Origin of the sequence: Micromonospora sp. CPCC 206061 (assembly GCF_036906915.1) — a bacterium.
In the GTDB taxonomy this organism is placed as follows: domain Bacteria; phylum Actinomycetota; class Actinomycetes; order Mycobacteriales; family Micromonosporaceae; genus Phytohabitans.
In genome coordinates this window covers 1-43,034 of sequence record NZ_JBAKHX010000073.1, presented here as the reverse complement: position 1 = coordinate 43,034, position 43,034 = coordinate 1, and the positions used below count along the sequence as shown (strand labels likewise).

Annotated in this window: 40 protein-coding genes, 1 tRNA gene and 1 pseudogene; 24 read left to right on the top strand and 18 right to left on the bottom strand. The window is 69.0% G+C overall.

Annotated features, from left to right (window positions below; translation table 11 throughout):
- The first annotated feature begins 219 nt into the window (after positions 1–219).
- The 8 genes from steA (at position 220) to V6V89_RS32780 (ending at position 11,305) form a co-directional block, all read left to right on the top strand.
- Positions 220–1,398 (top strand): putative cytokinetic ring protein SteA, encoded by a 1,179-nt coding sequence (gene steA / locus V6V89_RS32815; protein WP_334623425.1) that lies wholly within the window; start codon positions 220–222, stop codon positions 1,396–1,398.
- 13 nt (positions 1,399–1,411) lie between these two features.
- Positions 1,412–2,353 carry a copper transporter gene (locus V6V89_RS32810; protein WP_334623424.1) on the top strand — a complete coding sequence of 314 codons (942 nt, stop codon included), beginning with the start codon at positions 1,412–1,414 and terminating at the stop codon, positions 2,351–2,353.
- Positions 2,350–3,213 carry a hypothetical protein gene (locus V6V89_RS32805; protein ID WP_334623423.1) on the top strand — a complete coding sequence of 288 codons (864 nt, stop codon included), beginning with the start codon at positions 2,350–2,352 and terminating at the stop codon, positions 3,211–3,213. The genes V6V89_RS32810 and V6V89_RS32805 overlap by 4 nt, the downstream gene beginning before the upstream one ends.
- Before the next feature lies 1 nt (position 3,214).
- Positions 3,215–4,777: a murein biosynthesis integral membrane protein MurJ gene (gene murJ / locus V6V89_RS32800; RefSeq protein WP_442935266.1), complete on the top strand. Its 1,563-nt coding sequence runs from the start codon at positions 3,215–3,217 to the stop codon at positions 4,775–4,777.
- Positions 4,774–5,874 (top strand): glycosyltransferase family 4 protein, encoded by a 1,101-nt coding sequence (locus V6V89_RS32795; protein WP_334623421.1) that lies wholly within the window; start codon positions 4,774–4,776, stop codon positions 5,872–5,874. Before murJ ends, V6V89_RS32795 begins: the two co-directional genes overlap by 4 nt.
- Complete coding sequence (locus V6V89_RS32790) at positions 5,871–8,315, top strand: hypothetical protein (RefSeq protein WP_334623420.1); 2,445 nt, start codon at positions 5,871–5,873, stop codon at positions 8,313–8,315. The genes V6V89_RS32795 and V6V89_RS32790 overlap by 4 nt, the downstream gene beginning before the upstream one ends.
- A 603-nt stretch (positions 8,316–8,918) precedes the next feature.
- Positions 8,919–10,688 carry a CTP synthase gene (locus V6V89_RS32785; protein WP_334623419.1) on the top strand — a complete coding sequence of 590 codons (1,770 nt, stop codon included), beginning with the start codon at positions 8,919–8,921 and terminating at the stop codon, positions 10,686–10,688.
- 71 nt (positions 10,689–10,759) lie between these two features.
- Positions 10,760–11,305: an NUDIX hydrolase gene (locus tag V6V89_RS32780; RefSeq protein WP_334623428.1), complete on the top strand. Its 546-nt coding sequence runs from the start codon at positions 10,760–10,762 to the stop codon at positions 11,303–11,305.
- Positions 11,306–11,360: 55 nt separating this feature from the next.
- Here the strand turns inward: V6V89_RS32780 and V6V89_RS32775 are convergent, their stop codons facing one another.
- Positions 11,361–11,621, bottom strand: a complete 261-nt coding sequence (locus V6V89_RS32775) for a TM2 domain-containing protein (RefSeq protein WP_334623418.1) — start codon at positions 11,619–11,621, stop codon at positions 11,361–11,363.
- Positions 11,622–11,845: 224 nt separating this feature from the next.
- On the opposite strand from V6V89_RS32775, the gene ald reads away from it, so the two are divergent.
- From ald to V6V89_RS32740, 7 genes are all read left to right on the top strand, one after another.
- The gene (ald, locus tag V6V89_RS32770; RefSeq protein WP_334623417.1) at positions 11,846–12,973 is read left to right on the top strand and encodes an alanine dehydrogenase; all 1,128 of its coding nucleotides are present in this window, start codon (positions 11,846–11,848) and stop codon (positions 12,971–12,973) included.
- Positions 12,974–13,021: 48 nt separating this feature from the next.
- Positions 13,022–13,951, top strand: a complete 930-nt coding sequence (locus V6V89_RS32765; protein ID WP_334623427.1) for a site-specific tyrosine recombinase XerD — start codon at positions 13,022–13,024, stop codon at positions 13,949–13,951.
- Positions 13,952–14,091: 140 nt separating this feature from the next.
- The gene (locus V6V89_RS32760) at positions 14,092–15,021 is read left to right on the top strand and encodes a ParA family protein (RefSeq protein ID WP_281904552.1); all 930 of its coding nucleotides are present in this window, start codon (positions 14,092–14,094) and stop codon (positions 15,019–15,021) included.
- A 6-nt stretch (positions 15,022–15,027) separates the two neighbouring features.
- On the top strand, positions 15,028–15,693 hold the full coding sequence (locus V6V89_RS32755) for a hypothetical protein (protein WP_334623415.1): 666 nt from the start codon (positions 15,028–15,030) through the stop codon (positions 15,691–15,693).
- Entirely contained in the window at positions 15,690–16,796 is a 1,107-nt protein-coding gene (locus tag V6V89_RS32750; RefSeq protein WP_334623414.1) for a segregation and condensation protein A, read from the top strand. Before V6V89_RS32755 ends, V6V89_RS32750 begins: the two co-directional genes overlap by 4 nt.
- A complete protein-coding gene (gene scpB / locus V6V89_RS32745; RefSeq protein WP_334623413.1) occupies positions 16,789–17,865 on the top strand; it encodes an SMC-Scp complex subunit ScpB in 1,077 nt (358 codons plus the stop codon). Before V6V89_RS32750 ends, scpB begins: the two co-directional genes overlap by 8 nt.
- The gene (locus V6V89_RS32740) at positions 17,855–18,631 is read left to right on the top strand and encodes a pseudouridine synthase (protein ID WP_334623412.1); all 777 of its coding nucleotides are present in this window, start codon (positions 17,855–17,857) and stop codon (positions 18,629–18,631) included. Before scpB ends, V6V89_RS32740 begins: the two co-directional genes overlap by 11 nt.
- A 183-nt stretch (positions 18,632–18,814) precedes the next feature.
- Here V6V89_RS32740 and V6V89_RS32735 read toward each other — a convergent pair whose 3' ends face one another.
- From V6V89_RS32735 to V6V89_RS32725, 3 genes are read right to left on the bottom strand one after another with little or no spacing between them, the layout of a single operon-like run.
- Positions 18,815–19,459, bottom strand: coding sequence for a class I SAM-dependent methyltransferase (locus V6V89_RS32735; RefSeq protein WP_334623411.1), 645 nt, complete (start codon positions 19,457–19,459; stop codon positions 18,815–18,817).
- Entirely contained in the window at positions 19,449–19,784 is a 336-nt protein-coding gene (locus V6V89_RS32730; protein WP_265248297.1) for a tRNA-binding protein, read from the bottom strand. The genes V6V89_RS32735 and V6V89_RS32730 overlap by 11 nt, the downstream gene beginning before the upstream one ends.
- A gap of 4 nt (positions 19,785–19,788) precedes the next feature.
- Positions 19,789–20,844: a hypothetical protein gene (locus V6V89_RS32725; protein WP_334623410.1), complete on the bottom strand. Its 1,056-nt coding sequence runs from the start codon at positions 20,842–20,844 to the stop codon at positions 19,789–19,791.
- Between the two features lie 97 nt (positions 20,845–20,941).
- Here V6V89_RS32725 and cmk point away from each other — a divergent pair, with 97 nt between their 5' ends.
- The 5 genes from cmk (at position 20,942) to V6V89_RS32700 (ending at position 24,498) form a co-directional block, all read left to right on the top strand.
- Complete coding sequence (gene cmk / locus V6V89_RS32720; RefSeq protein ID WP_442935267.1) at positions 20,942–21,613, top strand: (d)CMP kinase; 672 nt, start codon at positions 20,942–20,944, stop codon at positions 21,611–21,613.
- Positions 21,610–22,992, top strand: coding sequence for a ribosome biogenesis GTPase Der (der, locus tag V6V89_RS32715; RefSeq protein ID WP_334623408.1), 1,383 nt, complete (start codon positions 21,610–21,612; stop codon positions 22,990–22,992). The genes cmk and der overlap by 4 nt, the downstream gene beginning before the upstream one ends.
- Before the next feature lie 74 nt (positions 22,993–23,066).
- Positions 23,067–23,140 (top strand) — tRNA-Pro (locus V6V89_RS32710).
- 116 nt (positions 23,141–23,256) lie between these two features.
- The gene (locus V6V89_RS32705) at positions 23,257–23,379 is read left to right on the top strand and encodes a hypothetical protein (protein WP_334623407.1); all 123 of its coding nucleotides are present in this window, start codon (positions 23,257–23,259) and stop codon (positions 23,377–23,379) included.
- Positions 23,380–23,430: 51 nt separating this feature from the next.
- On the top strand, positions 23,431–24,498 hold the full coding sequence (locus tag V6V89_RS32700; RefSeq protein ID WP_334623406.1) for an integrase core domain-containing protein: 1,068 nt from the start codon (positions 23,431–23,433) through the stop codon (positions 24,496–24,498).
- A 196-nt stretch (positions 24,499–24,694) separates the two neighbouring features.
- Here the strand turns inward: V6V89_RS32700 and V6V89_RS32695 are convergent, their stop codons facing one another.
- A complete protein-coding gene (locus tag V6V89_RS32695) occupies positions 24,695–25,591 on the bottom strand; it encodes an NAD(P)H-binding protein (RefSeq protein ID WP_334623405.1) in 897 nt (298 codons plus the stop codon).
- A gap of 428 nt (positions 25,592–26,019) precedes the next feature.
- Here V6V89_RS32695 and V6V89_RS32690 point away from each other — a divergent pair, with 428 nt between their 5' ends.
- Entirely contained in the window at positions 26,020–26,769 is a 750-nt protein-coding gene (locus tag V6V89_RS32690) for a DinB family protein (protein ID WP_334623404.1), read from the top strand.
- Between the two features lie 147 nt (positions 26,770–26,916).
- On the opposite strand, the gene V6V89_RS32685 is transcribed toward V6V89_RS32690, so the two are convergent.
- Complete coding sequence (locus tag V6V89_RS32685) at positions 26,917–27,192, bottom strand: hypothetical protein (RefSeq protein ID WP_334623403.1); 276 nt, start codon at positions 27,190–27,192, stop codon at positions 26,917–26,919.
- 81 nt (positions 27,193–27,273) lie between these two features.
- Between V6V89_RS32685 and V6V89_RS32680 the strand changes: the two genes are divergently transcribed.
- Complete coding sequence (locus V6V89_RS32680; RefSeq protein ID WP_442935265.1) at positions 27,274–27,669, top strand: SMI1/KNR4 family protein; 396 nt, start codon at positions 27,274–27,276, stop codon at positions 27,667–27,669.
- Between the two features lie 67 nt (positions 27,670–27,736).
- Here V6V89_RS32680 and V6V89_RS32675 read toward each other — a convergent pair whose 3' ends face one another.
- Positions 27,737–28,435 (bottom strand): hypothetical protein, encoded by a 699-nt coding sequence (locus V6V89_RS32675; RefSeq protein ID WP_334623402.1) that lies wholly within the window; start codon positions 28,433–28,435, stop codon positions 27,737–27,739.
- A 35-nt stretch (positions 28,436–28,470) separates the two neighbouring features.
- The gene (locus V6V89_RS32670; protein ID WP_334623401.1) at positions 28,471–29,394 is read right to left on the bottom strand and encodes an AAA family ATPase; all 924 of its coding nucleotides are present in this window, start codon (positions 29,392–29,394) and stop codon (positions 28,471–28,473) included.
- Positions 29,395–29,605: 211 nt separating this feature from the next.
- On the opposite strand from V6V89_RS32670, the gene V6V89_RS32665 reads away from it, so the two are divergent.
- A complete protein-coding gene (locus V6V89_RS32665; RefSeq protein WP_334623400.1) occupies positions 29,606–29,884 on the top strand; it encodes a hypothetical protein in 279 nt (92 codons plus the stop codon).
- A 379-nt stretch (positions 29,885–30,263) separates the two neighbouring features.
- Positions 30,264–30,749: a hypothetical protein gene (locus V6V89_RS32660; protein WP_334623399.1), complete on the top strand. Its 486-nt coding sequence runs from the start codon at positions 30,264–30,266 to the stop codon at positions 30,747–30,749.
- Between the two features lie 6 nt (positions 30,750–30,755).
- On the opposite strand, the gene V6V89_RS32655 is transcribed toward V6V89_RS32660, so the two are convergent.
- The 10 genes and pseudogenes from V6V89_RS32655 to V6V89_RS32615 all read right to left on the bottom strand — a co-directional run bounded on the left by V6V89_RS32655 (position 30,756) and on the right by V6V89_RS32615 (position 42,214).
- A complete protein-coding gene (locus V6V89_RS32655) occupies positions 30,756–31,832 on the bottom strand; it encodes a Gfo/Idh/MocA family protein (protein WP_334623398.1) in 1,077 nt (358 codons plus the stop codon).
- Between the two features lie 12 nt (positions 31,833–31,844).
- Entirely contained in the window at positions 31,845–33,011 is a 1,167-nt protein-coding gene (locus tag V6V89_RS32650; protein WP_334623397.1) for a Gfo/Idh/MocA family protein, read from the bottom strand.
- Between the two features lie 65 nt (positions 33,012–33,076).
- On the bottom strand, positions 33,077–33,199 hold the full coding sequence (locus tag V6V89_RS32645; RefSeq protein WP_334623396.1) for a hypothetical protein: 123 nt from the start codon (positions 33,197–33,199) through the stop codon (positions 33,077–33,079).
- A 64-nt stretch (positions 33,200–33,263) separates the two neighbouring features.
- Positions 33,264–33,449 (bottom strand): annotated as a pseudogene (locus tag V6V89_RS41915) (mannonate dehydratase); the annotation flags it as partial.
- Between the two features lie 93 nt (positions 33,450–33,542).
- Complete coding sequence (locus V6V89_RS32640; RefSeq protein WP_334623395.1) at positions 33,543–34,487, bottom strand: carbohydrate ABC transporter permease; 945 nt, start codon at positions 34,485–34,487, stop codon at positions 33,543–33,545.
- Positions 34,484–35,479: an ABC transporter permease gene (locus V6V89_RS32635; RefSeq protein WP_334623394.1), complete on the bottom strand. Its 996-nt coding sequence runs from the start codon at positions 35,477–35,479 to the stop codon at positions 34,484–34,486. The genes V6V89_RS32640 and V6V89_RS32635 overlap by 4 nt, the downstream gene beginning before the upstream one ends.
- A 14-nt stretch (positions 35,480–35,493) precedes the next feature.
- Positions 35,494–37,179 (bottom strand): extracellular solute-binding protein, encoded by a 1,686-nt coding sequence (locus V6V89_RS32630; RefSeq protein WP_334623393.1) that lies wholly within the window; start codon positions 37,177–37,179, stop codon positions 35,494–35,496.
- Positions 37,180–37,524: 345 nt separating this feature from the next.
- Positions 37,525–39,525 carry a beta-galactosidase gene (locus V6V89_RS32625; protein WP_334623392.1) on the bottom strand — a complete coding sequence of 667 codons (2,001 nt, stop codon included), beginning with the start codon at positions 39,523–39,525 and terminating at the stop codon, positions 37,525–37,527.
- A 276-nt stretch (positions 39,526–39,801) separates the two neighbouring features.
- Entirely contained in the window at positions 39,802–41,067 is a 1,266-nt protein-coding gene (locus V6V89_RS32620; protein WP_442935264.1) for an ROK family transcriptional regulator, read from the bottom strand.
- A gap of 139 nt (positions 41,068–41,206) precedes the next feature.
- A complete protein-coding gene (locus V6V89_RS32615; RefSeq protein ID WP_334623389.1) occupies positions 41,207–42,214 on the bottom strand; it encodes a hypothetical protein in 1,008 nt (335 codons plus the stop codon).
- Positions 42,215–43,034 lie beyond the last annotated feature (820 nt).

Below are 43,034 nucleotides of genomic sequence, written 5' to 3'. Positions count from 1 at the left end.
GGGGGGGGGGGGGGGGGGGGGGGGGGGGGGGGGGGGGGGGGGGGGGGGGGGGGGGGGGGGGGTGCCCGCGTTGCGGGGGTGCTCGGCGGGGTGCGGGAGGCCGTGTGTGATCGGGTGGAGGCACGGATGGGTGACTAGCGTCACATCGAATTTGGCTGAACCCCAGGTCAGGCGCGTCGTGGTCGGAAAAAGTTTGGCGGCCATGCCACGATGGTCACGATGCGTCTACCCACTTTGCGCCGGACCCGGAGCGCAGAACCGGGCACTGTAACCGGCACCGCGCGCCTCGACCGTCGGACCAAGCGTCTGGCGGGCCGGTTGCGCCCGGGCGACGTCGCGGTTATCGACCACGTCGACCTCGATCGGGTCGCAGCCGACTCGCTCGTGGCGGTCGGGGTCTCCGCGGTGCTGAACGCGAAGCCGTCCGTCTCCGGGCGGTATCCGAACCTTGGCCCCGAGGTGTTGATCCAGGCTGGCATCCCGCTGGTCGACGACCTGGGCGAGGGTATCTTCCAGACATTGCGCGAGGGCGACAACGTCCGCGTCGAGGGCGACAAGGTCTTCGTCGGCGGGGAGCCGGTAGCGCACGGGGTGCGGCAGGATGCCGAGTCGGTCGCCAAGGCGATGGCCGACGCGCGTGAGGGCCTGTCGGTGCAGTTGGAGGCGTTCGCCGCCAACACGATGGAATACCTCAAGCAGGAGCGTGACCTGCTGCTCGACGGTGTCGGGGTGCCCGACATCGACACGCACATCGGCGGGCGGCATTGCCTGATCGTGGTGCGCGGCTACGACTACAAGGCCGATCTGGAGGTTCTGCGGCCGTACATCCGGGAGTTCAAGCCGGTGCTGATCGGCGTCGACGGTGGCGCGGACGCGCTGGTCGAGGCCGGCTACACACCCGACTTGATCATCGGTGACATGGATTCGGTCACCGACGACGTGCTGCGCTGCGGTGCCGAGGTGGTCGTGCACGCCTACCCGGACGGGCGCGCGCCAGGCCTGGCTCGGGTGCAGCAGCTTGGCCTGGCGGCGATCACGTTCCCGGCGGCGGCGACCAGCGAAGACCTGGCGATGCTGCTGGCCGACGAGAAGGGCGCCTCGCTGATCGTGGCGGTGGGCACGCACGCGACGCTGGTGGAGTTCCTGGACAAGGGGCGCGGCGGCATGGCGTCGACGTTCCTGACCCGGCTCAAGGTGGGCGGCAAGCTGGTCGACGCCAAGGGCGTGAGCCGGCTGTACCGGCAGAGCATCTCCGGGTCGTCGCTGCTGCTGCTGGTGCTGTCGGCGGTGGCTGCCATGACATCGGCGGTGGCAGTGTCCACCGTGGGCAAGGCCTACCTCGCTGTGGTCTCGGAGTGGTGGGACAATCTGGTCTTCCAACTCGGCCAGCTTTTCTGACGGGGCGATACGTGTGATCAATTTCCGGTACCACGTGGTGTCGCTGACCGCCGTGTTCCTCGCTTTGGCGATCGGGCTGGTGGTGGGCACCGCGGCGCTGAACGGCCCGGTCGCCGACTCGTTGAAGGATCGGGTCAACGCCCTCGGCAAGGACAACCGCCAGCTGCGCGAGCAGGTCAGCAGCCTCCAGGAGGAGGCGAACCGGGAAGAGGACTTCGCCACCGAGAGCGCCCCGTACATGCTGGCCGGCAAGCTGGCCGGCCGCCGCATCCTGCTGCTGACGATGCCGAGCGGCCGGGATCAGGTCGACGGGGTCAAGAAGATGCTGGAGATGGCCGGCGCGACCATCACCGGCCGGGTGGACGTGCAGGACAAGCTGGTCAACCCGGACAACAGCGTGGAGCTGCTCGACCTGGCCGACCAGGCGTCCCAGCCCACCATCCCGACCACCGGCCTGCCGGCCAACAGCGACGGCATCGAGACCTCCAGCGCGCTGCTGGCGACGGCGCTGCTCGACCGGCCGGCCGCCGGGGTGCCGGTCTCGGCCGCCGACCTGAAGGCGCTGCTGGCCGCGTACTCGTCGGCCGGGTACATCAGCGTCGAGGACGACAAGGTCACCGGTCCGGCCGAGGCTGTCGTGATCGTCTCCGGGCAGCCCTACACCGACAGCGAGTCGGTCAAGAAGGACGAGGCCGTGGTGACGGTCGCGGACCAGTTCGACAAGGTGGGCCCGCTGGTGGTGGCCGGCAACGGCGCCACCGACGGCAACCTGGTCGCCGGCGTTCGGGGTGACCCCGCGCTGTCCAAGACGATCTCCACAGTCGACAACAGCAACACCACGCAGGGCCAGGTCGTCACGGTCCTCGCCGTGGTCGAGCAGCTCACCGAGGGCAAGGCCGGCCAGTACGGGCTCGGCGCCGGCAACACCTCGATGATGCCGAAGCAGACTCGATGAGCGAGCCCGCGAGCTCATCCTCGGGCAGCAACGCGAGGCGGCTTTTGAGTTTTGCGCTGGGTACGGCGGTCGGGCGGGCGGTGCTGCGGCGCGCCGGGTCGCCGGAGCTGCTGCGCCGCACCAACTTCCGTGGCCGCGAGGTCACTCTCGCCGGCGGGCCGGCCCTGGCCGCGGGCGCGTCGGTCGGTGCCGCCGCCGGGGCACCGACCCCGGCAGCTGCCGCGGCGGCGCTCACCGCGGGCCTTGGCGCCGGCGCGGTCGGCCTGTACGACGATGTTGTCGGCGCCCGGCCGGAGCAGAAGGCCGCTAAGGGGCTCAAAGGCCACCTGGCGGCGCTGCGCGAAGGGCGCGTCACGAGCGGCCTGGTGAAGGTCGCCGGCGTGGGCGCCGCCGGCCTCGCGGCGTCCGCGCTGCTCGCGGCCGACCCCGGCCGGCGGCGCGCGAGCCGCACGGGGCTCGTCGCGGACGTGCTGCTCGGAGCGGGCGTCATCGCGGGTACCGCCAACCTGCTCAACCTCTTCGACCTGCGCCCCGGGCGGGCGATCAAGGCCGGTGCCCTGCTCGGCGCGCCGCTGATGCCCGGGCGCGCCGGAGGGCTGGCCGCCGGCCCGCTCGGTGCCGCGGCCGGCGTGCTGCCCGACGATCTTGGTGAGCGGGCGATGCTCGGCGACTGCGGCGCCAACGCGTACGGGGCACTGCTGGGTGTGGCGATCGCCGCGCGCACCGGCCCGGCCGGGCGGGCGGCGGTGCTGGCGGGTCTGGTCGCGCTGACCGCCGCCAGCGAAAAGGTCTCCTTCACCCAGGTCATCCAGAGCACTCCCGGCCTGCGCGAACTGGATGCGCTCGGCCGGCGTCCCTGACGTGCCCGCCACCGGCCGGATCGCCGGTGCCGCTGCGCTGATCGCGGTCCTGACGGTGGCGAGCCGGCTCGCCGGGTTCGCGCGTACGGGCGTGTTCACCTGGGTGGTCGGCAACACCGACCTGGGTGACATCTATCTCGCGGCGAACACCGTCCCCAACATCATCTTCGAGATCGTGGCCGGTGGGGCGCTGGCCAGTCTGGTAGTACCACTGCTGGCTGGCAGTGTCGAACAGGGTGACCGGGCCGCGGTCTCGGCCACGACGTCGGCGCTGTTGACCTGGACCGTGAGCCTGCTCGTGCCGCTCGCGGCGCTGGTGGCGCTGCTGGCCGGACCGGTCGTGACGCTGCTGGATCCGGGCGGTAGCCCGGAACAGCTGGCGGCGGGGGAGAGGATGCTGCGGGTCTTCGCGCCGCAGCTGCCGCTGTACGGCATCGGGATCGTGCTGACCGGGGTGCTGCAGGCGCACCGGCGGTTCGCGTGGCCGGTGATCGCGCCGCTGCTGTCGAGCGTGACGGTGATCGGCGCGTACCTGCTGTTCGGTGCGGTCGAGGGGCGGCGCGCGGGGGTGGCGCGGGTCGGCCTCGCAGGCGAGATGATCCTGGCCGTGGGCACCACGCTGGGTGTCGTCGTGCTGTCGCTGTGCCTGGTGATCCCGGTGCGCGCGCTGGGGTTGCGGCCGCGGCTGACCTACCGGTTCCCGGCGCAGGCGCGCCGCGACGTCGGCGGCATGGCGCTCGCCGGCGCGGTCACGGTCGGTGCGCAGCAGGTGGCGGTACTGGTGGCGCTGCGGCTTTCGTCCGGCGGGCCGGACGGCACGTACGTCGAGTACAACCTCGCGCAGACGATCTACCTGCTGCCGTGGGCGGTCCTCGCCGTGCCGCTGGCCACGGCGGCGTACCCGGCGCTGGCGGCCGCCCGCGACGACCGCGAGCGGTACCGCGAGACCCTGGCTCCGGCCGCACGCGGCATCCTGCTGCTGTCCTGCCTGGGTGCCGCCGCGCTGGTCGCGGTCGCCGGGCCGGTGGCGCGGTTCTTCGAGGTGCCGGCCGCCGAGCAGGGCATCGTCGGGTTCGCGCCCGGTTTGCTGGGGTACGGGATGTTCGCGGTGCTGACCCGGGCGCTGTACGCGCGCGGCGAGCCCGGACCGGCGGCAGCGGCCACCGCCGCCGGCTGGGGGTGCGCCGTGCTCGCCGCGATCGGGCTGGCCGCCGGGCTCGCCGACGAACGGCGGGTGCTCGCGCTCACGCTGGGTAACTCCATTGGCATGGTGGTACTGGGTGCGCTGCTGGTCGCGGTACTGGTGCGGCGGGCCGGGCGGGCGGCGCTGGCGGGCCTTTCGCAGGCGGCGCTGGTCGGTGTCCTGGCCGGTGGTGCCGCGGCGGCCGCGGGGTGGCTGGTCACCCGGGCGACCGGTACCCCGACCGACGGCGGCGCGGTCCTTCAGGGCATGCTGTCCGGAGCCGTCGTGGCCGCCGTTTTCGTCGGTGTCGCGTACCCGCTTGACCGGCACGACGTGCGGCCCATGATGAGAGCGGCGCGTAACGCGGGAAGGAGATCATGAGCGCCTTCACTGGTGATGTCGCCTTGGTCCTTGCTTCCAGCACCGGCGGGGTCGGGCAGCACGTGTCGTCGCTGACCCGGGGACTCCTGGCCGGCGGCGCCACCGTGACCGTGTGCGGCCCCGCCGACACCGACGAGCGGTTCGGGTTCGCGAAGGCGGGTGCCCGGTTCGAAGCCGTGGAGATCCCGCCCAACCCCCGCCTCACCGACGCGCGCGCCGTCGGCGACCTGCGCCGCGCCATCGGCACCGTCGACGTCGTGCACGCCCACGGCCTGCGCGCCGGGTTCGTGGCCGCGCTCTGCCGGCCCCGGCCGCCGCTGGTGGTCACCTGGCACAACGCGGTGCTCGCAGCCGGGCTGCGCGGCGCCGCGTCCCGCCTGGTCGAACGCGTCGTCGCCCGCACCGCCCAGATCTCCCTCGGCGCCTCCGACGACCTGGTGTCCCGCGCCGCCGACGTCGGCGCCCGCGACGCCCGGCTGTGCCCGGTCGCGGCGCCGGCACTGCCGCCGCCCCGGCGCAGCCGCGCCGCGGTGCGTGCCGAGTTCGCCGTCGAGCCCGAGCGGCCCCTCGTGCTGTCCGTCGGGCGGCTGCACCCGCAGAAGCGGTACGACATCCTCATCGACGCCGCCGCCCGGTGGCGCGAGCTGCGCCCCGCCCCGCTCGTGGTGATCGCCGGCACCGGGCCCGCGTACATGTCGCTGGCCCAGAGCATCTCCGCCGCCCGCGCACCGGTCACCCTGCTCGGCCACCGCAACGACGTGTCCGACCTGCTCGCCGGCGCCGACCTGGCGGTCGTCACCAGCGACTGGGAGGCACGCCAGCTGTTCGCGCAGGAGGCGCTGGAGGCTGGGGTACCGCTGGTCGCCACCGCTGTCGGCGGGGTGCCCGGGCTGGTCAAGGACGCGGCGCGGCTCGTGCCGCCCGGCGACGTCGACGCGGTCGACGCGGCCGTGCGCGAGCTGCTCGCCGACCCCGCGCTGCGGGCGGAGTACGCGCGGCGCGGACCGGTCCAGGCGGCCACCTGGCCGAACGAGGCCGACACCGTCGCCGCCGTGCAGGCGGTGTACGCCGAGGTCGTGGCGGCCCAGCCGCGATGAGGTTCTTGTTCTGTTCGGTGGCGCTGCTGCTGGTCTTGTTGAGCGGTGGCCCGGCCGCGGCGGCGCCCGCTCCGCGTCCAGCGCCCGTCGACTACGTGATCGTGGCGGGAGTCGCCGGGCTGCGCTGGGAAGACGTCGACCCGCGGGTCACGCCGACGCTGTGGGCGATGGCCGAACGCGGCTCGATCGGTTCGCTGTCGGTGCGCTCGGCGCAGCAGCCCACCTGCCCGCTGGACGGCTGGGTCACGCTCGGTGCTGGCAACCGCGCAGCCTGGATCACCAGCACCCCGTCCCGTACGCCCCCGCCGATCTGCGCCCGCCGCGACGTCACCGTCGAACGCCCCGACGGCATCGGCGCGTACCTGCCCGAGGTGCGGCAGGTCGTCCGGTACAACCAGGAGCAGTTGCCGTACGGGACGGTGCCCGGGGCGCTCGCTGAGTCGGTGCGCTGCACGGTCGCGATCGGCACCGGCGCCGCCGTCGCCGCCGCGCGGCCGTTCGGGCGGGTCGACCGCTACGAGCCGGGGCTGCCCGACAACGCCTCCCAGGCCCAGAAGCTGTTCGCCGACTGCCGGCTCGGCATCGTCGATCTTGGCACCGTCGCCGCCCAGGACGCCGCTATGCGGGAGGCGGAGGCGCGGCGGGCCGACGCGGCGCTGGCCGCGGTACTCGCCGCCCGTCCCAACGACTCCCTCGTCATCGTCGCCGGGCTGTCCGACACCGACCGCGTCAACCGCCTGCACGTCGCGATCGCCGACGGCCCCGGCTGGGAGGGCGGCTGGCTCACCTCAGCCAGCACCGGCCGTGACGGGTACCTGCAACTGGTCGACCTGGCACCCACCGCCCTGGCCGCGCTCGGCCGCGAACCGCCCGAACGGGTCTTCGGCGGCCAGCCCGCCCGCACCGTGCCCGGCCGCCCCGCCGAACTCGACGTCGCCGTCACCCAGCCCGCCGACGCCGACCGAGAAGCCGGTGCCCAACGCGACGTCGCCACCTGGTTCTTCGGCCTGCTCGCCGTCCTGCAACTGCTGCTCGCGATCCTGGTCGTACCGCTGCTGCGCCGCGCCCGCGGCCACGTCGGCCCGCACGGCCCCACACCGGCGCCGCGCAAGCTGGTCGCCGCCGTCGAGGTGCTGCTGGTCGCCGCCGCGCTGGCCATCCCGGCGGCAATGGTCGCGGACGCGGTGCCGTGGTGGCGCTCCGACCACGCCGGCCTGCTGTTCGCCGCGGTCACGCTGGCGGTACTGGCGGCGGGCACCGCCGCGGTGCGTTTCAGTCCCCGGTACCGGGCCACGCTGGGCCCGCTCGCCATGGTGGCGGCTGTCGCCGCGATCGTGGTCGGCGCCGACGTGCTCACCGGCGCCCGCCTCCAGCTCAACGGCGTCGCCGGCTACTCGGCGCTGACCGGCAGCCGGTACGCGGGGCTGGGCCGGGTCGGGCTCGGCGTGTTCCTGGCCGGCACCCTGCTGATCTCCGGCTGCCTGGCGCAGCGGGTACGCCGGGCGTGGCGGCCGGTGGTGTTCGGCATCGTCGGCGGGGCCGGCGTGCTGCTGGTCGGCAGCCCGTACCTGGGCGCCGACGCGGTCGGGGCGATCGCGCTCACCGCCGGCGTGTGCATCGCGGCGGCGATCAGCACCGGCGGTTGGCTGACGTTCGCCCGGCTGGCCTGGGCGACCCTGGCTGGCGTCGCGGTGACGGCCGGGTTCGCGTTGTTCGACCTGTCTCGCCCCGACGCCGAACGCGACCGCCTCGGGCGCTTCATCACGGCCCTCGGCGACGGCACCGGCGGCCGCGCCGTCCAACGAGCCGCCGCCTCCAGCGTGGGAGGGCTCGACGACAGCCCGCTGACCATCCTGGCGGTGGTGGGCGTGGTGCTGGTGTGGTTCGCGCTGCTGCGGCCGTGGGGCGGGCTCAAGCGGCTCCTCGGCCTGTACCCGGCCATCCGGGCCGCGATGGTGGGCATCACGACGGCGGCGATGATCGGGGGAGTGCTGGGCGGGTCCGGGCTGGACGTGGCTGGCGCGGTGGCCGCGTTGACGGTGCCGATGGCGGCACTGGCCGCGCTGCGTGTACTGGACCACGCGTCGGACCGCACCCTTCCCCCGCTGGACCCCGACCAACTCCCGTCCCCGCCGCCCACGGCCGCGCCCACCACGCCGCCTCGAGCACCGGCCGCGCTATCCCCGGACCCAGCCGCACCATCCCCCGGACCCGCGACGTCCTCTCCTGGGCCTGCCGTGCCGCCTCCGGGGGCTGCCGCGCCGTTTGCTGGGGCTGCGATGTCGTCTCCGGGACCTGCGGCGTCGTCCCCGGAGCGCGCCGTGCCTTCTCCTGGGCCTGCTGCGGCATCCGCTGCGGCGGATCCGGCGCTCACCGCGAAGGTGGACCCCGCTCCGGCTAAGCCTGACCCCACGGCGTCAGAGCCCACGCCCGCCGCGTAGCGTCCCGCGCCGTGCGCGCGTCCCGCGCCGTGCGCGCGTCCCGCGCCTCCTGCACCGTCGATCAAGGGCAAATGCACGTGGTTCGATCTCTTTTCCACGTGCATTTGCCCTTGATCGACGGACTTCTCCTTGATCGATGACGTTGCGGCGGGCGTAGCGGCGCTCTGTCAGGACGGCGGCGGCGTGCGGCCCGGACGGCCCGCCCCTTCGGCGCCCTTCGTACCGCGCTGGCCGCGGCTTGCGGCCGAGTTGGCGTGGGGCAAGCCAGCCACGTGCTGGCCGGGCCGAGGCGCACGCCGCGCGAAGCCGGCGCCGCGTGTGCCGGCCCGGCCAGCACGGGCCGTCGATCAAGGAGATCCGCGTTGATCAAGGGCAAACGCACGCGGAAGAGAGATCGAACCACGTGCATTTGCCCTTGATCAACGGGAGAGGGGTGCGGCGGCCGCGCGAGGGCGGCCGGCCCGCGACCGCCGCCCCGCAGGGCGGCGGTGGGGGGCGTCTCCGTGCGCTGGGCTGGGATGGTGTTACTGTGGAATCCCGTGGATCGCGCGATCATTTGGCCGCCGGTCGGCATCACTAGACGGACGACCACGGGAGCAGACGTTGGCCCCTTCAGCACGGACGACCAGGCACATTTTCGTCACTGGGGGCGTCGCCTCCTCGCTGGGTAAGGGCCTCACCGCCTCCAGCCTCGGCAACCTTCTGACAGCGCGTGGCCTGCGGGTCGTGATGCAGAAGCTCGACCCTTATCTGAATGTCGACCCCGGCACGATGAACCCGTTCCAGCACGGTGAGGTGTTCGTCACCGACGATGGTGCGGAGACGGATCTCGACGTCGGGCACTACGAGCGGTTCCTGGACCGGGATCTGTCCGGTGCCGCCAACGTCACCACCGGCCAGATCTACTCGGCGGTGATCGCCAAGGAACGGCGCGGTGAGTACCTGGGGGACACCGTCCAGGTGATCCCGCACATCACCAACGAGATCAAGGCTCGCATCCGGGCGATGGCCTCGCCTGACGAAGACGGGCGCACGCCCGACGTGGTGATCACCGAGGTGGGTGGCACGGTCGGTGACATCGAGTCGTTGCCGTTCCTGGAGGCGATCCGGCAGGTGCGCCACGAGATCGGCCGCGACAACTGCTTCTACCTGCATGTGTCGCTGGTGCCGTACCTGGCGCCGTCGGGGGAGCTGAAGACCAAGCCGACCCAGCACTCGGTGGCGCAGTTGCGCAACATCGGTATCCAGCCGGACGCGATCGTCTGCCGGTCAGACCGGGAGATTCCAGACAAGCTGAAGCACAAGCTGTCGCTGTACTGCGATGTGGACCGGGAGGCTGTCATCGCCGCCCCGGACGCGCCGAGCATCTACGACATCCCGAAGGTGCTGCACCGGGAGGGCCTGGACGCGTACGTGGTGCGGCGGCTCAATCTGTCGTTCCGGGACGTGGACTGGGCCAGCTGGGACGACCTGCTGGAGCGGGTGCACCGGCCGCACCACACGATCACCGTCGCGCTGGTCGGCAAGTACGTGGACCTGCCGGACGCGTACCTGTCGGTGAGTGAGGCGATCCGCGCCGCCGGGTTCAGCCACCGGGCGCGGGTCGAGCTGCGCTGGGTGCCCAGCGACGAGTGCGTCAGCGCCTCCGGCGCCGCCGCCGCGCTGGCCGGGGTCGACGGCATCGTCATACCGGGCGGGTTCGGCGTGCGGGGCATCGAGGGCAAGATCGGGGCCAGCCGGTACGCCCGCGAGAACGGCATCCCGATTCTCGGCCTGTGCCTGGGTCTGCAGTGCATGACGATCGAGGTGGCCCGGCACCTGGCCGGGTTGGAGGGCGCCAACTCGACGGAGTTCGACGAGGGCGCCGCGCACCCGGTGATCGCCACCATGGCCGACCAGGAGGACATCGTGGCCGGCAAGGGTGACCTGGGTGGCACGATGCGGTTGGGGGCGTACCCGGCGCAGCTGGCCGACGGTTCGCTGGTCGCCAAGGCGTACGGCATGGACGCGGTCAGCGAGCGGCACCGGCACCGGTACGAGGTCAACAACGCGTACCGCGAGGGGCTGACCCGTGCGGGTCTGCGCATCTCGGGCACCTCGCCGGACGGCCGGCTGGTGGAGTTCATCGAGCTGGACCCCGAGCTGCACCCGTTCTTCGTGGCGACCCAGGCGCATCCGGAGCTCAAGAGCCGGCCGACCCGGCCGCACCCGCTGTTCCACGCGTTCGTGGGTGCCGCGGTGACGTACTCGCAGGCCGATCAGCTGCCGGTGGAGATCGTGCCGCCGGCGGAGGCGCCGTCAGCGGCACGGCAGCAGCGCAACACGCGCGGCTCGGCTGCCACGAAGCCCGCCAAAGCGGCGACCTCGTCGTGAGTGAAGGGTCTGAGGGACACCAAGCGCACGAGTACGGGGTCGTCGCCCGGCATGAGCGCTTCAATGGCGCGATGTTCGAGGTCGTGACCGACGAGGTGACCATGCCGGGCGGCGGGGTGGCCGCGCGCGACTACCTGCGGCACGTCGGGGCGGTCGGCGTCGTCGCGGTCGACGAGCGTGACCAGGTGGTGCTGGTGCGCCAGTACCGTCACCCGCTGGGCCGGCGGCTGTGGGAGCTGCCCGCCGGCCTGATGGACGTCGACGGGGAGGACCTGCCGGCGGCGGCGCTACGCGAGCTGGCGGAGGAGGCAGACCTGAACGCGGGCCGGATCGACCTGCTGATCGACCTGCACACGTCGCCGGGCTGCTCCAACGAGGTGATCCGGCTGTTCCTGGCGCGCGACCTGTCACCGGTACCCGATGGGGAGCGCCACGAGCGGCACGATGAGGAGGCCGGTCTGGAGGTCGCGTGGTACGACCTGGACGAGGCCGTGGCCCGTGTCTTCGCCGGTCAGATCACCAACGCGGCGGCGGTCGGCGGCGTTCTCGCCGCCGCCCGCGCGCGAGACGCCAACTGGACGACGCTGCGCCCCGCGAACACCCCGCTGGTGCGCTGAAGACGCGCCGGGGCCAAGGCACGCGATCGTGCCTTGGCCCCGGAAGGCGGGTCCGTCAGGAGTCGCGCAGCGGGCGGCCCTGGCCGTCGACGCCACCGTTGACCAGGATCAGGATGCCGTCGATGAAACCCCAGATGCCGCCGAGGCCGCAGGTGACGATGGTGACGACCAGCTGGAGCACGCCGGTCTTCGTGTCACCCATGTAGAACCGGCCGACGCCGAAGCCGCCGAGGAAGATGCCGAGAAGGCCCGCGACGAGCTTGCTCTTGTCCGAGACGCCGCCCGGCGGGTACTGCTGGTACTGAGGATTGGTCATGAGGCGCCACCATAGTGATCAGACCAGGCGGTGCCGGGCACAGTGTCCACGATGTGAGACACTGTGCATAAGGTTGACACTTCGTTAGCCGGCTCGCCTACCGGCTGTCATCGTGCCGCCTGACCAAGGTGTCGGCCGGAGCTACGCTGCCGGCGCGGACGCTGGGCGTGATCGCGGGGCAACGGGGCCGCCGCGGCGCCGTCCGGGAAAGGGGTGTCGGCAACGTGAAGGTTGGAATCCCGCGCGAGGTCAAAAACCACGAGTACCGGGTGGCGATCACCCCCGCGGGCGTCAACGAGTTCGTACGCGGCGGCCACGAGGTGTACGTCGAGTCCGGCGCCGGTCTCGGCTCCTCGATCACCGACGCCGAGTTCGCCGTGGCGGGCGCGCACATCCTGCCCAGCGCCGACGACGTGTGGGGCGCCGCCGACTTGGTGCTGAAGGTGAAGGAGCCGATCGCCGAGGAGCATCATCGGATGCGCGCCGGGCAGGTGCTGTTCACCTACCTGCACCTGGCCGCGTCGAAGGCGTGCACCGACGCGCTGCTGGACCGCGGGGTCACCGGGATCGCGTACGAGACGGTGGAGGCCGCCGATCGGACGCTGCCGCTGCTGGCGCCGATGTCCGAGGTGGCCGGCCGGCTCGCCCCGCAGGTCGGCGCGTACCACCTGATGCGCTCCGGTGGTGGCCGCGGCGTGCTGATGGGCGGCGTCTCCGGCGTGTACGCGGCGAAGGTGGTCGTCATCGGTGCCGGCGTGTCCGGCATGAACGCCGCCGCGATCGCGCTGGGCATGCAGGCCGAGGTGTTGCTGCTCGACCGCAATATCAACAAGCTGCGCTCGGCGGACGCCATCTACCAGGGTCACCTGCAGACCGTTGCCTCCAACGCATACGAGGTGGAGCGCGCGGTGCTCGACGCCGACATGGTGATCGGCGCGGTGCTGGTGCCCGGCGCGAAGGCGCCGACGCTGGTCTCCAACGAACTGGTCTCCCGCATGAAGCGCGGCAGTGTGCTCGTCGACATCTCCATCGACCAGGGTGGCTGCTTCGAGGACTCGCGGCCGACCACGCACGCCGACCCGGTGTACAAGGTGCACGACTCGGTCTTCTACTGCGTGGCCAACATGCCCGGCGCGGTGCCGCACACCAGCACGTACGCGTTGACCAACGTCACCCTCCCGTACGCTCTCGAACTGGCCAACCACGGCTGGCGCGAGGCGCTGCGGCGCGACTCCGTGCTGGCCAAGGGCCTGAACACGCACGACGGGCACGTCACCTACGGCCCGGTCGCCGAGGCGCACGGTATGGCCAGCACGGCGCTGGAGGAGGTAATCGGTGAGCGCGAGCAGTGAGGGAGCGCAGCGACCGAGCCCCGCAGTCGCGAACGAAGAGGTGACAGCATAGCGACGGGTATAGAGCGGGCCGTTTCTACGTACCTGGACCATTTGACTGTCGAACGTGGCCTGTCGGCGAACACGCTCGCGTCGTACCGGCGCGACCTCGACCGGTACACGATGACACTGGCGGCGGACGGCGTCACCGACCTGCGGACGGTGGCGCCCGCGCACATCACAGCGCATGTCGCCGCGCTGCGCGCCGGCGACGCCGAGCATCAGCCGCTGTCGGCTGCGTCGGCGGCGCGGGCGGCCAGCGCGGTCCGCGGCCTGCACCGGTTCGCGGTGCGCGAGGGCCTGGTCGAGGCCGACGCCAGCCGCGACGTGCGCCCGCCGGTGCCGCCGCGCCGGCTGCCCAAGGCCCTGGATGTGTCCGAGGTGGAGCGACTGCTCGCGGCCGTCGACGGTGGCGACGCGCTCGGCTTGCGCGACCGGGCGCTGCTGGAGTTCCTGTACGGCACTGGGGCGCGTATCTCCGAGGCGGTCGGCGCCGCGATCGACGACCTGGACCGCGAGGAGGGCACCGCGCTGCTGCGCGGCAAGGGCGGAAAAACCCGCCTGGTACCGGTTGGCGGCTACGCCTGCGAGGCGCTGGACGCCTATCTGGTGCGCGCCCGGCCGGAACTTGTCAAGAAGAGCACACCGGTCGTGTTCCTCAACGCGCGCGGCGGTCCACTGTCGAGGCAGAGCGCCTGGACGATCCTGCACCGCGCGGCTCAGCGTGCCGGCCTGCCGGTAGATGGGCCCAGAGCCGTGTCGCCGCATACGTTGCGTCACTCGTACGCTACGCATTTGCTTGATGGCGGGGCCGATGTGCGGGTGGTGCAAGAGCTGCTGGGTCACGCGTCCGTGACCACGACACAGGTCTACACGTTGGTTACTGTGGAGCGGCTGCGCGAGGTCTATGTGACGGCGCATCCCCGGGCACTCTCTTAAGGCCGTCCGTCGGAGTGTCGCCCGGGCCGAGACCAGGACCGTAGCGTACAGTCGGGCAACGACCCGGGCTCCGTGTGGCGGCAGCAGCGGTCCGGTCGGGTCCGACGCGGAGCGGTCGTCGGGAGGGGGCGCAGCAGGCCATGGCTGGTAACGGTGAGAGGGTCGAGTCGTGGACCTCCACCCTGCGCGCGGAACAGCACGCGATGGACCTGGGTGCCGACCTCGGCCCCGCGGATCCCACGGCGTACACCATGCGGCGACCCATCCCCGAGCCGATGCCCACCGACCGGCACGGTCCGGCCCGCATCATCGCCCTGGCCAATCAGAAGGGCGGCGTCGGCAAGACCACCAGCACGATCAACCTGGGCGCGGCGCTCGCCGAGTACGGCCGGCGCGTGTTGCTCGTCGACTTCGACCCCCAGGGCGCGCTCTCCGTCGGGCTCGGCGTCAACCCGCACAATCTGGACCTCTCGGTCTATAACCTGCTGATGCAGGACGACGTTATGGCCGAAGACGTCCTCATCAAGACCGACGTCGCCGGCCTGCACCTGCTGCCGGCCAACATCGACCTGTCGGCCGCCGAGATCCAGCTCGTCAACGAGGTCGCCCGCGAGATGGCCCTGGCGCGCGTGCTACGCAGCGTGCGCAAGGAGTACGACTACATCCTCATCGACTGCCAGCCCTCGCTCGGCCTGCTGGCCATCAACGCGCTCACCGTCGCGCACGGCGTGCTGATCCCGCTGGAGTGCGAGTTCTTCAGCCTGCGCGGCGTGGCGCTGCTGCTGGACACCATCGACAAGGTGCGCGAGCGGCTCAACTTCGACCTCGAGCTCGAGGGCATCCTCGCCACCATGTACGACAGTCGCACCACACACTGCCGGCAGGTGTTGCAGCGGGTCGTCGAAGCGTTCGGCGACAAGGTGTACCAGACCGTCATCACCAAGACGGTCAAGTTCCCCGAGTCCACAGTGGCCGGTGCACCGATCACCACCCTCGACCCCGCGTCTTCCGGTGCGCGCAATTACCGGCAGCTGGCCCGCGAGGTGATCGCCGCCCAGTCCGAGCGGTAACCGGCGGTGCTTTTCGCGCTCGGTCAGCCGGCGTCGTTCGCCGGCCTCGTCATCGCGTTCCTGCTCGCGGTCACCGTGCGCGCCGTCATGCTCCGGCTCGTGCTTCGGTGGGTGGGACACCTCTTTGGGCGGGTGCCGCTGCTGCCGGACCCGCGCCGCGACCTCGACCCGTTCGGCGCCGTCGCCGCCGCCCTCGGCGGCACCGGCTGGGGACACGGCGTCGACGATCCGCCGCGAGGCCGCGGGCGGCAGGCGATCGTGTACGCCGTCGGCCCGCTCGTCGGTCTGGTACTCGGCGAACTGGGGCTGCTGGCGTTCACGCTCGTGTACCCGGACTACTCAGCCGCCCTGCTCATCAACGAGCCGTCCGACGTACTGCGCGGAGCGATCGCGCCGACCGCCGGGGCCCAGATGCTACTGTCAGTCGCCGTTGGCCTGCTCTGCTTCGGCCTGCTGGCGCTGGTGCCGCTGCCGCCGCTGGACGGGTTCGGGCTGCTATGGGCGAGCATGCGCCGGCCCACCGCGGGCGGGCTGAAGGCGCGGCACTGGCTCGCCGACAACAACCTGGGCGTGGTCGCGCTACTGATACTGCTGATCTTCCCGTTCGGCGCGCCGTTGCTGCACTGGCTGTTCGACCTGGTGGGTGGGCCACTGATGAGGATGTGGGCATGAGCACGGCCGTGTCATACGGTCAGGGTGTGGATCCGCCTGTCCTGCCTCCTACCGACGTCGCGGCCCCGGCGCCTTCGGACGTCGCACCGGCCGAGACCGGCAAGTTCACCGTGCGGTTGGCGAACTTCACCGGGCCGTTCGACCTGCTGCTCCAGCTCATCGGCAAGCACAAGCTCGACGTCACCGAGGTGGCGCTGCACCAGGTCACCGACGAGTTCATCGCCTACATCCGGGCGATGGGTGACAATTGGGACCTCGACGAGGCCAGCGAGTTCCTGATCATCGCGGCCACCCTGCTTGACCTCAAAGCCGCCCGGCTGCTACCCACCGCCCAGGTCGAAGACGAAGACGACCTCGCCCTGCTGGAGGCCCGCGACCTGCTGTTCGCGCGGCTGCTGCAGTACAAGGCGTACAAAGAGGCGGCGGCGCACATCGCGGCCCTGGAATTCGAAGGCGCCCGGCGGTACCCGCGCTCGGTCTCCCTCGAACCCCGCTATGCCGACGCCCTGCCCGACCTGGTTCTCGGCATCGGCCCCGAACGGCTGCTGAAGCTCGCGATCAGGGCCATGACCCCCAAACCGGTCAAAGTCGTCTCCATCGACCACGTGCACCAGGTACGCGTCAGCGTCCGCGAACACGCCGCCCTGCTGCGCGACCGGCTGCGCCGGGCCGGCACCGCCACCTTCCGGGTGCTGTGCGCCGACTGCCAGTCGACACTTGAGGTGGTGGCGCGCTTCCTGGCGCTGCTGGAGCTGTACCGGGAAGGCCTGGTCGGATTCGCGCAGGTGCAGGCGCTGGGAGAATTGACCGTGCGCTGGACCGGCGGCGACGACGCGGGCACCGACCTGGACATCGACGAGTACGCAGGGTCGCCGGTGCAGGACGCGGCGGCGGAGGAACCAACGCCCGACGGGGAAGCATTGCCGGACGGGGAAGCATTGCCGGACGGGGAAGCATTGCCGGACGGGGAAGCATTGCCGGACGGGGAAGCATTGCCGGACGGGGAAGCATTGCCGGACGGGGAAGCATTGCCGGACGGGGAAGCGTTGCCGGACGCGGAAGCATTGCCGGACGAGGAAGCCGAGGACAGCCGGGATGAGTGACGAACGGCCGGAGTCCCTGGCCGAACAGGCCGCCGGATGGGTGCCGCCCTGGGACCGCCCCGACTACGTGCCGCCCTCCGAACGCCCCACCGACCCCGCCCCGCCGGAGCCGGAAGCCGAGGCGGAGGCGGAGCAGGCGAGCGACGCCACAGGAGAATCGGCCGCGGAGGCCGGGTCCGCGGTGGAGGCCGCGCCGGCTGGTGATGCGGTGGAGGCGGAGCAGGCCAGCGACGCCACGCGGGAAGCGGCGGCGGACGCCGGGTCCGCCGTGGAGGCCGACCCGGTCGACGACATCGAGTCGCTGTCCGCCTTCGACATGGGCGCCGTCGCGGAAGCCGCTGGCGCGCCGGAGGCGGTGGAGGCCGGCGACGCCGTGCCGGTCCCGGCTGCGGACGCTGCGGCTGTCGCCGGGCAGGTGGCCGAGGCGGAGGCCGACGCCATCGAGGCCGAGGCGGCGGTCGTGGCCGCTGCTGCTGCTGCGGTCGGTGCCAAGGAGAAGGCCCCGGAGCATGCGCTGGCGCTGATCGACGACGCCGAGTTGCGGGGGGCGCTGGAGGCGATCCTGCTGGTCGTCGACGAGCCGGTGAGCGAGATCGTGCTGGCGCAGGTGCTGGAGCAGCCCACCGACCGAATCGCCGCGACGCTCACCCGGATCGCCGAGGACTTCACGAGCGCCGGGCACGGGTTCGAACTGCGCCGCGCGGCTGGCGGCTGGCGGCTGTACACCCGGCCGGCGTACGCGCCGTACGTGGAGCGGTTCGTGCTCGACGGGCAGTCGGTGCGGCTGACCCAGGCCGCCCTGGAGACCCTCGCCGTGATCGCGTACAAGCAGCCCGTCACCCGATCGCGCATCTCCGCCATCCGCGGCGTCAACTGCGACGGCGTCATCCGCACCCTGGTCTCGCGCGGCCTGGTCGAAGAGTGCGGCACCGAACCGGACACCGGCGCGCACCTGTACCGTACGACGGTGCTGTTCCTGGAAAAGCTCGGTCTCAACGCGGTCGACGAGCTGCCGCCGCTGGCCCCGTTCCTGCCCGACGACGTGGACGAGTTCGCCGATGCCCAGTAAACGGCCAGCTGCGAGGGCGAACCAGACGACCGGTGAGCGGCTACAGAAGGTGCTCGCGTCGGCCGGGGTCGCGTCCCGGCGTGCCAGCGAGGAGCTGATCGCCCGCGGCCGGGTGACCGTCGACGGCAAGGTGGCCAGCCTCGGTGACAAGGTCGACCCGAAGACCGCTGTCATCCACGTCAACGGCGAGCGGGTCGTCACCGACAGCCGGCTGGTCTACCTGGCGATGAACAAGCCCCGCGGTGTGGTGTCCACCATGGCCGACGAGCGTGGCCGGGAGGCGATCGCCGACTACATCGGCACGCTGGAGCAGCGGGTCTATCACGTCGGGCGGCTCGACGCCGACAGCGAGGGACTGCTGCTGCTCACCAACGACGGCGCTCTCGCGCACCGGCTGACGCACCCGTCCTTCGAGGTGCCCAAGACGTATCTGGCCGAGGTCGCCGGGCCGGTGCCGCGCGGCGTGGGGCGCAAGTTGCTGGCCGGTGTCGAGCTGGAGGACGGCCCGGCGAAGGCGATCGCGTTCCGGGTGGTCGACACCGTCGGGCGGACCGCGCAGGTGGAGATCACGCTGCACGAGGGGCGCAAGCACATCGTGCGCCGGCTCCTCGACGAGGTGGGGCACCCGGTGTCCCGGCTGATCCGCACCAGGATCGGCCCGATCTCACTGGGCAACATCAAGGTCGGTCGCACCCGCCGGCTGACGCAGACCGAGGTCGCCGCCCTGTTCCGCGCCGTCGACGAGGAAGCTCCCACGCCTTCGTGACCGAGCTGTGGCTCGCCGCCGGCCGGTGGAGGCGGTGTCGCACGACCGGGTCCGTGCGCCGCGGGACTTTCTGAGCACCTGGCCCGCCGATACGGCAACCAACGCCGAGGCGCCAGCCACTGTCCGCGTATCCGAAAATCTGCCTCCCGCGCTGCTGGCGCTGTTTCGACGGGCCGGCGGCGTCTATGGGGAGTGCGGCGCCGCCGTCGCGTGGTAGGCCAGGCCGGCGCGGCCGTACGGGGTGACCGCCGTGCGGTAGCCGGCGGCCGTCAGCCAGGCGGTCACCACCTCGCGGTGGTACACCGAGGAGCGGAAGGTGCCCGACGTGAAGTGCACACCCGTTTCGTCGGTGGCCAGCTCGCCGGGAAGGTCGCACGCGGCGTAGTACTCGGTGCGCAGGGTCGTGGCGGCCGGTGACGTGTCGTAGGTCAGCACCAGCGCGTCGGCGCCGGTGGTGGCCGCTGCGGTGAGCGCCCGCGGCGGGTCGGGCAGGTTGCCGAAGACGTTGAACGGGTATCCGATCAGCAGCGACCCGGCGGGCAGGGGGAGTGTGGCCAGGTCAACGGCGTCGGCCCGCACCGCGTCGGCTCCCAGCGCCCGGGTGGCCTCGACGGCGCCGGCGGCGAGGTCGACGCCGAGGTATTCCAGGCCGAGGCGGCGTGCGACCGGCAGCAGCAGGCTGCCGTCGGCGCAGCCGACCTCCACCAGCGACCGGTATCCGGTGGCCACTGTGGACACCAGCCGCCGCTCGGCGTCGAGGTGGGCCCGCACGGCGGCCGGCTGGTTGGTGACGATCCGCGACCAGAGCTGGTCGAGGCTAGTAGACATGGCTGCCGAGCTGCGCGCCCCGGCTGGGCCGCAGCAGCGACAGGCTCCCGTCTTCGGCGGGCACGCCGAGGATCAACGCCTGCGACTTGAACCCGGCGATGTTCTTCTCCGGCAGGTTCACCACGCCGACGACGAGGGTGTCGAGAAGTTCCTCCGGCCGGTACTCGCGGGCGGCCTGCATGCTGGACCACCGTTCGCCGATCTCGGGGCCGAAGTCGACCAGCACCTTGTAGCTGGGGGTGCGCGCCCGGGGGAACTCTTCCACCTTGACGATGCGTCCGGCGCGCATATCGACCTTGGTGAAGTCTTCGTATTCGATGAACACGATCTCAGTGTGCCAGTGGCTGGCCAGCGTCGGCGCGCGGCACGAGCCGCAGGATGACGCGGTGGTCGTGCCCGCTGCCGTACTTGGCGTCGAACAGCGCCACCACGGTTGCCCGCCGCGACTGGTCGTGCTGGTCGAGGCGGACCATGTCGAAGATGGCGTCGCGCAGGCCGCCGACGGCGAGGCTGAGCCGGCGGGCGCCGTGGTCGGTGAGGTGGTCCAGCAGCGACGAACCGTCGACGAAGCAGTCGCCGTCGAGCCGCACGAAATGGGCGTGGCTGGTGGCCAGGTCGGCGGTGCCGAGCCGGATCGTCAGCGACAGCGACATGAACTCTTCCAGCGTGCGGGTGGTCGAGTCGCCCCACAGTTCCTCGAAGCGGCTGGACACGAACTCGCCCAGCGGGCTGGACATGAACGCCTCGATCTGCCGCGCGTCGTACGCCCGGACTCCGACCGGGAAGAACGAGATGAACGACTTGTCGTCCCACCGGTACAGCTGGATCGACGGTGAGGCGTCGTAGACGCGCACCTGTAGCTGCCGGGCGACCAGCGGGTCGAGCCGGCGGCGCAGCGTGTACAGGTGCCGCAGGTTGTCCATGATCAGCAGTGGGACCTGGGTGTGGTGCAGTTCCTCGGCGCGCTGCTCGGCGGCCGAGGACTCCGGGTCGAGCAGCAGCACCCGCACCTCGACGCCGGCGCGCACGGCGGTGGTGACCGCGTCGAGGAACCGGTCGCGGTATCGGTCTTCCAGCAGCCCCGTCCAGGTCTCCAGGATGTCGACCTCGACCCTGGCGGCGGCGATGTTCGTCACCAGCTGGTCGTGGTTGAGGGTGCGGTGCTCCTCGACGGCGTTACGCCGCATGTCTTCGAATATCGGGTCGAACACGACAAATGACAGCGCCACCATCACCAGGCTGGCACCGAGGTTGACCATGATTTCCTGGGCGTAGCCAGGCGCCCAATGGCCCGCGACCAGCAAAATCGTGCCGGCGACGCCGAGCAGGACGGCGAGCGTGATCTGCCGCCGGCGCGAGCGCAGGAAACGCGCGAGCGACGACATGGCACGCAGCCTACTCAAGGTCGGCCGTGAGGGTGGAATCGCGACCGGGCATGATTGAGGATGGCAAGGTAGTTCGTGAGGAGGCGTGGTGACGGAAATGGTGGATTCCGGGCGTTGTGTGGTCGCTGTCGACGGCCCGTCCGGTTCGGGCAAGTCCACCGTTTCGCGGCGGCTGGCCTCGGCGCTCGACGCCCGATACCTGGACACCGGTGCGATGTACCGGGCGGTGACGTGGGCGGTGCTGCAATCCGGCGTCGACCCGCACGACGGCGACGCGGTGGCCAAGGTCGCCGGTGAGGTCGAGCTTGAGATCGGCACCGACCCGACCGCGCCGCACATCACCGTCGACGGCACGTCGGTCGACGGCCCCATCCGGGGCCAGGAGGTGACCAGCGCGGTGTCCGCGGTCGCCGCGGTGCCGTGGGTGCGCCAGCTGCTGGTGGCCCAGCAGCGCAAGCTCATCGCCGAAGCGGGGCGCGTCGTCGTCGAAGGCCGAGACATCGGCACCGTCGTCGTGCCCGACGCGGACCTGAAGGTGTACCTGACCGCCTCCGCTGACGCGCGGGCCCGCCGCCGCAGCGCGGAAAACGCCTCCGACGTGGCCGCGACCGCCGCCGACCTGCACCGCCGCGACCAGCTCGACTCGACGCGGGCCACCGACCCGCTCCAGCAGGCCGACGACGCGGTCGTGCTCGACACCACCGGCCTGGGCATCGACGAGGTCGTGTCCCGGCTACACACGCTGCTCGACGGGCGGGTACAGGCGTGACGCTGCCCTCCGAGATCGCCGAGTCCACCGAGCCGACCGGCTACATACCGGTCGTCGCCGTCGTGGGCCGCCCCAACGTCGGCAAGTCCACCCTGGTCAACCGCATCATCGGCCGCCGCCAGGCCGTCGTCGAAGACACCCCCGGCGTGACCCGCGACCGGGTGCCGTACGACGCCAACTGGTCCGGCCGGCAGTTCACCGTCGTCGACACCGGCGGCTGGGAGCCCGACGCCCGCGACCGCGCCGCCGCCATCGCCGCCCAGGCCGAATCCGCGGTCGCCACCGCCGACGTGGTGCTGTTCGTCGTCGACGCCATGGTCGGCGCCACCGACGTCGACGAAGCCGCCGTCAAGATGCTGCGCCGCAGCGCCAAACCCGTGCTGCTGGTGGCGAACAAGGCCGACAACAACAACATCGAGCTCGAATCGGCCGCATTGTGGTCGCTGGGCCTCGGCCAGCCGTACCCGGTCTCCGCCCTGCACGGGCGAGGCTCCGGCGACCTGCTCGACGCCGTCCTCGACGCCCTGCCCGCACCACCGCCGATAGCCGAACCCACCGAGCGCGGCCCCCGCCGCGTCGCCCTCGTCGGCCGCCCCAACGTCGGCAAATCCAGCCTGCTCAACCGCCTCGCCCGCGAAGAACGCGCGGTCGTCGACCCGGTCGCCGGCACCACCGTCGACCCCGTCGACAGCCTCGTTTCGATCGGCGGCGAAACCTGGCAACTGGTCGACACCGCCGGCCTGCGCAGGCGCGTCGGCACGGCCAGCGGCACCGAGTACTACGCCAGCCTGCGCACCGCCGGCGCCATCGAAGCCGCCGAGGTCGCCGTCGTCCTGTTCGACGCCAGCGAGCCGATCAGCGAGCAGGACCAGCGAATCATCGGCATGGTCGTCGAGTCTGGCCGGGCAGTGGTGATCGCCTTCAACAAGTGGGACCTGGTCGACGACGACCGCCGTTACTTGTTGGCGAAGGAAGTCGACCGGGAACTGCGGCGGATCCCTTGGGCGCTGCGGGTCAACATTTCCGCCATGACCGGGCGGGCCGTCGACAAACTAGCGCCGGCGTTGCGTACCGCGCTGGACAGCTGGGAAATGCGGGTACCAACCGGGCAGCTCAACCAGTGGCTGACCGCACTCGTGCAGGAGACACCACACCCGGTGCGTGGAGGGCGGGCGCCTCGCATCCTGTTCGCCACGCAGGCGGGGACTCGGCCGCCGCGGTTTGTGCTGTTCACCACCGCGCCGCTAGACGCTGGATATCAGCGGTTCGTGGAGCGGAAGCTGCGGGAGGAGTTCGGGTTCGAAGGCAGCCCGGTGGAGGTCTCCGTCAAGCCTCGCAAGCGGCAAGGGCCTGGAGGGCGGGGCAGGCCGCACGGCTAGCGGTGGGGCGTTTGCGTGGTCTGGGACGGGCTGCGCTACGCTGTATCGGCTGCTGCGGTTGAGGCCGTGGTGGACGGGACGTGGCGCAGTTTGGTAGCGCACTTGACTGGGGGTCAAGGGGTCGTCGGTTCGAATCCGGCCGTCCCGACAGCGCGAGGGTTTCCGCAGGTCAGCGACTTGCGGGAGCCCTCATTTCATTGCTCGGCATGAATGCCTGGTCTAGCACGCCACTGTCGGACCACTTGACTCGCCGAGGTTTCTGCCATGTCGAAGCTCGACATCACCAAGCTCACCATCGATCTCTCACCGGTCTGGGCCGGGTTCCTGCGGGACTGGGACCGGACCCTGCGGGCCTGTCGGGCTCGTAAATTCAGTTCGGGGCTGTGACGTGCGCTTTTGTGCGAGGTCTACCCGGCGGCAGCGACAACGATCGAGGTCATGTCAGCGTCGTTGATCTACCTGGTCCTGCGCCAGGTTCTGCAGCTGCTCACCCACCTCGCCCGTGATGGCGGTGCGAAAGACGTTGAGTTGCTCGTGTTGCGGCATCAGGTGGCGGTGCTGCGCCGGCAGGTCCACCGTCCGGAACTGCAGCCCGCGGACCGGGTGCTGTTGGCGGCGCTGTCGCGGCTGCTGCCCAGACCACGCTGGTCGACGTTCTTCGTCACCCCGGCGACGCTGTTGCGCTGGCACCGCCAGTTGATCGCCCGACATTGGACCTACCCACATCCGCGACCCGGTCGACCACCAGTGGACCGGGAGATCCGTGACCTCGTGTTGCGGCTGGCCGCGGAGAACTCGACCTGGGGGCATCGCCGCGTGCAGGGCGAACTGGCTCGGCTGGGCTACCAGATCGCGTCCAGCACCGTCTGGAAGATCCTGCACCATGCTGGTGTCGACCCAGCACCGCGACGGAGCGGACCGACTTGGCAGCAGTTCCTCACCGCCCAGGCGCACACCATGCTGGCCTGCGACTTCTTCACCGTCGACACCGTGTTCTTCCAGCGGATCTACGTCCTGTTCTTCCTCGAGCTCGCCACCCGCCGGGTCCACGTCGTCGGGGTCACCGCGCACCCGACCGGCGACTGGGTCACCCAACAGGCACGGAATCTCCTCATGGACCTCGGCGACCGGGCGGAGAAACTCCGGTTTCTGGTGCGGGATCGGGACACGAAGTTCACCGCGCAATTCGACACGGTGTTCACCGCGGCGGGGGTGGAGGTGATCCGCACGCCGCCGCAAGCCCCACGGGCGAACGCGTACGCGGAGCGCTGGGTCGGCAGCGTTCGACGCGAGTGCACCGACCGAATGCTCATCGCCGGCGAACGGCACCTGACGAGCGTGCTGACCGAATACACCGCCCACTACAACGACCATCGACCACACAGATCGCTCAGCCAACGCCCACCGAACCCGCCATCACGACACGCCGTCAACCTCGACACCGCACGGGTCCAACGACGCCCGATCCTCGGCGGACTGATCAGCGAATACATGCAGGCCGCGTAGCAAGACCCAATTTGCGAGCCCCACACCCTCGGCGCCTGTTCCGGAATGACAACCATTGTCGCGTCCTCTTGAAGGTTGCGGATGATCAAGACACGGACCGGCGGTCCGCAGAGTAGGTCCGGATGATCGGTTGGCCAGTTGTCCGGAGTAAGTCTGCGGAAAGCCCAGCCCTGCGTACGCCGGCGCTATGCCGCTGTCACGATCCCATGAAGTCGGATGCGTGGTCGCGTGCCCACTGGCCAAACGAGCGGCCTGGACGGCCGAGTACCTCGGCCAGCGTGGCGTAGGCGCCATCGGGATGGACGCTGGTGTCGTGGGGTTCGTCGACGGCGCCCGCCACGCCGTCGTAGCTCTCGAACCCGAACAGGAAGTCGGCGTTCGCCGCGGCGAACCCGCCCTGCTGCCGGTAGAAGGCACTGGCCCGTTCCGGGGTGACCTCCTCCAGGACAATCTCCTGCCCGATCGCGGCCGCGATCGCTGCGACCTGCTCGCGCTTGGTGAGCGTCGCAGGCCCGACGATCGTGTCGATACGGCCACGGCGCTCAGGGTCGAGCAGATCGGCGACGATGACGTCGGCGATGTCCCGTTCGTGGATCGGGTTGCCGGCCTGCTCCGGGAACGGTTCGACGACCCGGCGGTGCGCTCTGATCGACGGGCCCCAGATCAGCAGGGCATTGTTGGCGAACTCGCCGGGGCGTACGATGGTCCAGGCCAGACCGGACGCCATGACGGCCTGCTCCACGGGCAGGTTGTAGGTGGTGTCGTAGCCGGCGGTCACCGCTGCCGAGGACGCGACCACGATGTGGTCGATCCCCGCTGTCCGGGCGTGCTCGACCACCTCTTGCACGGTGTCAGGTAGCGAGATGAGCACCAGTTGCGCCGCCCCGGCGAACGCGGCGCGGAGTGTCGACGGCGCGGCGAGGTCACCGGCTACCACCTCGGCCCCGGGTGGAAGCTGCGCTGCTGCGGTGCGCCGTGACACCGCACGGACCCGACAACCGGCATGCAACAGTTCGGCCACCACGCACCGGCCGACGGCGCCAGTCGCACCCGTGACGACGACCAGACCCTTGGCTGCATCGCGAGAGATCACTGTCCCAAACTAGTGCCAGGATGTCCGATCTCAATGATCATGGCAGTGGCGCAAGGGCGCTGATCAGCGAGACACCGGTTTCTGTTGAGACATGATCGCTGCTGTTCGTCTCAAAAATGATTCCAGTTCTTGGAGCGAGTCTGTCTGTCTCAAAAATCCTGGCGGGGCAAGGATGTCTGAGCTGCTTAATGACATTTCGGGTGAGACGGTTTTGCTGGGATTCTCAATGTACTTGCGGGTTTTGAGGTATCGCCCGCCGTCGTTCGCCGAGGAAGGGATAGCCGATCCGGCTGTCGCTTACGGTGCCTGGATCTTGATCTGCCGGTGCAGTCCCGTGGAGTCGTAGCGACCTGGGCCGGTAGGCGGCGGGCTCGGCGCCTACCGACGATTCAACGGGTCTTGTCAGAGGGGGCCCCTACGATGTGCCGATGACGCGATTCGTGCAGCAGCCCGATTACGAGGGTGCGGAGTTCATTGACCTGTCCATGGCCGGCGCGACCTTCCGGGAGGTGGATCTCAGCGGCGCCCGGATGCGTGGTGTCGTGCTGTTCAACGCCGACATCGACGGGGCGATCAACGGGCTGCGCGTCAACGGCGTGGAGGTGATGCCGTTGATCGAGGCCGAGCTGGATCGCCTGCACCCCGAACGGCTGCGACTGCGGCCGACCACACCTGAGACGATGCGCGACGCGGTGGACGTCATCGAGGAGCTGTGGCGCGCGACGGTCCAACGCGCGAGCGCGCTGCCGGACGAGGCCGTCTACAGATCAGTGAACGACGAGTGGTCACTGGCCCAAACCCTGCGCCACACGATCTTCGTCGTGGACGCCTGGTATGGCCACGCGACGGCCCTTCGCCCGAGCCCGTTCCATCCGATCGGCGTACCCGCATCGTTCACCACCGACGGCGCCGAGTTCGGCATCGACGAGTCGGCCGCGCCCACCCTCGACGAGATCCTCGCCGTGCGCGCCGAGCGGATCGCCGATCTGCGCGCATATCTGGCGCAGGTCACACAGGAGGAGCTGGACCGGGTGCGCGGGCCGAACACCGCGATCGGCTGCCCGCCGCCCGCCGAACGTACGGCGGTTAAGTGCCTGCAAGTCATCTTCAGCGACCAGTGGGCGCACGTGCAGTTCGCCAACCGCGACCTGGCCGTCCTGGAACAGGAGTATGCGTGATGCTCCGCGAGGTCCAAGAACCACAAGCGTCTAGCATGACGCGAAGTTGTCCGATCTCAAGGATCATGGCGGTGGCAAGCGTTCTGGACCGCCCCGGGGTGACAAGTCGGGTGAGAATCCCAGGTTGCGGCTAGTCTCAACGTTGCTTCATGCTTGTGGATCTTCGTCCGGAGTCTTGGTGATCATGGCGGTCTGGTGACTGTTTGACCTGCGTGGCGACAGGTTGGTTGCGACGCCCGCGCCGCGACTCTCGTTATTGGTGACGCCTTCTGGGCTTCTCCGGCGTTGACGAAGGTGGTGTGCGAGAAGGGCGATGACATCCGGGTAGATGATCAGTTCGATGCGTTCGGAGCTGGGCTGTAGCGGGTCTCCATATGGGTCTTCTTCAAGGTTTTCAAGCCGGGCCTGCCAGGCGAGTTGCATGGGTGAGCGGCTGAAGCGGTTGAATTGCGGTGCGGTGTCGCGCAGGGCTTGACGGTAGGCGCGATCGGCTATGGATGGTCCGTGCTGGCGCGCGAGCTGGCGGTGGTGCCGGTTGGCGGCATGCCGCGCAACACCTGTTGTCCGGCCCCAAGCAGAACGACCTGGGCCGAAGACCATGTTGCCCTCACCGCGATCATGGGGATCGGCCGGGAGAAGGAGTGCTCGCTGGCTGGGCGATCAGGCAGCCGGTTTCTCATCGAGGAGTGGGGCTATCCGGAGATCGGCGTGTATTTCGCCGACTGTCCCTCGGCAGGCCACGACATGATCGCGTTCGACTACCGGGAATGCGGTTCCGAAGGTGAGCCGCGTGTCGTCCACGTTGACCAGGAGGTCGACTACCGGATCACCGTGCTCGCGCCAGATTTCGTCAGCTTCATCCAAGCGCTGCGACCGGAAAGTGACTACGACTATGACTGAGGAGCCGGCCGGGGTGATTCGGCCCCCCGATGGTCGGCAGTCACCGCTGGGTGAACCGGTGGGCAGCTCAGCGATGTGAGGAATGTTTGCTGGACTCGGAGGCGAACAGTTCGGCAAGTAGAACCATCTCCGGGTATGTGGCCAGCTCGACGCGGTGTCGACTCGGGCGGTAGGGGTCGGCGCCAGGGTCGCATCGGAGTTGGGTGAGTCGGTGCGTCCAGCGGTGCTGGAGGTCGGGCTGGTCGTCGGCTTCGAGCCAGTCGTGGACGAGGTCACGGGCGCGGGTGAGTGCTGCGTTTAGGATCGTGGCGTCGTGCTGGCGGCGAAGTCGCCGATGCCGCCGGTTGGCGTTGCAGAGCTCCGGCAGGGTGTGGAGGGAGTGCTGTTCTGGGCCGTGCAGCCATCGGCGGTGGCGAAGGCAGATGTTCTCGTGGCTGGCCGCGCGTTGGATGACGAGGCCGCGGATGCCCTTGCGGGCCGTGCAGTGGTGGCAGGCAATGCAGGGAGTTGTGGGGCCGGTCGGCGCTGTGCCACCGGAGCCTGGATCGAGTGACCGAAGCGCTGGTAGCGCTCGGGCGAGAACAACGACGGGTCGGCTGGTGAGAGTGGCCAGCCCGGTGATGGTGCTTGTTGTCCAGCCGGTGGGGTCGTCGTCGCCGCGACGGTAACGACGGTCGAGGTCGAGCAGCTGTGCCAGCGCTGTGCTGGTGATGTGGTTGGCGTCGGCAAGGCGGTGGATATAGGAGCCGATCACTTCGCGGCTCATCGGCGGCAGGCTGATGGGCAGAGCACGAAGCATGATCAAGCGGCTGAGCGTCGGCTGGCCGCTCGCCGCCGGCGTTTCAGCGTGGTGCGGTGCTGCTCGGCGGTTTGGTCGAGGTCGACGGCATCGAGGCCGGACTGGTTGACCTTCTCGGTTTGGTTGATGATCGCGTCGATCGCGGCTTCGCGGATGAGGTGGGAGAGGCTGCCGATCATGCCGCCGGTGCGTTCATGTAGGTAGCCGCCGAGCCGTAGGAGCGTTCCTTTGCGGTGGGAGTGCAGGCGCAGGGCGTCTTCGAGGTTGGCGACGAGTGCTTGCCAGGCGGCGCGTTCGTCGGTGGTGCTGTAGGGGAACGCGGTGGTGCGGATCAGGGTGTAGCGGCTGGCGATCTGGCCGCCGCGCCGGCCGGCGAACAGACCGTTGCCTTCCAGATCGACGCCGGCCAGTACGAAGGTGGCGGGGATGCGTTCCGACAGGTACTTGATCTGGTCGGATGCTTCGGCGCCGGTCCGGGTGCCCAGGTCGAGATTGTGTAGTTCGTCGATCAGGATCAGGTTGGTCTGCAGGGTGCAGAGCAGGTCGCAGACCTTGTTGGTCAGCTCGACCTGGCTGAACCGGGCCGGTAACGGCAGTCCGATGAACCGGGCGAACTCGACGGCGAGCATCTTCGGTGTCGCGGCGGGCGGGACGGTGACGTAGGCGACCGGCAGGGAGCCTCCCGGGCGGATTTGTTCGCGGTGGATGAGCTGCTGATAGTTCTTGCCCAGCTGGGTGATCGCGGTGGTCTTGCCGGTTCCTGCGGCCCCGGTGACGATCAGGCCGCGGCGGGCCGAGTGCTGATAGCGGTTGAGCGTGATCCGTTTGCGGCCGGTGGCGGCGACGTGGCGGATCGTCGGGGTGGACACGATCACCAGCCGTGCGTGGTAGTGCTCCCGGGCCGTGTACCGGAACGCTACCGGCACTGACGGAGTCGGGACCAAGCAGTACTTTGGATCGAAGGTGGGCACCTATCACTGGGATGACAAGATTGGTGCTGACGGAAGGGTGGTCGGGCATGGCCCGGGCAACCCCGACGGGGCACTGCCGCACCTGCAGATCCATACTTTTGAGGGCCCGATCGTTAGGATCTTCTGGGGTGGTTGAGTGAGGACTCAGGCCAAGAATCGCCTACTCATGACCAAGGCGCTTATTTCGGCCCGAAGGCCGAGCGGATCTGACGAAAGCTATTCGTGGGTCTGGGTGCTGCCTCTGCCGGATGGCAGGTTCAGAGTCGCGGCGATCGAGGTGCCAAAACAGTTAGTCGATAATGACGTCTGCTTCTTTGAAGAGGACATGGAAACGCTTTACTTGAAGATCGTCGATGAAATTGGCGAGGTGGATGCGGCAGTACTAGAAGCTGGGGTGGATCCAGGGCAGCTAGATGCACCGTGGAACAACGACTTCCCGTTGTAGGGGTCCGTTCCGCGTGTAGCCGCCTGGGAGATCGGGGACGCTACGGCATACCCCCGCACTCAGGCTATCCCGACCCAGCGCTGTCCACGGGAGTGGGTGCCGGGGGCGATCCACCGTCATTTGTCCACTGAGGAGGTTTTGGCACATGTGTTGTGGGACAAGGGTGCGCGGACGCTCAGCATCGCTGAAGTCGCGTCGACAGGCCGCCTAGTCCAAGGACTTGCTGACCAGCGCCGACGCCCGCTACCGTCAACGCATGCACACCGTTTCCCAGCGGATGTGCTGGGTGTGCGTGATCGAGTCCCCCCTCGGACACGAACCTTTTCCCATATGAGTCCGCGTCAGGCTGTGCCTGAACGCGGACTTTCTGTTCTGCCGGGTGGTAGGTCAGCCGCAGCCCGAGCTGCTGGTAGACCTCGGCGCGGTCGGTGGGGTCGGCCTCGCGCAGCACGGTCAGGTGCAACCTCGGCAGACCATTAACCAGGCGTGCCGGAAGCTGGAGATTGCGGGCACGCTGCGTCGCTACGTCGGCCCGGCCGGGAAGATCGTCAACGACCTGCGGATCCGCGACACCGTCGCCAGCGCCGACAGCGAGCTGGTCACTGAGGAGCTACTTCCCGAACCACCGGCGGGGGACAGCGCCGTTCAGCGCTACGCAGAGGCGGTCATGCTGCGGCTCATCGGCGGCAGACTCGGCGTCAACTTGTCGCCTCGCCGGTTCGTGCTGAGCGAGGGTGTTCGGGTCGAGGTCGACGGGGCAGATGACGGGCCGACCGTGCTGGTTGAAGCGTGGGCGCATCAGGGCCCACCCAAGCCGGCGCAGAAGAACAAGGTCCTCGCCGACGCTCTCCGTCGGAGCTACTAGGGAAGCTCACCGGTGGAGCACTCTGGCGTCGAGTTGGGCCCGGATGCTGAGTTCGGCGGCTTTGAAGGCATGTTCTTGGGTCATCGCCGTCTCAGTGCGGTCGAGGCAGTCGCGGATCAGCTGTCCGAAGTAGGGGTAGCCGACGTTCCCGGCAGCGACCAGGTGGTGTTCGCCCTTGCCGTCGACCAGGAAGACATGCCCAGGGCCGTCGTCGGTGGCCACGTTGACATACTTGCGCAACTCCAGGTAGCCGTCGGTGCCGAGGATGAAGGTGCGTCCATCACCCCAGGTGCTCAAACCGGCCGGGGTGAACCAGTCCACCCGGCAGTAACCGGTAGCGCCGTTATTCATCACCAGGTTCGCTTCGCCGAAATCATCGAGCTCGGGATACTGCGGGTGGTTGAAGTTCGCGACCGCGGCAGCGCTGATTTCGGCGTCGGTCGCACCTGTGAAGTGCAGCATCTGTTCGATGTTGTGGCTTCCGATGTCGCACAATATGCCGCCGTACTTCTTCCTGATGAAGAACCAGTCCGGACGGTCGCCGGCTGAGAGCCGATGCGGTCCCAGCCCGATGACCTGTAGAACGCGGCCGATCGCGCCCTGTTCGATGAGTTGGCCGGCCAGGACGGCGGCCTCGACGTGGATGCGCTCGGAGTAGTAGACGGCGTACTTGCGTCCGGTTTGTGCGGTTGCCTCACGAGCGGCGGCGAGTTGCTCGAGGGTTGTGAGGGGAGCCTTGTCGGTGAAGTAGTCTTTGCCGGCCTCGATGACCCGCAACCCGAGCGCGCAACGCTCCGACGTGACCGCGGCGCCGGCCACTAGGTGGATGGCGTCGTCGTCAAGGATCTGCGATTCGTCGCGCGCTACCTGAACCTGAGGGAACCGTTGACGGACAGCGTCCACCTTCGCCGGGTCGGGGTCGTACACCCATTTCAGGGTGCCTCCGGCACTGAGTAGACCCTCACACATGCCGTATATGTGTCCGTGGTCGAGGCCGACGGCCCCGAACACGAACTCGCCCGGCTCCACCACCGCGGCCGGAATCGACTCGGGGTCATACGCCGCTCCGCTGATCGCTGTCACCGCTGTCTCTCCTCAGGTTCCCAGGTCGGACGGGCTGCCGACGGTGATGGCTCCGGGCAGATCCCGAATCGCGGCGGTCTTTTCGAAGAAGCGCGGAGCACGCTGCGCCAGGGCGCCGAAGTGGTAGTACGGGTCGTCCTGCGCGAGTGGGAATTCCACGGACCGGCGTTCGATGCTCGATTCGTAGATCGCCGTGACCAGTTCGACCGCGTTGCGGCCGTCGACGCCGTCCACAGCCGGGGGACGGCCGGCGCGAAGGGCGCGGAGCACGTCGCCGATCTGACCGGCATGCCCAAGGTGTGGCAGCGGACGATGCGCCTCAGCGAATTCGTTGAGTTCCGCGACCAGCTTGGGGTTGCCGCCCGGGGCGGGAAACCCGTTCGGCTGTTCCGTCTCCGCCATCGCGTGCCAGGGTTGGGAGACCCGCGCGCGTTGCCCGTGCACGACGATCGCCTGCTCTTCACCGTGGTGGACCACGGAGCTGGTGATCTCAGCGAGCGCCCGGTCGTACTGAAGGATCGCGACCGATAGGTCTTCGACCTCGGCGTTGTCGTGCTGGGCGTTGGCAAGCACCGCCGTGACCGACGTCGGCCGACCCAGCATCCACAGAAGCAGGTCGATGTGGTGGATCGCATGGTTGAACGTGCAGCCGCCGCCCTCCGAGGCCCAAGTGCCCCGCCACCACAGGTCGTAGTATGTTCGCCCCCGCCACCAGAGAGAGTTGACCTGAACGTGCGAAACCGTCCCGATGAGGCCGGACTCGAGTACCTCCTTCAGTGTCGCCATGTCGTCGCGGAAGCGGTTCTGTGCGACCACCGACAACATCTTGCCCGATTCGGCGGCGGTCGCGAGCATGGCGTCGCACTCCTGCAATGACGCCGCCATCGGTTTCTCGACCAGGACGTTGACCCCGGCTCGTAAGGCTGTGATGGTGAGTTCGGCGTGGGTCGATGGCGGCGTCGTAATGCTCACCAGGTCGAGCTCCTCACCGGCGAGCATCGCTTCAGCGCTGTCATAGACGCGAGTCTCGTCGAGTCCGAACTTCGCTCTGCGTTCCTTCGCTCTGGCCGGCGTCACATCGCAGATGGCGACGATCCGACACTCGTCCGCGAATTCTTGGTAGCCGCTGATGTGCGTACCGGCGATACCGCCCGCACCAATGATTCCGACCTTGAGCATGTTCCCCTTACCTACTTGGCTGACGTGAGTACATCCACCGGGCTGATCTGCTTGCGATCGCCGCATCAAGACGCCTGAAAGGCACGGACCGCCTTCTCAACGCGTCGCCGCTCGGCCAGACCTTTCATCCGGCCGATGAGCGAGTACCCCGGGTCGATGCGGCGGCCGTTGGTCTGGTCGTAGAGCATCTAGTGGCCATGGTCGGGGCGCATAGGCGGCCCGGCCGCCGCGGTCGCGTTCCCTGCGGAGCTCCACCTTCGGCAGTTCCCACACGATGGCGACACTGTCGAGATCGCCGTCGAAGTGTGAGGCCTCGTAGAAGGGCGGCGGATCTGCCTCGCGGTGCGTGGAGCGCAGATGGGTGAAGTGGACCCGCGGTCCGAACTCGTCGATCATCGCTATGAGGTCGTCGTCCGGCCGCGCGCCGTGCAACCCCACGCACGGTGAGGCCGTTGGCGGGCTGGTCGAGCGCCTGCAGTATCCAGCGCCGGCGACCTATTGCACGTGGAGGTCAAGGGAACTTGCACCTGGTCAGCCCTTTACCGCGCCGACGATAACGCCCTTGGTGAAGTGTCGCTGTACGAATGGATAGATCAGCAGTGCGGGAACCGCCGCGATCACGATGATGGCCATCTTCAGCGACAGGGTGGGGGCCGGGGCCATTCCGGCGATGGAGCTCTGCGGGCCGCTTGAGCCGCCCGACGGCAGCGCCGCCCCGTTGACCACGTACAGGCGCAGCACCAGTTGCAGCGGCCATTTCTCGGTGGTGTTGATGTAGAGCATGGCGTTGAAGAAGGCGTTCCAGTAACCGACGGCATAGAACAGGCCGATCACCGCCAAGGCGGCCTTGGACAACGGCAGCACGATCCGTCTGAGGATGGTGAAGTCCCCGGCGCCGTCGATGCGGGCGCTGTCGATCAGTTCACCGGGGATGTTCATGAAGAACGCCCGCAGCACCACCAGGTTGAACGCATTGATCGCGGTCGGAATGATCAACGACGCGTACGTGTCGATGAGCCCGAGCGACTTGACCACCAGGTAGCTGGGGATGATCCCGGGTCCAAACAGGAATGTGAGTAGCACGGCGAACAGCAGCGGCCGGTGCCACAGCGATCCCGGCCGGGACAGCCCGTACGCGCTCAGGGCCGTCACGGCGAGACTGAGTGCGGTTCCGGCGGCTGTAATGAAGGTGCTGACTAGGACCGCCCGAGTGACCACCCCGCCGGAGAAGATCTGCAGGTACGCCGCGGGCGTGATTCCCTGTGGCACCACGACGAGACCGCCCGTGGCGTCGATCGTCTGCTGACTCGACAGGCTGGTTATCACGACAACCCAGAGCGGGAACACCACGGCCAGCACGACCAAGGCCAACAACAGGGCTTTTCCTACCCTGCCGGCGGGCGTCGGCGGCTCCTGCCAGATCGGCCGTCCGGATCGCCGTTTGCGGCGGACCATTGCTGCTGTCGTCACCGTCATGACTTCTGGTAGATCCCTTGCTCTCCGAACCGGTGGGCCACCCGGTTTGCTGCCAGGATGAGTAGCAGCCCGACGAAGCCCTTGAACAGCCCGACTGCCGCGCCATATCCGAAGTCCTGCACGAGGAAGCCCTGGTAGTAGACGTAGGTGTCGAGTACCTCCGCCGCGCCCGCGCCGACCGATTCGCGCTGCAGGATGAACTGCTCGAAGCCGACGCTGAGCGCGTCGCCGAGGCGCAGGATGAGTAGCAGCACAATCACCGGCCGCAACCCGGGCAGGGTGATGTGCCACAGCCGTCGCCAGCGGCCGGCCCCGTCGGTGGCGGACACCTCGTACAGGTTGGGATCTATTGTGCTGAGCGCGGCCAGGAACACGATCATGCCCCATCCGGCGTCCTTCCAGATCGTCTGGGCGGTGACCAGCACGATGAAGGCGTCCGGGCTGGTCATGATATCCAGCGGCTGCATGCCGTGCTGGCGCAGCGTCTGCGCGAGCAGGCCGGCCCCGCCGAGGATCTGCTGGAACAGCGACACCACCAGCACCCAGGAGAAGAAGTGCGGGAGGTAGACGACGCCCTGCACGAGCGACCGGATGCGGGGTGAGATCACGCTGTTGAGCGCCAGCGCGAGTGCGATCGGCACCGGGAAGTAGAAGATGAGCTGGAAGCCCGTGATCGTCAGGGTGTTGCCGAGCGCGTCCCAGAACGCGGGTTCGGTGAACATGAGCCGGAAATTGGCGAGTCCGATCCAGGGGCTGCCGGTGAAACCGCCGCTGTACGGCGAGTAGTCCTGGAAGGCGATGATGTTGCCCAACGACGGCAGGTAGTGGAACACCGCGAACAGGGCCATCCCCGGCAGCACCATCACCAGCAGCGCCCAGTCGCGGCGCAGCCTTTGCCGCAACGACACCCGGCGGGCGGAGGGCTCCGACCCCGGTGCCGGCGGGCTGGTCGGGGACGCCCGGGTCCCGGCAGCGCCTGGACCCGGGGCCACGGGGACCTCCGTGCTCACAAGTTGTTGTCCTTGACAACTTTTTCGTAGAAGGCGCGGCCCTCGTCGCCACCGGCGCTGCGCCATTCCTTGCGGATCTGCTCCAGGTCACTGACCGGGCGACGGCCGAAGATGATGTCGTTGACCTTGTCGACCACCGGTTGGCCGGCCTTCTGCAGCGCCGCCGGCTCCTCGATCCGGATACCGGCGAACATGTCCTTGTCCAGATACTTGACGGCGTTGTTGTACCAACTGGTCAGCATCTGCACGTAATCCGGGTATTGGCTCTCCGAGACCACGGGCGGTCGACCGCCGAGGAAATCGTAGGTAGGCACCCCGGCGTCCTTCTGTCCCTGTGCGGTGTAGCTTGGCGCGCCGTTCGCGTCGCGGGTGAAGTGGGTTCCTTCCACGCCGTACGTGAGCAGCAGGTTCTCCTCGGTGCCGAACGGGGCGCTGCACCAATCGGCCAGGGTGAGATACTCCTCGATCTTGTCCTTGGGCAGCTTCTTGTTGACGAAGGTCAACAGCCCGGCGGTGTCACCGCCGTTGACCACCGGCGTCTTACCGTCGTGGGCGAACGGAGGGAACGGCTCCATCCGGAAGGCCGGGTTTGACAGGGACTGCACCGCGTACGCCTCCCTGATGCCACCGAACCCGTCGGAGGTGATGACGATCTTGCCGCTTTGGAAGGCCTGCCTGAAGTCCACCGACCCCGACGTGCCTCCGGCAGCCGCGGGATGCACCACCTTGGCGTCGAAGAGCTTGCGGGCGAATGCGACGCCTGCCTCAAATTCGTCGGTTTCCAGGCCGCTCACCATCTTGCCGCTGGGATCCTTGACCCAGCCACGGTTCCGAATCGGCACGCGGAAAATCTGCGGAATCGGGCCTCCGCCCTTCTGCCACAGGTCGTTGAATGCCCACCGACCCTTGGCCGGGTCGGTCACCGCCTTGGCAAGAGCGAGCAGTTCGTCGGCGTTCTTCGGCGGCGTCACGCCGAGTTCCTGGAAGAGGTCCTTGCGGTACATGAAGTAGCCGGTGAAGGCCTGCCTCACCCACGGGATCGCCTTGAGCTGACCGCCCCAGACGCAGGACTGCCAGGCGTCCGTGGGAATGTTCGCCAGCAGCGGCCAATGCCCGCTGATGTCGCCCTTGAGCATCGGCGTCAGGTCGGCGAACAGATTCGCGATCGCCTCGCTGATCCGTGGAATCCCAAGATGCCAGGAGGCGATCACCAGGACGTCCGGCACGTCTGCGGCGCCCAGTAGCGCCGTCAGCTTGTCGCGGTAGGTGTTGCCGTCCTGAACGTTCCACTTCAATGGGGTGCCGGTCCGGGCGGCGATGGCCGCGTAGTAGGCGTTCGTGCTGGCCGGAGGAGAGCCCCACAGGGGGCTCATCACGGTCAGCTCGCTGCCCTTGCCCCGTACCGTGGGGACGGCCTTGATCAGATCCCTCGGGTACCTGAGGTAGCCAGGCAACGCGCCTGGGGCGGCGGCCGGGATGTCTGGCGTCAATCCGGCGTAGGGCTTGTACTGCGGAACAACGGCGGACAGCCCGCTCTTCTGCCCTGCGGATCCCTGGCTTGTCTTCGTGGCGTTGGAACAACCACCGAGTAGTCCGCCGCCGACCGTCGCCGCCGCGCCAGTCCCGAGGAGGGAGAGAAATGTCCGGCGGTCTGTCGATCTACCGGAGAAGGACGTGGTCATGTCCACCGCCTCCAAATGAGGGGGATCACCAGGCGTGATCCCAAAGATCAGTTCGTCTGTCAGTCAGCGGATCGCCGACCGCGGCAGAGTAAGCAAAGCAGCTTTAGAAAGCATTCAACACAACCATGACCATGGATGCAAGGCCCAGGAAGGCCGGTTTCGACGTGTTCGGCATGTGGACGTGCCACGGTCACTGACCCGCACGGCCGGCCCGCACCGCCCCGTCGCGCATGGCCCTCGGCGTTGTCGTCCGCCGGAAGCGACTGCCCGGTCGCGCCGACCGGCACGAGATCCAGAACCGGCCAAGTGAACCGGGTCGACACTCGCTGGAGGTAACCAGCCCGGTCATTCCTCGCGGAGCACCGCGACGGTCCCGGGTGGCAGCACCACCGTTCCGTCGTGCCGCTCCGCGGTGAGCAGATCCACACCGCGACCAGCCGCGCTACCCTCGGCGTCCGTATGGTTGATCAGGAACAGGTACGAACGCTGGCCGGCCGTGCGGCGCACCGCCTCGACACCCGGGGAGGCGGTCGTGACCGGCGTGACGCCGGTATCGTCGAGCAGTCGGCCCAGCAACTCGTCCAGGCTGCCCTCGTCGAGGTCGGTGGAGAGGTACCAGGCGGCGCCTCCGCCGGCCAGCGGCCGGCGGGTGACGGCCGGGACGCCGTCAAGGCCGCTGCCAGCGTAACTCGCGACGACTTCGGCGTCATGGGCACGAACCAGCTCGCTCCAGCGACGAGCCCGCCAACCGTTGTCCAGGCCTACCTGGCGCCCGGTCTCGAGCGGAAAGAACTCCTCGCTGGATGCCCCGATCAGCTGCCGGAAGGCTCCGGGGTACCCGCCGGTGCGCACGGTGTTGTGCTCGTCGACGATCCCCGAGTTCCAGGTGACCAGCACCGTCCCGCCCACCTCGGCGTACCGCGCGATCCGGTTGGCGTTGGCGTCCGAAACCAGGAACAGTCCGGGGACGACCACCAGGGCGTAGCCGGTGAGATCGGCCCAGGCCGGCAGCACGTCGACGGTCACCGTCCGGTCGAAAAGCGCCCGGTGGATCGCGCGCGCCGTGTCGGCGTACCCGAGTTCCCGCACCGGCTTGAGTCCACTGCGGAGGGCCCAGCCAGCCTCGTTGTCGTGCAGGAGCGCAACCTGGACGCCGGCCACCCTGGTGTCTTTGATCTCCGCCAACCGGGTGAGGTGTCGACCTAGCTGGGTGATGGCACGAAAGATCCGGGTGTCCCGGCCGGCGTGCGGCAGCATGGCCGAGTGGAACTGCTCCGTACCCGACTTCGACGCCCGCCACTGGAAGTACATGACACTGTTGGAACCCCGGCCCAGGTGCGCCAGCCCGTGCCGAAGGAGTTCGCCCGGCGGCTTGGCCAGGTTGATCGAATGCCAGCTAGCGGCGCCGGCGGCGTGCTCCATTAGCATCCACGGCCCGCCGTCGCTGATGCCGCGCATCCGGTCGCCGCTGAACGCGAGGGCCTGATGGCGCAACGGGTCGGGCCCGTACGTGTAATGGTCGTTGGCGACGATGTCCATCTCCGGCGCCCACCGAGCGTAGTCCACCACGTCCGGCCCCAATCCGACCATGAAGTTCGTGGTGACCGGCAAGTCAGGAGTCAGCTCCTTGAGGAGCCGCTTCTCGGCGCGGTAATGGTCGAAGAGGGCATCGGAGGAGAAGCGCTCGAAGTCGAGCAGGTGTCCGGGATTGTGAGCCGTCCTGCCCCCCGGTGTGACGATCTCGGCGAACGACGAGTAGCTGTTGCCCCAGAACGCCATCCCCCACGCCTCGTTGACCGCCTCCACACTGGTGTACCGCTGCTGGACCCAGCGGCGAAAGGCGTCCCCGGACACCGCGCAGTGACAGCGGGCGTTCCCGCCGCCGAGTTCATTGCTGACATGCCACATCGCGACGGCGGGATGTCTGGCCACATGTGCAGCCAGCTTCTCGACGACCCGCAGGGCGTACCGGCGGAACACCGGAGAGGACGGGCACCAGCCCAGCCTGCCCCCTGGCGCCAGGGGATGTCCGAACTCGTCCTGCGGCAGGATCTCGGGATGCCGCCGATGCAGCCACATCGGCACCGCCGCGGTGGGGGTGCCGAGGTCGACGCGGATCCCGTTTTCGTGCAACAGGTCCAGCAGTCGGTCGAGCCAGCCGAACTCGAACTGGCCGTCGGAGGGCTCGTACCGGCACCAGGCGAACACGCCGACCGTCACGAGGTTGACCCCAGCCTCGGCCATCAAGGTCATGTCCTCGGCCCACACTTGCTCGGGCCACTGTTCCGGGTTGTAGTCGCCACCAAAGGAAAGCGCGGCGGTCGGCCACGCACCGCGTACCGCCATCGGTCCTGTGTCTGCGATGATTCCGTCCACCTTCACCAGTGCCAGGCCTGTTGCGAGCCTGTCCGCCTTCGACAGCCGAACCACCCGCCAGCGGGGGCCGCCGCCGTGACCGCCGGTTGTATCATGCTCCGGCCTGGTCACCTTACATAGGTAAGTTAACTAAGTCCACGTGCTCAGACCGCCTGTAGGACGAGCCTCGGCAGTTTGAGTTCGCAGAGCCAAACCACCAGCCAACATGCGCTGGGACTCGGCTTCTACGCCAGTAGCCAAGCGGCCTCAGACTGCGGTCTCGAGCGCAATCTGACCCGCGGGCGATGGAGGGTTGTTCAGCGAACGGCCGCGGGCAACGGTCAATTCGCTTTGCAGGACGAGTACGGCGCCGCCGATCGCTGCGGCGTCCGACCCGCTGACCGATGGCACCACCCGCACCCGGTGCGCCTTCCGTACGATGGCGCGGCGGTCCACCTCCTGTTGGATGACGGATTGGTAGATCGAACCGGCGACCGCGAAACTGGGCCCGGCGAGGACGACCATTTCGAGGTCGAACAGGGTGGTCATGGTCACCGCGGCAAAGCCCAGGTAGCGGGCCGAACGTTCGATCAGGCTTCGGGCGGCCGGGTCGCCGGCGTTCGCCGCGGCCGCGAGCCGAGCGAACTCGGTGAGGAAGTCGTCTTCGGTCGGGTCGAGTGCCAGCCGCTGGCTGAGCCCAGGCGTCGCGAGCGCCTCCCTGACTAGCGCCGACGGGCCAGCGTAGTTCTCCAGGCACCCGACGTTGCCACAAGGACATTCGGGCCCGTTGACGTCCATGGAGATGTGTCCGATCTCCACGCTGTTCGAGGAGCTGCCGCGATACACCTCGCCAGCGACCACCACACCGCCGCCGATCCCGGTGGCCATGTAGATGCAGCCGTAGGTGCTGTGCGGCTCCACCGCACCCATCCAGTACTCACCGATTGCGGCCGCGGCCGCGTCGTTGTCGAGCAGCACCGGCAGGCCGAGGCTCTCGGCGAGTTGGTCCGCGACCGGGTAGGCGAGCCACTGGTTAGTGGGCTGTGGGGTCAATAGCCTGCCGGCTCGACGATCCTGCGGCCCATAGCTGACCAAGCCGACCCCGAGCACCTTACGACGATCGACGGCCGCCGAGTCGAGCATCGCATTGACCTGCGCGGCCACCAACGACAGCCCAGGTTCCGGCGACATCGACGCCACGCCGCTGAACGAAGTTCTGGCGATCTGCCGGCCAGCCAGATCGATGAGAACGATGACGCACGTGTTGCGTTCCAACTGCACGCCGACGCTGTAGCGGGCCGCAGGATTGAGCTGGACTAGCATCGGTGGCTTACCGCCCGTCGACGCCCCGAGCCCCGCCTCGACGACCAGACCGTCGACCATGAGCTCACGCACGACCTCAGAGATCGTCGGTGCCGTCAACCCGGTTGCCGCCGCCAGGTCGACCCGACTGATCGTGCGCGCCGCGCGGATCATGTCGAGCACCATCCCGCGGGTCTTCGTCCGGCTTGCCCAGACCGGGTTCGTCGCCATGCGGCCTCCTCACAGGTCTTACAAAAGCTACGTTACTTATGCCGCTCGTCGATGTGACAGCTTCCAATGCCGCCCGCCTCACTCGGTCCGGTGCCCTGGGCATTGCTCGCGTCACATCCTTTGAGGGTCGTAACCGAACTTATGCCCCTCTGACCGAGACCTGGGAACAGGACATCGCGGCCTGCCTCCACCTGATGTGCCACGAGGCCGGCGGCGCCGCTACGGCGTACGGGCGCAGCTCACCGCGGGTGGATCGTTGGCTCCTTTCCAGATGCCAAGGACCCGAACGTCGCCGTCTGGCGGGGTGACAGCGCGCCGTTCCAACCCTCGTTGAGGACGGTGTATGGACTACTGCCGGGGATCGTGGTCCGGCCGCCCCAGATTTGGGACAGGGTCTGGCCGTTGGCGAAGGGTCATGGTCACCGTCCAGCTCGTGGTGCCGGTCGTTGCGGTGTTGGCGATCCGCACCTCGCCCTGGAAGCCGCCGCTGCCGGTGCCCCACTGGCCGATCCTCACAAACGTGGCAGAGCAGCCACCCCTGCCCGTCGGTGGCGGCGGAGGCGACGTCGGGGTGCTCGTCGGCGGCCGCGACGTCGCGGTGGGTGCTCGGCGGACCGGCGGGATCGGCCACGAGGATGCCGCGGCCGTCGGTGCCGAGATCCACCCGACCGTAGATCTTCGGGTCACCCGTGATGGCCGAGTCAGCGTTGCCGTACTGGTGCTGGTCGTCGTTGATCCGCACCCAGCTGACCCGGAGTCGTCGGACCGGTACACGCCCCGAACACCGTCGATCGTAGTCAATGCTGGCGACAGCGCTCGTGAACGGCGTGTACATCAGCGCCGGGACGGCGTCGACGTTGGTGTGCCGAAACCCGCCGACGTCGAACAGGCCGGAGAACAGCGCCCCACTCGGGTGGCTGACCAGATCCGAGACGACGCTCTCCTCCTGGCCCCGCACCATCGGAGCGAGGTTAACCGTGCCGCCGGTGTCGAGTGCCGTCAGGTTCGTCGTGCCATAGACCGACGCGCCGCCGTACATCATCCGGTTGGAGTTGAACGGGTCGATCTCCAGCGCCTCGCTCATCCAACCCAACTTCGGCGCCTGCTCCGGCAGCGACGGCTGGGCGGCGTAGGTCAGCCAGGGCACCGTGCTGATGTCGAGAGTGTAGTGGTTGGTACGGCTGGATCCGTCGTATTCGAAGAAGGACCGCCACGTCGTACCGCCATCGGTGCTGCGGAAGATGTAGTTGTCCGGCCACCACGAGCTGTAGCGCCGCGCCTCTTGCGGGCCAGCTCTTTGGTCGTGGAGCCTACGTAGGAGGCGCGGGCGAGTGGCTCCGGCGCGGTTCGGTCGTGTGGTGTCCGGTTCATGCCTCCACCTTGTCGGAGCCTCCGTGGTAGGCCAACGGGCATTGGTCCCCGTCTGCCGTCGACTTTGGTCTACGTCCCGTACGGGCGGCGCGAGGCGGCGCGCCCCTCAGGGGCGGCCGAGATGGTTCCACAACCCGCAGTTGTGCTCACTGCTCGCGTCGACCGATCTGATCCGTCCGCTTCCCGGCGCGAGCGACAGGGCGAGGAAACCCTTCTCCTGCGTCGCCAAAGGCCACGTCGGAAGCCCGGGGCGATTCGGAGTGCCGTGGTATAGGAATCCCGCCCAATGAGCCATTTCCAACCTCATGTTTCGGGGCCAGTTCGAGGGCGATGACGGCTTTGGCGAGTACGCGGACGCGTGGGGCGCAGCAGCGGATCTTGGCAGGGATTCGCCATGTCTTCAAGGTGGCGAGGCCGGGCTTACCGGGTCATATGTGGTCGGAGCCTATAAACGGCCCGGTTGGTAGGCCGGCTGGTCCTGGATCCGGCTGCGACTGCTGTTGGCTGACTAGATCGGCCGCTGTTGGCCGCGTGCTGCCGTCCAGGGTTTGCTGATATGTGTGCCGGTCCGCCGGCGTTGGTTGGCGGGCGGACCG

What these genes read in the sequence shown, in the direction of transcription:
- steA (WP_334623425.1), top strand. Translation starts at nt 220, where the DNA reads ATGCGTCTACCCACTTTGCGCCGGACCCGGAGCGCAGAACCGGGCACT.
- V6V89_RS32805 (WP_334623423.1), top strand. Translation starts at nt 2,350, where the DNA reads ATGAGCGAGCCCGCGAGCTCATCCTCGGGCAGCAACGCGAGGCGGCTT.
- V6V89_RS32795 (WP_334623421.1), top strand. Translation starts at nt 4,774, where the DNA reads ATGAGCGCCTTCACTGGTGATGTCGCCTTGGTCCTTGCTTCCAGCACC.
- V6V89_RS32790 (WP_334623420.1), top strand. Translation starts at nt 5,871, where the DNA reads ATGAGGTTCTTGTTCTGTTCGGTGGCGCTGCTGCTGGTCTTGTTGAGC.
- V6V89_RS32780 (WP_334623428.1), top strand. Translation starts at nt 10,760, where the DNA reads ATGTTCGAGGTCGTGACCGACGAGGTGACCATGCCGGGCGGCGGGGTG.
- V6V89_RS32775 (WP_334623418.1), bottom strand. Translation starts at nt 11,621, where the DNA reads ATGACCAATCCTCAGTACCAGCAGTACCCGCCGGGCGGCGTCTCGGAC.
- V6V89_RS32760 (WP_281904552.1), top strand. Translation starts at nt 14,092, where the DNA reads ATGGCTGGTAACGGTGAGAGGGTCGAGTCGTGGACCTCCACCCTGCGC.
- V6V89_RS32750 (WP_334623414.1), top strand. Translation starts at nt 15,690, where the DNA reads ATGAGCACGGCCGTGTCATACGGTCAGGGTGTGGATCCGCCTGTCCTG.
- scpB (WP_334623413.1), top strand. Translation starts at nt 16,789, where the DNA reads ATGAGTGACGAACGGCCGGAGTCCCTGGCCGAACAGGCCGCCGGATGG.
- V6V89_RS32740 (WP_334623412.1), top strand. Translation starts at nt 17,855, where the DNA reads ATGCCCAGTAAACGGCCAGCTGCGAGGGCGAACCAGACGACCGGTGAG.
- V6V89_RS32735 (WP_334623411.1), bottom strand. Translation starts at nt 19,459, where the DNA reads ATGTCTACTAGCCTCGACCAGCTCTGGTCGCGGATCGTCACCAACCAG.
- V6V89_RS32725 (WP_334623410.1), bottom strand. Translation starts at nt 20,844, where the DNA reads ATGTCGTCGCTCGCGCGTTTCCTGCGCTCGCGCCGGCGGCAGATCACG.
- cmk (WP_442935267.1), top strand. Translation starts at nt 20,942, where the DNA reads ATGGTGGATTCCGGGCGTTGTGTGGTCGCTGTCGACGGCCCGTCCGGT.
- V6V89_RS32705 (WP_334623407.1), top strand. Translation starts at nt 23,257, where the DNA reads ATGTCGAAGCTCGACATCACCAAGCTCACCATCGATCTCTCACCGGTC.
- V6V89_RS32700 (WP_334623406.1), top strand. Translation starts at nt 23,431, where the DNA reads ATGTCAGCGTCGTTGATCTACCTGGTCCTGCGCCAGGTTCTGCAGCTG.
- V6V89_RS32690 (WP_334623404.1), top strand. Translation starts at nt 26,020, where the DNA reads ATGACGCGATTCGTGCAGCAGCCCGATTACGAGGGTGCGGAGTTCATT.
- V6V89_RS32685 (WP_334623403.1), bottom strand. Translation starts at nt 27,192, where the DNA reads ATGCAACTCGCCTGGCAGGCCCGGCTTGAAAACCTTGAAGAAGACCCA.
- V6V89_RS32675 (WP_334623402.1), bottom strand. Translation starts at nt 28,435, where the DNA reads ATGAGCCGCGAAGTGATCGGCTCCTATATCCACCGCCTTGCCGACGCC.
- V6V89_RS32665 (WP_334623400.1), top strand. Translation starts at nt 29,606, where the DNA reads ATGACCAAGGCGCTTATTTCGGCCCGAAGGCCGAGCGGATCTGACGAA.
- V6V89_RS32650 (WP_334623397.1), bottom strand. Translation starts at nt 33,011, where the DNA reads ATGCTCAAGGTCGGAATCATTGGTGCGGGCGGTATCGCCGGTACGCAC.
- V6V89_RS32645 (WP_334623396.1), bottom strand. Translation starts at nt 33,199, where the DNA reads ATGCTCTACGACCAGACCAACGGCCGCCGCATCGACCCGGGGTACTCG.
- V6V89_RS32640 (WP_334623395.1), bottom strand. Translation starts at nt 34,487, where the DNA reads ATGACGGTGACGACAGCAGCAATGGTCCGCCGCAAACGGCGATCCGGA.
- V6V89_RS32630 (WP_334623393.1), bottom strand. Translation starts at nt 37,179, where the DNA reads ATGACCACGTCCTTCTCCGGTAGATCGACAGACCGCCGGACATTTCTC.
- V6V89_RS32625 (WP_334623392.1), bottom strand. Translation starts at nt 39,525, where the DNA reads ATGGCGGTACGCGGTGCGTGGCCGACCGCCGCGCTTTCCTTTGGTGGC.
- V6V89_RS32620 (WP_442935264.1), bottom strand. Translation starts at nt 41,067, where the DNA reads ATGGCGACGAACCCGGTCTGGGCAAGCCGGACGAAGACCCGCGGGATG.